At 66.9% G+C, this 55,788-nt stretch carries 52 protein-coding genes (1 of these 52 only partly in view); 22 read left to right on the forward strand and 30 right to left on the reverse strand.

Features of this window, described 5'->3' with window-relative positions; genetic code table 11:
• Nucleotides 1–522: 522 nt before the first annotated feature.
• Nucleotides 523–930: a hypothetical protein gene (locus ACFPPA_RS17500; RefSeq protein WP_377322261.1), complete on the reverse strand. Its 408-nt coding sequence runs from the start codon at nt 928–930 to the stop codon at nt 523–525.
• 540 nt (nt 931–1,470) lie between these two features.
• On the opposite strand from ACFPPA_RS17500, the gene ACFPPA_RS17505 reads away from it, so the two are divergent.
• Nucleotides 1,471–2,937, forward strand: a complete 1,467-nt coding sequence (locus ACFPPA_RS17505) for a glycosyltransferase family 39 protein (protein WP_377322263.1) — start codon at nt 1,471–1,473, stop codon at nt 2,935–2,937.
• Nucleotides 2,938–3,112: 175 nt separating this feature from the next.
• Here the strand turns inward: ACFPPA_RS17505 and ACFPPA_RS17510 are convergent, their stop codons facing one another.
• The 9 genes from ACFPPA_RS17510 to ACFPPA_RS17550 all read right to left on the reverse strand — a co-directional run bounded on the left by ACFPPA_RS17510 (nt 3,113) and on the right by ACFPPA_RS17550 (nt 12,431).
• Entirely contained in the window at nt 3,113–3,478 is a 366-nt protein-coding gene (locus tag ACFPPA_RS17510) for a hypothetical protein (RefSeq protein WP_377322265.1), read from the reverse strand.
• A gap of 486 nt (nt 3,479–3,964) precedes the next feature.
• Nucleotides 3,965–4,789, reverse strand: coding sequence for a transporter family protein (locus ACFPPA_RS17515; RefSeq protein ID WP_377322266.1), 825 nt, complete (start codon nt 4,787–4,789; stop codon nt 3,965–3,967).
• Nucleotides 4,790–4,864: 75 nt separating this feature from the next.
• Nucleotides 4,865–5,599: a hypothetical protein gene (locus tag ACFPPA_RS17520; protein WP_377322267.1), complete on the reverse strand. Its 735-nt coding sequence runs from the start codon at nt 5,597–5,599 to the stop codon at nt 4,865–4,867.
• A gap of 236 nt (nt 5,600–5,835) precedes the next feature.
• Complete coding sequence (locus tag ACFPPA_RS17525) at nt 5,836–6,264, reverse strand: RcnB family protein (protein ID WP_377322269.1); 429 nt, start codon at nt 6,262–6,264, stop codon at nt 5,836–5,838.
• Nucleotides 6,265–6,743: 479 nt separating this feature from the next.
• Nucleotides 6,744–7,658 carry an HD-GYP domain-containing protein gene (locus tag ACFPPA_RS17530; protein WP_377322271.1) on the reverse strand — a complete coding sequence of 305 codons (915 nt, stop codon included), beginning with the start codon at nt 7,656–7,658 and terminating at the stop codon, nt 6,744–6,746.
• Nucleotides 7,659–8,289: 631 nt separating this feature from the next.
• Nucleotides 8,290–9,699, reverse strand: a complete 1,410-nt coding sequence (gene glnA, locus ACFPPA_RS17535) for a type I glutamate--ammonia ligase (RefSeq protein WP_377322273.1) — start codon at nt 9,697–9,699, stop codon at nt 8,290–8,292.
• Nucleotides 9,700–9,904: 205 nt separating this feature from the next.
• Nucleotides 9,905–11,200 (reverse strand): ammonium transporter, encoded by a 1,296-nt coding sequence (locus ACFPPA_RS17540; protein ID WP_377322625.1) that lies wholly within the window; start codon nt 11,198–11,200, stop codon nt 9,905–9,907.
• A gap of 81 nt (nt 11,201–11,281) precedes the next feature.
• Nucleotides 11,282–11,620, reverse strand: coding sequence for a P-II family nitrogen regulator (locus tag ACFPPA_RS17545; RefSeq protein ID WP_377322275.1), 339 nt, complete (start codon nt 11,618–11,620; stop codon nt 11,282–11,284).
• A gap of 55 nt (nt 11,621–11,675) precedes the next feature.
• Nucleotides 11,676–12,431 carry a TorF family putative porin gene (locus ACFPPA_RS17550; protein ID WP_377322277.1) on the reverse strand — a complete coding sequence of 252 codons (756 nt, stop codon included), beginning with the start codon at nt 12,429–12,431 and terminating at the stop codon, nt 11,676–11,678.
• Between the two features lie 708 nt (nt 12,432–13,139).
• On the opposite strand from ACFPPA_RS17550, the gene ACFPPA_RS17555 reads away from it, so the two are divergent.
• On the forward strand, nt 13,140–13,937 hold the full coding sequence (locus ACFPPA_RS17555; protein ID WP_377322279.1) for an undecaprenyl-diphosphate phosphatase: 798 nt from the start codon (nt 13,140–13,142) through the stop codon (nt 13,935–13,937).
• Nucleotides 13,938–13,941: 4 nt separating this feature from the next.
• Here ACFPPA_RS17555 and ACFPPA_RS17560 read toward each other — a convergent pair whose 3' ends face one another.
• Nucleotides 13,942–14,904 (reverse strand): LysR family transcriptional regulator, encoded by a 963-nt coding sequence (locus ACFPPA_RS17560; protein WP_377322281.1) that lies wholly within the window; start codon nt 14,902–14,904, stop codon nt 13,942–13,944.
• 143 nt (nt 14,905–15,047) lie between these two features.
• Between ACFPPA_RS17560 and ACFPPA_RS17565 the strand changes: the two genes are divergently transcribed.
• Genes ACFPPA_RS17565 through ACFPPA_RS17590 form a run of 6 tightly spaced genes read left to right on the forward strand, consistent with a single transcriptional unit; the run spans nt 15,048 to nt 22,270 of the window.
• Entirely contained in the window at nt 15,048–16,283 is a 1,236-nt protein-coding gene (locus ACFPPA_RS17565) for an efflux RND transporter periplasmic adaptor subunit (protein ID WP_377322627.1), read from the forward strand.
• A gap of 25 nt (nt 16,284–16,308) precedes the next feature.
• Entirely contained in the window at nt 16,309–19,503 is a 3,195-nt protein-coding gene (locus ACFPPA_RS17570; RefSeq protein ID WP_377322283.1) for an efflux RND transporter permease subunit, read from the forward strand.
• Complete coding sequence (locus tag ACFPPA_RS17575) at nt 19,500–19,667, forward strand: hypothetical protein (RefSeq protein WP_377322285.1); 168 nt, start codon at nt 19,500–19,502, stop codon at nt 19,665–19,667. Before ACFPPA_RS17570 ends, ACFPPA_RS17575 begins: the two co-directional genes overlap by 4 nt.
• A gap of 1 nt (nt 19,668) precedes the next feature.
• Entirely contained in the window at nt 19,669–21,123 is a 1,455-nt protein-coding gene (locus ACFPPA_RS17580) for an efflux transporter outer membrane subunit (protein ID WP_377322286.1), read from the forward strand.
• Entirely contained in the window at nt 21,120–21,860 is a 741-nt protein-coding gene (locus tag ACFPPA_RS17585; protein ID WP_377322288.1) for an SDR family NAD(P)-dependent oxidoreductase, read from the forward strand. The genes ACFPPA_RS17580 and ACFPPA_RS17585 overlap by 4 nt, the downstream gene beginning before the upstream one ends.
• A 53-nt stretch (nt 21,861–21,913) precedes the next feature.
• Entirely contained in the window at nt 21,914–22,270 is a 357-nt protein-coding gene (locus ACFPPA_RS17590) for a hypothetical protein (protein ID WP_377322290.1), read from the forward strand.
• Here the strand turns inward: ACFPPA_RS17590 and ACFPPA_RS17595 are convergent.
• A complete protein-coding gene (locus ACFPPA_RS17595; protein ID WP_377322291.1) occupies nt 22,210–22,704 on the reverse strand; it encodes a nuclear transport factor 2 family protein in 495 nt (164 codons plus the stop codon). The genes ACFPPA_RS17590 and ACFPPA_RS17595 overlap by 61 nt on opposite strands.
• A gap of 467 nt (nt 22,705–23,171) precedes the next feature.
• On the opposite strand from ACFPPA_RS17595, the gene ACFPPA_RS17600 reads away from it, so the two are divergent.
• The 5 genes from ACFPPA_RS17600 (at nt 23,172) to ACFPPA_RS17620 (ending at nt 26,997) form a co-directional block, all read left to right on the forward strand.
• Entirely contained in the window at nt 23,172–23,513 is a 342-nt protein-coding gene (locus ACFPPA_RS17600; protein ID WP_377322293.1) for a hypothetical protein, read from the forward strand.
• Between the two features lie 52 nt (nt 23,514–23,565).
• The gene (locus ACFPPA_RS17605) at nt 23,566–24,480 is read left to right on the forward strand and encodes a TolB family protein (protein ID WP_377322295.1); all 915 of its coding nucleotides are present in this window, start codon (nt 23,566–23,568) and stop codon (nt 24,478–24,480) included.
• Between the two features lie 65 nt (nt 24,481–24,545).
• Entirely contained in the window at nt 24,546–25,658 is a 1,113-nt protein-coding gene (locus ACFPPA_RS17610) for a sensor histidine kinase (RefSeq protein ID WP_377322297.1), read from the forward strand.
• Nucleotides 25,655–26,410, forward strand: a complete 756-nt coding sequence (locus ACFPPA_RS17615) for a LytR/AlgR family response regulator transcription factor (protein ID WP_377322298.1) — start codon at nt 25,655–25,657, stop codon at nt 26,408–26,410. Before ACFPPA_RS17610 ends, ACFPPA_RS17615 begins: the two co-directional genes overlap by 4 nt.
• An 8-nt stretch (nt 26,411–26,418) precedes the next feature.
• The gene (locus ACFPPA_RS17620) at nt 26,419–26,997 is read left to right on the forward strand and encodes an imm11 family protein (RefSeq protein ID WP_377322300.1); all 579 of its coding nucleotides are present in this window, start codon (nt 26,419–26,421) and stop codon (nt 26,995–26,997) included.
• Nucleotides 26,998–27,498: 501 nt separating this feature from the next.
• Here the strand turns inward: ACFPPA_RS17620 and chrA are convergent.
• From chrA to ACFPPA_RS17655, 7 genes are all read right to left on the reverse strand, one after another.
• Complete coding sequence (chrA, locus tag ACFPPA_RS17625; RefSeq protein ID WP_377322302.1) at nt 27,499–28,908, reverse strand: chromate efflux transporter; 1,410 nt, start codon at nt 28,906–28,908, stop codon at nt 27,499–27,501.
• Nucleotides 28,909–29,344: 436 nt separating this feature from the next.
• Nucleotides 29,345–30,535, reverse strand: coding sequence for an OprO/OprP family phosphate-selective porin (locus ACFPPA_RS17630; protein WP_377322304.1), 1,191 nt, complete (start codon nt 30,533–30,535; stop codon nt 29,345–29,347).
• A 126-nt stretch (nt 30,536–30,661) separates the two neighbouring features.
• Nucleotides 30,662–31,780: a sulfate/molybdate ABC transporter ATP-binding protein gene (locus ACFPPA_RS17635; protein ID WP_377322306.1), complete on the reverse strand. Its 1,119-nt coding sequence runs from the start codon at nt 31,778–31,780 to the stop codon at nt 30,662–30,664.
• 9 nt (nt 31,781–31,789) lie between these two features.
• A complete protein-coding gene (gene cysW, locus ACFPPA_RS17640; protein WP_377322308.1) occupies nt 31,790–32,650 on the reverse strand; it encodes a sulfate ABC transporter permease subunit CysW in 861 nt (286 codons plus the stop codon).
• Nucleotides 32,647–33,471 carry a sulfate ABC transporter permease subunit CysT gene (cysT, locus tag ACFPPA_RS17645; protein ID WP_377322310.1) on the reverse strand — a complete coding sequence of 275 codons (825 nt, stop codon included), beginning with the start codon at nt 33,469–33,471 and terminating at the stop codon, nt 32,647–32,649. The genes cysW and cysT overlap by 4 nt, the downstream gene beginning before the upstream one ends.
• Nucleotides 33,472–33,473: 2 nt before the next feature.
• Nucleotides 33,474–34,472 (reverse strand): sulfate ABC transporter substrate-binding protein, encoded by a 999-nt coding sequence (locus ACFPPA_RS17650; RefSeq protein ID WP_377322312.1) that lies wholly within the window; start codon nt 34,470–34,472, stop codon nt 33,474–33,476.
• Nucleotides 34,473–34,612: 140 nt separating this feature from the next.
• Nucleotides 34,613–36,013, reverse strand: a complete 1,401-nt coding sequence (locus ACFPPA_RS17655) for an FAD/NAD(P)-binding protein (RefSeq protein WP_377322313.1) — start codon at nt 36,011–36,013, stop codon at nt 34,613–34,615.
• A gap of 1,375 nt (nt 36,014–37,388) precedes the next feature.
• Between ACFPPA_RS17655 and ACFPPA_RS17660 the strand changes: the two genes are divergently transcribed.
• Genes ACFPPA_RS17660 through ACFPPA_RS17675 form a run of 4 tightly spaced genes read left to right on the forward strand, consistent with a single transcriptional unit; the run spans nt 37,389 to nt 41,140 of the window.
• Nucleotides 37,389–38,348, forward strand: coding sequence for a TolB family protein (locus ACFPPA_RS17660; RefSeq protein ID WP_377322315.1), 960 nt, complete (start codon nt 37,389–37,391; stop codon nt 38,346–38,348).
• Nucleotides 38,349–38,398: 50 nt separating this feature from the next.
• Nucleotides 38,399–39,388: a TolB family protein gene (locus tag ACFPPA_RS17665; protein ID WP_377322317.1), complete on the forward strand. Its 990-nt coding sequence runs from the start codon at nt 38,399–38,401 to the stop codon at nt 39,386–39,388.
• Between the two features lie 13 nt (nt 39,389–39,401).
• Entirely contained in the window at nt 39,402–40,190 is a 789-nt protein-coding gene (locus ACFPPA_RS17670; protein ID WP_377322319.1) for a hypothetical protein, read from the forward strand.
• Nucleotides 40,190–41,140: a TolB-like translocation protein gene (locus tag ACFPPA_RS17675; protein WP_377322320.1), complete on the forward strand. Its 951-nt coding sequence runs from the start codon at nt 40,190–40,192 to the stop codon at nt 41,138–41,140. Before ACFPPA_RS17670 ends, ACFPPA_RS17675 begins: the two co-directional genes overlap by 1 nt.
• 45 nt (nt 41,141–41,185) lie before the next feature.
• Here the strand turns inward: ACFPPA_RS17675 and ACFPPA_RS17680 are convergent, their stop codons facing one another.
• The 7 genes from ACFPPA_RS17680 to ACFPPA_RS17710 all read right to left on the reverse strand — a co-directional run bounded on the left by ACFPPA_RS17680 (nt 41,186) and on the right by ACFPPA_RS17710 (nt 45,662).
• Entirely contained in the window at nt 41,186–42,376 is a 1,191-nt protein-coding gene (locus ACFPPA_RS17680; protein WP_377322321.1) for an AI-2E family transporter, read from the reverse strand.
• A complete protein-coding gene (locus tag ACFPPA_RS17685; protein WP_377322323.1) occupies nt 42,376–42,717 on the reverse strand; it encodes a hypothetical protein in 342 nt (113 codons plus the stop codon). Before ACFPPA_RS17685 ends, ACFPPA_RS17680 begins: the two co-directional genes overlap by 1 nt.
• Nucleotides 42,714–43,178, reverse strand: a complete 465-nt coding sequence (locus ACFPPA_RS17690; protein ID WP_377322325.1) for an ABC transporter ATP-binding protein — start codon at nt 43,176–43,178, stop codon at nt 42,714–42,716. The genes ACFPPA_RS17685 and ACFPPA_RS17690 overlap by 4 nt, the downstream gene beginning before the upstream one ends.
• 23 nt (nt 43,179–43,201) lie before the next feature.
• The gene (locus ACFPPA_RS17695) at nt 43,202–43,576 is read right to left on the reverse strand and encodes an ElaB/YgaM/YqjD family protein (RefSeq protein ID WP_377322327.1); all 375 of its coding nucleotides are present in this window, start codon (nt 43,574–43,576) and stop codon (nt 43,202–43,204) included.
• A 53-nt stretch (nt 43,577–43,629) separates the two neighbouring features.
• Nucleotides 43,630–43,785 carry a DUF1328 domain-containing protein gene (locus tag ACFPPA_RS17700; protein WP_007809737.1) on the reverse strand — a complete coding sequence of 52 codons (156 nt, stop codon included), beginning with the start codon at nt 43,783–43,785 and terminating at the stop codon, nt 43,630–43,632.
• Nucleotides 43,786–43,913: 128 nt separating this feature from the next.
• Nucleotides 43,914–44,537, reverse strand: coding sequence for a YbhB/YbcL family Raf kinase inhibitor-like protein (locus ACFPPA_RS17705; RefSeq protein ID WP_377322330.1), 624 nt, complete (start codon nt 44,535–44,537; stop codon nt 43,914–43,916).
• 36 nt (nt 44,538–44,573) lie between these two features.
• Entirely contained in the window at nt 44,574–45,662 is a 1,089-nt protein-coding gene (locus ACFPPA_RS17710; protein ID WP_377322331.1) for a PQQ-dependent sugar dehydrogenase, read from the reverse strand.
• A 102-nt stretch (nt 45,663–45,764) separates the two neighbouring features.
• On the opposite strand from ACFPPA_RS17710, the gene ACFPPA_RS17715 reads away from it, so the two are divergent.
• The 5 genes from ACFPPA_RS17715 (at nt 45,765) to ACFPPA_RS17735 (ending at nt 49,950) form a co-directional block, all read left to right on the forward strand.
• On the forward strand, nt 45,765–47,240 hold the full coding sequence (locus ACFPPA_RS17715; RefSeq protein WP_377322333.1) for an AAA family ATPase: 1,476 nt from the start codon (nt 45,765–45,767) through the stop codon (nt 47,238–47,240).
• A gap of 121 nt (nt 47,241–47,361) precedes the next feature.
• Nucleotides 47,362–48,357 (forward strand): MBL fold metallo-hydrolase, encoded by a 996-nt coding sequence (locus ACFPPA_RS17720; protein WP_377322334.1) that lies wholly within the window; start codon nt 47,362–47,364, stop codon nt 48,355–48,357.
• A 183-nt stretch (nt 48,358–48,540) separates the two neighbouring features.
• The gene (locus ACFPPA_RS17725) at nt 48,541–48,963 is read left to right on the forward strand and encodes a VOC family protein (RefSeq protein ID WP_377322336.1); all 423 of its coding nucleotides are present in this window, start codon (nt 48,541–48,543) and stop codon (nt 48,961–48,963) included.
• 10 nt (nt 48,964–48,973) lie between these two features.
• Complete coding sequence (locus ACFPPA_RS17730; RefSeq protein ID WP_377322338.1) at nt 48,974–49,186, forward strand: DUF3820 family protein; 213 nt, start codon at nt 48,974–48,976, stop codon at nt 49,184–49,186.
• Nucleotides 49,187–49,335: 149 nt separating this feature from the next.
• Nucleotides 49,336–49,950: a 2OG-Fe(II) oxygenase gene (locus ACFPPA_RS17735; protein ID WP_377322340.1), complete on the forward strand. Its 615-nt coding sequence runs from the start codon at nt 49,336–49,338 to the stop codon at nt 49,948–49,950.
• Here ACFPPA_RS17735 and ACFPPA_RS17740 read toward each other — a convergent pair.
• The 4 genes from ACFPPA_RS17740 to ACFPPA_RS17755 form a co-directional block, all read right to left on the reverse strand.
• Entirely contained in the window at nt 49,879–53,343 is a 3,465-nt protein-coding gene (locus ACFPPA_RS17740; RefSeq protein WP_377322342.1) for a GH92 family glycosyl hydrolase, read from the reverse strand. The two genes, ACFPPA_RS17735 and ACFPPA_RS17740, sit on opposite strands and share 72 nt — an antisense overlap.
• An 88-nt stretch (nt 53,344–53,431) precedes the next feature.
• On the reverse strand, nt 53,432–54,451 hold the full coding sequence (locus tag ACFPPA_RS17745) for a YheT family hydrolase (RefSeq protein WP_377322344.1): 1,020 nt from the start codon (nt 54,449–54,451) through the stop codon (nt 53,432–53,434).
• Complete coding sequence (locus tag ACFPPA_RS17750; RefSeq protein WP_377322346.1) at nt 54,448–55,248, reverse strand: lysophospholipid acyltransferase family protein; 801 nt, start codon at nt 55,246–55,248, stop codon at nt 54,448–54,450. The genes ACFPPA_RS17745 and ACFPPA_RS17750 overlap by 4 nt, the downstream gene beginning before the upstream one ends.
• A gap of 66 nt (nt 55,249–55,314) precedes the next feature.
• On the reverse strand, nt 55,315–55,788 hold the 3' portion of the coding sequence (locus ACFPPA_RS17755; protein WP_377322348.1) for an Lrp/AsnC family transcriptional regulator. 3 nt of this gene lie beyond the right edge of the window; the window shows 474 of its 477 coding nt (coding positions 4–477); the start codon falls outside the window, past its right edge; its stop codon occupies nt 55,315–55,317.

The following is a 55,788-nucleotide window of genomic DNA, read 5'->3' on the forward strand; positions in this document are numbered from 1 at the left end:
CATCCGATCACACGGAACCACCAAAATGGCCTCGTCGAACAACGCGATTCGACTGCCGCCGTTTTGGCCGTCTATCCGTTCGCGAAAAGGACTTTTTCTACAGCCTCAACGCTGGAGTTAAGCGGCGGCGAAGCCGTCCGCCTTGAACGAAATGTTAGGCAGGGTGCGGGCTGAGCTGCACACACTAAAGCCTACCCAGCAAGAGTGATCCTCTTGACTGAAGCAAGAAAGATGAATTCCAGCTGCTTTTTGGTCTTTACCTGAATCCAGTGATCATTGGTGGCAACAACCTTTCCCTTCACCGAGTCCGTGAGCCCCGCGAATATTCCTAGGTGTACCACAACGTCCTTACCATGTAGTTCGGTTAGCACTAATACTCTCCGGTGTGTACAAGCGAATTGTCGCGAAATGTGATTGGTGGTACTTCAATAAGCTAGGGGTGTTTTCTCCCTGCCTAACGCTGGAGTTAAGCGGCGGCGTAGCCGTCCGCCTTGAACGAGATGTTAGATGGTGAGTACGGACTCACGAGAACCACCACATGAACCATCGCATGAAAATCGTGCCCCACCATAAGCTGCAGAAAAGCCCTGCGGCGATGAACACATAAATTGGTGCGGCGCCGCTCCTGTAGCCAGTCGCGGCGTCGTAGAAAAGCCACACGAGCGCAGCTGCCAACGCTACAACAAGAACAAGCCCGACCAGCCACTGCCAAGGCTTGACGGAGAACGCGGGCCTGTTGGGAACACCAATGGACGGAATTGACCGACGGGAATTGCGGACAAGTACCAGACCTCCAAATATTGCCAGCAGCCCAACTGATCGAATTGCGAAATTGTGTTGTCCATAGAAGATGCAGGCCGCCGCAAAGGCCAACAACAACGCTTGCGAGGCGAGGGAGAGTGCCCGTTTTAGTTTGGGAGTTGCCGCCATGGTTCTCTTGCCTCATGTGACGGAACATCTAACGCTAAGTAGACCCCGAAAGCGGGGTGTTGCACGGAGTATGCGTACCTTGGCTGAGGCCGTACAAGGGAAATTTTCTATCCAGGTTCAAGCTCTTGCGTCGCCGCGTAGCCCGAGGGCGGCTGATGAGCTGCGGTGTTATCCGACACCTTTGAGGGTGTATGAGTTACGCAGGCAGAAGTGAGGGTGTAACGGGGGCGAAAATGCTGCTGTTCAGGCGCGTGCCGGCTGGATGCGGCTCGAGGGGTTCTGCCATGCCGGCGCGGACGCATGCTTGAATGAGGTTGGCATGCAGAAGGGGCACGCCGAACCTCATCGATCATGTGGTGCGTCGACTGGTCGAGTTCGCCGTCGAAGCCGGACATTGGGTATCTTGGGGAAGTACTAGAATCACCGCCCGGACCGCCGGATAGGTATCGGAAGGTACAGTCGACCTGTTTCAAGGATGCGTCCATGATTGCGACCGCTGTTCCAGTTCAGAGGGCCGTGCAAGGCCACCGGGGAAGTGTCATGCCGGTGCTCGTGATTGCCGTGCTCTTCGGCGCAGCCCATATGTTGACCAACGGGCAGTACGGTTTTCATCGGGACGAATGGCAATTCCTGAGCGATGCACGGCATCTGGACTGGGGCTTTGTACCGTACCCGCCCCTGACCGCGGCGCTGGAGTTCCTGGGCCTCAAGATGTTTGGCCTGTCGCTCGTGGGCCTGCGATTGTTTTCGGTGCTCGCGCAGGTCCTGGTGATTCTCGCCAGCGGCCTCATGGCGCGTGATCTGGGGGGTGGGCGGCGGGCGCAGATCTTTGCCGCGATCGCGGTGGCGCTGTCGCCATTGCCGATGTTCGAGGCGACGGAATTCCAGTACTCCTCATTCGATCTGTTGTGGTGGGTGCTTCTCGCCTGGTGCGTGATTCGTCTGCTGCGTGACGATGAGCCGCGCTGGTGGTTGGCGATCGGCCTCGTCGCCGGCCTCGGCCTGCTGACCAAGTATTCGATCGCGTTCGAGCTCGTCGGCGTGCTGGTGGGGGTACTGCTCACCGACGCACGGCGCCATGTCACGACCGGCTGGTTCTGGGCCGGGGGCGCCATCGCACTGCTTGTCTTCGCTCCGAACCTCATCTGGCTGATCAGGCACGACTTCGTTTCCTACCATTTCCTGCAATCCATCCACGCGCGCGACGTGCATCAAGGGCGCGCGGACGGCTTCCTGCGCGGTCAGTTCCTGCTGGACGCCAACCTGTTCGCCGCGCCTGTCTGGCTGGCGGGCCTGTTCGCCTGCTTCAGGGATCGCCGCTATCGCATGCTTGCCTGGATGTATGTGGTGCCGCTGCTGCTGTTCCTGTTTGCACAGGGTCGCGCCTATTACACCTGCGGCGCCTATCCCATGCTTCTGGCCATGGGATCCGTTGTGGGCGAGCAATGGTTGCGCACCCTGCGTCCCGCATGGCGTGGCGGGATCGCCGCCCTGATGTTTGCCGGCGTCTTCGCCATCGGCATCTATGCGGCGCTTCGCATCGTACCCATCGCATCGAGCGGCCCGTTGCGCGACTTTGCGCTGCGGAACAACGGCGACCTCCGCGAGGAGATCGGCTGGAACGAACTGGTCGCGCAGGTGGCAGTCATTCGTGATGCCTTGCCTGCCGAACAACAAGCCCATCTCGGCATCGCCGTGGGCAACTATGGCGAGTACGGCGCCATCGCCCTGCTCGGTCCACACTATCACCTGCCCACGCCGATCACCACGATCAATTCCGGATGGCTGCGCGGCTATCCCCAGCCGCCGCCCACCACGATGATCGTGCTGGGAAGTTCGCGCGAGCGCGCGGATGAGCTTTTCACCGGCTGCCGCGTGGCCGGCCACACGGCCAACGCCCTGGGCGTGCTCAATGAGGAAAGCCGGGACCACCCCGACATCTTTGTATGCGGCCGCACGCGCAAGCCATTGAGCGAGCTTTGGAAGCACGGGCCGGATTTTGGGTGAGTTGTCGCACAACCTGGCAGACGCCCGAAGGTAGGCACGCTGTTGGAGATGTCCGCCATGAATGGCGGACTCTGCCCTTCGCAGCGTGTCCGGCCCTCACCGGGACCGCCGGGGACAGTCCTCGGCCCAAGGCGCGCATGACGGACGCCGACTGTCCTGTCCCGAAAGAAGCGACCTACTTCTTTTTCGCCGCGCGACCGGCAGCGGCCTTGCCTGCGGTCTTGCGCGACGTCACCCGCTTGGGCTGACCCGACACGGCCCTGGCCCTGACGGGCGACTTCGAGGGCGACGGCTTGACCGCCGCCGGCGCGGCTTTCGTGGACGCTGCGGGTTTCTTCGCAGCCCGCTTTTTTGCCGGTTTCGCGACCGGCGCGGCCTTGGCGGCCTTGGCTCGCTTCTCCACCGGGCGGCGCGTGGTCACCCCGGCTTCGATCACCACGGAGGGAGTCCGGGGAACCCAGGCACTCTGGAACTGTTCGACCATGTCCCGGAAAACCTGGCTTTGATTCAACATCATCTCGAACAGGTCGAGGTGCTTCAATTTGTCCTTCTTGCCCGCTTTGTCTTTGCTCACAGCTGCGCTCCTCAAGTAGTGGTTTCGATAAACCCGCCGTCACGTTCGCAACGTCGTTTGCCTTGATCGCATCCCTGCCGGCGGCCGTTTGATCGCCACCGATCACGTGCGCGACGTATCGACCCGCAGACGCCGTCTGGAGTGTATAGAGAAACATGAGGCGGTGAGCACCCCCTCATCTGGTGAGGGTTCCACGTCGTTGACCGACCCAAAGATCGCGCTCCGGGCCCCAAGCCTGTCCCGGAGAACCCGGAAAGCGTCGAATCGGAGATCGGCCCGCGTGTCATGGCTTCCGGCTCTGCCAGGCAGACGGGAGCGCAGGGATGGGAAGCGCTGGCCCGTCCATATTCGCGGTCCAGGATATTTTCTTCCCGGCCGGTCATTCGAGGCAGGGTCGGAAGCGTGGCCGAGCGACACGAGCTGCACACGCGATCGCGTGTGCAGCCGGCTTGATCAGAAGCTGTACTTGACGGATGCGCCGACGCCGTAGTCGGGGCTGCCGTCGGAAAAACCACCGAGTACATAGGTCTGCAGGCGCAGGCTTTGGCTCACCTTGTAGTTCCAGTAAGCGGTGAGTTCGCTTTGCGATGCGCCATCGGTGGCGATCTTTTCGCGGTAGTAGTAATACGCGCCGATGCTGTTTTTCGGGCTCAGCTTGTAGCCGGCTCCCACGCTCGCGTTGAAGCCGTTCTTGAGCTGGATGTACTGGGAGCTGCCGTATTTCATCCAGCCGACTCCGCCGAACATGGTCCAGTCGCCGGATACCTTGTAGGTATCGAGCGAGAGACCGTAGTCGTTCTTGCCGGTGCCCAGCCCCTGGCCCGCATCGGCGGTGCCGAACTTTATCTTGCCCGTGAGATCGAGCCCGAACGATCGGTCGGCGCTCGAAAACAGCTCATATCCGGCCGAGGCCGTGATGTCGCCCAGGCCGGAAGCCGAGCCGGTGGTGGCGGTGGTCGTCGGCACGCTGCCCCCGTGGCCGCGCCCCTTCGGGTTGCCGTTCTTGACTTTGCCGACCCCGGGAATCACGTCGCTTGCGCCACTGATATCGATGTATGGCACAACGAGCTTGAACGTCCAGCGATCGGTTTCATAAGCCGCCGTCAACGGCACCGACCAGATGTCGGTGGTGGTGCTGGTACCGTATTTTCCGCTGCTGTAGTTGGCGCCGCCGGTGACGCTGAACACCCCAGCCGCATCGGTTTGGGCGGCATGTGCCGCCGGAGCACCGATCAACAGCAGGCCGCCGGCCATGACCCAGTATGGTTTGTTACGCACGATGAGAATTTCCCTGCAGGACCCACGTTATCGGGCCTGGCATGCCAGGCCCGTGCCTAAAACGAACCACGAGACTCAGCCGCCCGGACGGCCTGCATGATCAGGGTGATCGGGGTGCTCCGGGCGATCGGGGCGATCCGGCCTGGATGGGCGATCCGGGCGATCCACTTTGCCTACGCTGTCCGGCCTGCCCGCATGGCCGGCGCTGTGGCCCTTGGCGTCGGCAAGCTCGACCTTGTCGACCTTGCCGTTCGCATGCGCGCTGGCGTTGCCGGTCGCTTTCGGCGACCGCATCACGTCACCCAGCTTGAAACCCATGCTCTTGGCAATCTGGCCCCAACCCTCACCGGATGCGCGCTCGGCCAGGACACCCTTCAGGTCGACGCTGGTGCCATCGGCCATCGTCAGCGTGCCGCCATTGAGCGCCGCCTCGATCTCGGCGGCAGTCGGATCGGTGATTCCCTGCTGTGCCAGGCTCGCCTCGGCCAGCGACAGTGCGATCTTCACGTTGCCAAAACCCATCTTGCCGGTATCCGGCTGGAACGTGGTCTCGGTGGTGGTCGAGGTGCCGTCCGGGTTCTGGGTCACCTCATCGAGTGTGATCGCCGTGCCATCGCGCAGCCCGGTCACCAGCGCCTGCGAATTCGTGTCCGAACCGGCGAAGCTGGTGAATTCGCCGCCCAGCCGGGTCGTCTCCTGACCGGTGGCCGGGGGAGTGGTCGTGTCGGGCTGCGCCATGGCAGGCGAGGCGGCCAGCGCGGTAAGCAGCGCCGCGCAAACCAGTGAACGCGTGAGTAGGTGGGTTTTCATGGATAGCTCCCGAGACGAGTGATGGCGTCTTGCCAGTGAGGTAACCGCAGCAGGCATCCGCTGCATGCTCCAGAAGTTCCAGGACGACGCGCCGGGGATGATCACCACGACATCATGGCGAAACCGGTGCGTCGACAGAGGACGGATATTGCGCAATACACCAGTGAGTCTGGCGTGAGTGAGCCCCAACGGGTTCACCGAAACAGCAATTTCGGTTCCCCGTCATGGACGGCCAATCAGTGGCCCAGCACGATGTCGGTGATGATCCCCGTGGCAACCGCAATCAGGATCAACTGCCCGTCATCGTCGCGCACCCAGCGATAGCCACGCTCCGGTTCGCGCAGGTGATAACGTCGATAGTCGGTGACGTAGTACTCGCGTGAGGTGTAATAGCGCTCGGGGAGGCGCTCGCCGCGGCGAAACGCGTGCTTTTCCCAGCCCCGATGGCGACCGTTGTCATGCCGCCCCTGGTCTTTGGGGTTGTTGCCCCTGACCTCATCGTATCCGTCACGGTCGCCGCGATCCGGGCCGTTATCGACCCAACCTTTGTCGTGCCCGTGTCCGTGCCCGTGTCCCCGATCACCGGGAGGATCAGCAAATGCGCCGGCGCTGGCCAGCAGCAGTGCGGCGGTGGCGATGACCAAAAATGGACGTTTCCGATTCATGTGAGACTCCCAGGGAGATCTGGCGAAGGCGAACACCCAACAGCGACGACAGTGGGGTACACGAGCTGAATGCACGCCATCCGCGAAGGATGAGCCTTTACCGCCAACCGTCAATCAGCCGCTGACGGGATTGCCGAGCGGATCACAGAATAGGAGGGCATGAACCCCTGTCGGCTCACCCGCCGAGCCGATCGCCCCGATCGGATGGACGAAGCCGATGGCATGGGTGCGAATGCGGGTGGATCGGGTCCGGCCTGACTTATGTCGTGACAGGCGTGGGGCATCACGTTGGCGGCGAGCATGAACTGCACGCCCATGGCGGTCGAAACATCGGGCTGCTGGCCTGCGGGAACCCCGGCGTGGCCACGCCCATCACCATCGGCCCAGGCATGCGCTGTCGCTTGCGCTCCACGCGATCGGCGAACAGGGTGCGCAGCAGACCGGTCGCGTGGGTGAAGTGGAAGCCCCCTCGGCGGGCATCAGCCATCCATGGTCAGCGGCAGGACTTTCGAGCCATGGATGCCCACCGACTGCCGTGCCAGTCCGTCCCGGGCGACGAATGCCGCGCTTTCACGTGCGCCGCTCGACGCCTGCTGCAGGGTGATGCTGCCTTTCAGGCGGTCGTAGTTGGCCAGGAACAGTTCCATCAGCCGGGGGTCGAACTGGCCACCGGCGCCCTGGCGCAGATAGGCGAGGATTCTCGCCTCCGGCCACGCTTCGCGGTACTCGCGATCGGAGCCCAGCGCACCCCATACGTCGACGATGCTGACGATGCGCGCGGCCAGCGGAATCGCTTCGCCGGCCAGCCCGCGCGGGTAGCCGAAGCCATCCCAGCGCTCGTGATGGGCATGCGCGATGTCGATCACGGTGGACGAGAACGCCGCCTGCTCGAGCAGGTCGCGGCCGATCTGCGTATGCCGCCGGACCAGCGCCGTCTCCTTGCTGCTGAGCCGAGTCTGCTTGCCCAGATTGGCCTCGGGGATGGCCAGGTTGCCGACGTCGCGCAACATCGCCCCCACCTTCAGTTCGCGCAGCGCCGGCCCCCGCACGCCGGCCAGCGTCGCCAGCCCCACCACCATGGTGGCCACGCGGTCGGAGTGATCGTCGAGATCCTTGCGACACATTTTCATGAGGGACTGCAGAATCTGCAGCAGGCTCTCGCGATCACTGCCCAGCGGCCGGTTGGCCGACAGCAGCTCGGGCAGGCGGCGCTTGATCAACAGGTACAGCAGCAAGCCGCCGCCGATCACGAACAGGCAACTCTTGAGCGTCATCGCCATCGGCAGATCCGGCGCCTGCACGAGGCTGACCAGGACACGGTCGGACAGCGCGACGGCGGCGGCGGTCAGCACGATGCCGACGAGGATGGTGTGAAATTTGGGGAGCACGGTCATGTGGGTAGCCCGATATGTGTCGATGAGGAGCTTCTGCTCCATGGCGTCGGTCTGGCTCTTGCAGACGTTCCTTGTCGTCGGAAGTGACACTGAGCGACGCCGACTCATCGCGATTTGTCACAAGTTGCTTATCCCTGGCCTGCGTCTGAGCGTATGGCTCCGGCTCATGCCAGCTGTCGCACGCGTACGTTCGATCGAGCCCGGGCCATCACCCGGTTGAAGCCTGGCGACCCGGCTGCTTTCGACGTCCGCGCCTCGATGGCTCGTCCGCTTCGTCCGGGACAGGACTGGAGCTGCAGCATTCGAGCCAGCGACGAGCCCTGTAATGTGATGGAGTGCGCAGTTTCTGCATTCGGATGCGGTGGGCTCGGGCATCGGTCGCCCCGGCAGAGGGCCCGCTCCTGCATGCCGAGGTGACGCAGGACGCGCGCTTCCTGCTCGAACTTCACATCTCCGGCGACCATGCATGGCGCCGGCAATCTGCGTCATCGGGCGCTGGCGAATGCGATGGCACGGGCGATCGCGTTGCTCCGGCGGGTGCGGCTTGCAGGAATTCGGTGGTCACCGGAACGCAAAAAGGAAAGGAGCCCTGCGGCTCCTTTCCTTTTCCGGTCCCGCGCTCGCTGATGGATCAGCCCGAGAAATACATCTGGAATTCCAGCGGATGGGTGCTGGCGCGGTACCTGGTGACTTCCTTCATCTTCACTTCGATATAGGCATCGATGAAGTCGTCGGTGAACACGCCGCCGGCCTTGAGGAACTCGCGGTCCTTGTCCAGCGCTTCCAGCGCGGCATCGAGGCTGGAACACACCTGCGGGATGTTCTTCTCCTCTTCCGGCGGCAGGTCGTACAGGTCCTTGTCGGCCGGCGCGCCCGGGTCGATCTTGTTGATGATGCCATCGAGGCCGGCCATCATCAGCGCGGTGAACACCAGGTAGCCGGACTGCATCGGATCGGGGAAGCGCACCTCGATACGGCGACCCTTGGGGCTGGCCACGTACGGGATGCGGCAGCTGGCCGAGCGGTTGCGGGCGGAGTAGGCCAGCATCACCGGCGCCTCGAAACCCGGCACCAGCCGCTTGTAGCTGTTGGTGGTCGAGTTGGAGAACGCGTTGATCGCCTTGGCGTGCTTGAAGATGCCGCCGATGTACCACAGCGCGGTCTGCGACAGGCCGCCGTAGAGATCACCGGCGAACAGGTTCTCGCCGTTCTTGGCCAGCGACTGGTGCACGTGCATGCCGCTGCCGTTGTCGCCGACCAGCGGCTTGGGCATGAAGGTGACGGTCTTGCCGTTCTGGTGCGCCACGTTCTTGACCACGTACTTCATGGTGATCAGCTCGTCGGCCTTCTTCACCAGGGTATTGAACTTGACGCCGATCTCGCACTGGCCGGCGTTCGCCACTTCGTGGTGATGCACTTCGACGGTCTGGCCCAGCGACTCCAGCACCTTGCACATGTCGGCGCGCAGATCCCCCAGCGAGTCGACCGGGCTGACCGGGAAATAGCCGCCCTTCACGCCCGGACGGTGGCCGGTGTTGTTGCCGTCGTACTTGTAGCGCGACGACCACGCCGCTTCTTCCGAGCCGATCTCGTAGAACACGCGGCCCGGGTCGTTCTGCCAGCGCACCGAATCGAAGATGAAGAACTCCGGCTCCGGGCCGAAGAACGCGGTGTCGGCGATGCCGGTGGACTTCAGGTAGGCCTCGCCGCGCTTGGCGATCGAGCGCGGGTCGCGGCCATAGGCCTGCATCGTCGACGGCTCCAGCACATCGCAGTGCAGGATCAGCTGCACGTGAGCACTGAACGGATCGAGGTGGGCGGTATCCGGATCGGGCATCAGGATCATGTCCGACTCGTTGATGCCCTTCCAGCCGGTGATCGAGGAGCCGTCGAACATCTTGCCGTCCTCGAAGGTCGACTCGTCGATCGCGTGGGTCGGGAAGGTGACGTGATGATGCACGCCGAGCATGTCGGCAAAACGGAAGTCGACGAATTCGACGTCATGTTCCTGGATCAGATCGAGCACTTTCTGGGCGGACATGGAGAACCTCGGAGATGGATGGCGGAACACTACGGAGCAATAGCCGTGCCATGCCATGGAACCTCGCTGGAACAGGCACTTGCATCGCGCCGCGACGTTTTCGACGGGCGGTCATGCATCATACATGGGCAAGCATCCCTGTGATTTGCACCAAGTTGCATCAACCGAAGCGGGTGCCCGCGACATGCGCGGGCACCCGCCGGGCTCAGGCCTCGTAGGCGCTCTCGCCGTGCGAGGTGATGTCCAGCCCTTCGCGTTCGGCCTCGTAGGGGACCCGCAAGCCGAAGATGGCCTTGACCACCAGATAGGCCAGTACCGATACCGCGCCGCTCCAGACCAGGGTGATGCCCACGCCCAGTGCCTGTACACCAAGCTGGTGCAGGATCGAGAAGTCCGCCGCGCCGGTACCGCCCAGCGAGGCCGCGGTGAACACGCCGGTCAGCAGCGCACCGACGATGCCACCGATGCCGTGCACGCCGAATACGTCCAGCGCATCGTCGGCACGCAGGATCTTCTTCAAGCCGGTGACGCCCCACACGCAGCACACGCTGGCCAGTGCGCCGATCGCCAGCGCGCCCATCGGACCGACCGTGCCGCAGGCCGGGGTGATGCCGACCAGCCCGGCCACGGCGCCGGACGCGCCGCCCAGCATCGAGGACTTGCCCTTGCTCACGCCCTCGACCAGCAGCCATGCCAGCACCGCCGCCGCGGTGGCCAGCAGGGTATTGATGAAGGCCAGTGCCGCGCCGGAATTGGCTTCCAGGTTGGAGCCGGCGTTGAAGCCGAACCAGCCCACCCACAGCAGCGCCGCGCCGACCATGGTGAAGGTCACGTTGTGCGGCTTCATCGGCTCGCGACCGAAGCCCACCCGCGGGCCGATCAGGTAGGCGCCGACCAGGCCGGCGATACCGGCATTGATGTGCACGACCGTGCCGCCGGCGAAGTCCAGCGCGCCGAGGGTCAGCAGGTAACCTCCCGGGCCCCACACCATGTGCGCGATCGGCAGGTAGGCGAAGGTGAACCACAGGGCCGAGAACAGCAGCACGGCGCGAAAGCGCATCCGCTCGGCGAACGAGCCCACGATCAGCGCGCCGGTGATGCCGGCAAAGGTCGACTGGAATGCGATGAACACGTATTCGGGCAATTTCACCGTGGCGGTGAACGTGTCCGCCAGGCTGTCCTTGGTCACCCCGTGCAGGAACAGCTTGCTGAAATCGCCGATGACGGCGTTGCCGCTGTCGAACGCGAGGCTGTAGCCGTAGACCACCCACAGCACCACGATCAGCGAGAACACCGTCATTACCTGCATCAGTACCGACAGCACGTTCTTCGAACGGACCAGGCCGCCGTAGAACAGCGCCAGCCCGGGCACGGTCATCAGCAGCACCAGCAGGGTGGAGGTGAGCATCCATGCGACATCGCCCTTGTCGACGATCGGCGCCGCGGCGGCCACCGCCTCGGCATGCGCCCCGGGTGCGAGCAAGAGCAGACAGATCAGCATCAGCGACGCCACCCAGGCCGGCAGGCCGGGCGAGAGGCGGAACAACAGAAGGTCTTTCATGGAAACCTCGCAGGGCGGGAATTAGAGGGCGTCGTCGTCGAGCTCGCCGGTACGGATGCGGATGACCTGATCCACCGTGCTGACGAAGATCTTTCCGTCGCCCACGCTGCCGGTCTTGGCGGACTGCTGCACGGCTTCCAGCACCGTGTCGAGCAAGCCGTCGTCCACCACCACTTCCAGCTTCAGCTTGGGCAGGAAGTCGACGACGTATTCCGCGCCGCGATACAGCTCGGTGTGTCCCTTCTGGCGGCCGAAACCGCGCACCTCGCTCACCGTGATGCCACTGACGCCCGCGCCGGTCAGCGCATCACGCACCTCGTCCAGCTTGTAGGGCCGGATGATGCAACTGATCAATTTCATGCATGTCTCCCGGTTGCGGCCGCGACGGCATCCGCCGCGGCCGGTGGATGTGTGTTCAGAACGATTTGCTGAGCGTGAGGATGCCGGTGGCGCGACCGAGGTAGTGCCCGTCGGCGTTGGTGTAACCGCTGCGCGCCGCGTTGGTGTCGTAATAGCCCAGCGCCACCGAGTAGCCGTTGGCGAAGGCCCGGGTCACGCCGACTTTCCAGTCGGTGTAGGAGAACCCCGGCGTATTCGCCACATCCTGGTGGCCCACGTGCGAATTGAAGGTCCAGCCGGAGCTGAATTCCTTGTTCCAGGACAGATCGACGTAGGCGCTGTGCTTGCTGTCGGCGAAGCCGAACAGGTTGGTGAACGCGTGCGAATACTTCAGCGAGATGCCCTTCCAGGCCAGCGAGGCGTAGGCCTCGGTGGTATAGGGCCGGGTGAATCCCGCCGGGTAGGTGCCGGGGTAGTAGTACTCGTAGAGCCCGACGTCATAACTCCAGTCGGCGCCGAGACTGCCGCGGTAGCCGGTATAGAAATCCAGTTCCACGCTGCTCGAGATCGGCGCGGCGCTGGACGAGGCATCGGACAGCCAGCTGACATTGCTGCCCCAGGCGCCGATGTACCAGCCGCTGGCATGGTCGTATTCGATGCCGGGCTGCACGGCCGGCTTGCGGTTGGTCTGCGAGAGTCCGCGGAACAGATAGTCGTTGACCACCGCCACGCTGCCCGTCACCTGACTGGCCGGGGCATCCTGCGCCGATGCCTGCAACACCGGCGCCAACACTGCCGCGCCTGCAAGGATCCACTGTGTACATCGGTTCATCGGCTGCTCCTCCGCTGGTATGGACGAAAACCAAATGGCCGTATGGACGTCCACATGGTGCGTTCGCGTTTACGCTCGCCGATCTGATCCGCCACGCGGTTCAGCTCGACCATCGAATCCCGGGCGCAGCACCGCCCGTCCCGGGCGGATCGACGGCCAGGGGAGATACACGCTGTAGCTGGGAGCAGGCCGATCGCGACGCGATCGGCAGCAAGGCATTCGGGCTCTTCCGGAGCCTGCTGCAGGACGGTTTGCGGGAACGATGCCAGACGGGCACATGGCGCTCGGGCGCACAAGCCACGGTACTGCGATCCCCCGATCACCTTGCCTGGAGAGCACGGCGGGCGCGTCGGGGACGCTGCCGCTTTCCGTGTTCCAGACTCTTCCTGCAACTTGATCCTGCCTCAATCTTTGCTGCATTGCAATAGGATGACGCGCGCCTTCTTATTGCAACTCGTTATATGCGTTGTTACGTCGAAAATGGCTTCAACCTTTGACTTTCGCCGTGCGAAACCCCGAAGGCGGCAGCACCACATGGCGCGGTGAGCGCCGGGCTGCGGGCGGAAATTTCCGCAGCGCAACGTCGGCGGATCCGGTGATCGGCGACGCCTTCGCATGCCTCGCTCGATACGCCGCGACGATGCCGACCACGTAAGCTAGGCGCCCTGTCCGCGGCCGTCGCGCCGCTCCCTCGAAGGCGCATTCCACGTGATCGATCTGCTCCACGTCATCCTGCTCGGTATCATCGAAGGCATCACCGAATTCCTGCCGATCTCCAGCACCGGCCACCTGCTGATCGCCGAGAAGCTGGGCCTGGGCCATCGCTCGGATCTGTTCAACATCGGCATCCAGGCCGGCGCCATCCTCGCGGTGACGCTGATCTACTGGAAGCGCATCTGGCAGCTGTTCACGCAATGGCGCGAGCCGGCCAATCGCGACTACCTGCTGAAGCTGGTGGTGGCGTTCCTGATCACCGCCGTGCTCGGCTTCATCGCGGTGAAGCACGGCTTCAAGCTGCCCGAGACGGTGACCCCGATCGCCTGGGCGCTGGTGCTCGGCGGCTTCTGGATGATCGGTGCCGAACTGCTGGCGGCGCGCCAGCCCGATCGCAGTGCGGTGACCTGGCGCGTGGCGATCCTGGTCGGCGTCGCGCAGATGCTCGCCGGGATCTTTCCCGGTACCTCGCGTTCGGCCGCGACGATCTTCGCCGCGATGCTGGCCGGTACCAGCAACCGCGCGGCGGCGACCGAGTTCGCCTTCCTCGTCGGCATCCCGACCATGTATGCGGCCACCGGCTACGAACTGCTGAAGGTACTGCGGGGGGGTGGCGCCGCGCACGAAAACTGGATCGCGCTGACGCTGGGCTTCGTGGTCTCGGCGATCGTCGCGTTCGTCGCGGTGAAGTGGCTGCTCGGTTACATCCGCACGCACCGCTTCACCCCGTTCGCGATCTACCGCATCGCGCTGGGCGTGGCGCTGTTGCTGCTGGTGCCGACCGGCGCCTGAGCGTTCAGGCGCCGGCGCTTTCCTCGACAGCCGCCTCGGCGACGGGCGGCGGCCGCTTGAAATGCGCCGGCGCCTCGTTGGTGCGCTCGAACAGCTCGCGCACCCATTCGATGAAGGCCTGCACGCGGGCCGAGAGATGCTTCTTCTGCGGGTAGACGATCCACACCGGCTTGCCGGTCGACTTGGTCTCGGTCATCACCAGTTCGAGCAGGCCCTTTTCCAGCATGCACGCCGCCAGCATGCGCGGCACCTGGGTGATGCCCAGGCCGGCCACCACCGCCTGGATCACCGATTCGCCATCGTTGATCAGCATGTGCGCGTCGATGTCGACCTCGACCGATCCACCCGGTGTATCGAACTGCCACCGGCGCGGGCGCCCGTTCGGATAGACGTAGTTGATGCAGCGGTGATCCTTCAGATCCTCGATGCTGCGTGGCGCACCGTGTCGACGCAGGTAGTCCGGCGAGGCGCAGACCACGTTGCGCAGGTAGCCGATCTTGCGCGCGATCAGGCTGGAGTCCTCCAGCTGGCCGACCCGGATCGCACAGTCGAGCCCTTCGCCGTTGAGGTCCATCGGAATGTCGCTCATCGACAACTCCAGCCGGATATCCGGATAGCGCCGCTCGAACTCGGCCAGCCGCGGAATCACCGCGGCGCGCCCGACCGACAAGGAAATGCCCACGCGCAGCTTGCCGGTGGGCTTGCGATTGGAGTAGTTGAGCGCCTCGGTCGCCTCGGTCAGGTCGGCCAGGATTTCCTTGCAGCGCGCATGGAACGAAGCGCCGTCGTCGGTCAGCCGCAGCGAGCGGGTCGAGCGGAACAGCAGTCGGGCACCGAGCTGGGCTTCCAGCCGTGACACGGCCCGGCTGACCCCGGACGGGGTCATCCCCAGCTGGGCGGCAGCGGCGGCGAAGCTCTTGGCCTCGACCACCCGGACGAAGGTCGAAATTGCTGAGAAGTCTTCCATTGCCCCGATCTCTGACTGATTCGTGATTGCGAGTCATGAGTGTAATGCGCAAGAAGCGGATTTTCTATACCGCCAAGTACACCTATTCTCTCGACCCTTCGCCGGGGTTGTGTGCCCGGCAACCATGGTTCTGGGAGCGCAAGATGAAAAAACAATGGATGCTGGCAAGTCTGATCGCGGCCGCCTTGCTGGGTGGCTGGTTCCTGTTGCACGGCAACGCCAGCCAGGCGCAATCCGCCGGCGCGGGCGCACCGCCCGAAGTGACCGTGGCGCAGGCGTTGAGCCGCAAGGTCAGCGACAGCGCCGAGTTCACCGGACGACTGCAAGCGGTCAATACGGTGCAGGTGCAGCCGCGGGTGGGTGGTTTCGTGGAGTCGGTGCACTTCGAGGAAGGCGCGCTGGTCCACAAGGGCGATGTGCTGTTCCAGCTGGACGCGCGCCCCTACCAGGCCGAGGTCGACCGGCTCAGCGCGAATCAGGCGCAGGCCCGCGCCGAGCTGAGCCTGGCCGAAACCAACCAGCGCCGCGCGGCCATGCTGCTGGCACAGCATGCGATCGCGCAGCAGGAAGCCGACCGTCAGGACACCGCCGAACAGAGCGCGCGGGCGCAGCTGGGCGCAGCCACCGCGGCGCTTGCCGCCGCACGCCTGAACCTGGATTTCACCCGGGTGCGCTCGCCGATCGACGGCCGCGTCAGCAACGCCCGGGTCACCCCCGGCAACCTGGTCACCAGCCAGGACGTGCTGACCAGCGTAGTCTCGGTGAACCCCGTCTACGTCTACTTCGACGTCGACGAGCAAACCTGGCTCAAGCTCGACCACCTGCGCGCCCGCGCGAAACAGGCCGGTCGCAGCGCCCGGATCGAGGCCGCGATGGGACTGGCCGACGAGTCGGGCCACCTGCATCCGGGCCGCCTCGACTTCGTCGACAACCAGCTGCACAGCGGCACCGGCACGATGCGCCTGCGCGCGGTGTTCGACAACGCGGACGGCCTGTACACCCCCGGCCTGTATGCCCGCGTGCAGTTGCAGAGCGGCGAGGCGCGACCGCGCCTGCTGGTGGATGACCGCGCGATCGGCACCGACCTGGGCAACCAGTTCGTCTACGTGGTCGACAAGCAGCACAAGGTGCAATACCGCAAGGTCAGCACCGGCCCGCTGTTCCATGGCCTGCGCGTGATCGACAGCGGCCTCGAGCCCAACGACATCGTGGTGGTGAACGGCCTGCAGCGCGTGCGCCCCGGCGCCGAGGTGAATCCGCAGACCGTGGCGATGTCCTACCGCCTCGATGCGCACGACAAGGCGCTGGTCGACGGCGCCCCATCGAAATCCGACGACGCGCTGGCCGCCACCGCCGCCGCCAAGCCGCCGCAGGGCTGAGCCCACCCACGCCGAGCCCCTGACCATGAAAAACATAGCCCAATTCTTTGTCGACCGGCCGATCATGGCCGCCGTGCTGTCGCTGCTGTTCGTGATCACCGGCAGCCTCGCGGTGTTCAAGCTGCCGATCAGCGAATACCCCGAAGTGGTGCCGCCCACCGTGGTGGTGCGCGCGGCCTATCCCGGCGCCAATCCCAAGGTCATCGCCGAGACCGTGGCCACGCCCCTGGAGGAACAGATCAACGGCGTCGAAGGCATGCTGTACACCTCCTCGCAGGCGACCAGCGACGGTGCGCTCACGCTCACCGTGACGTTCGCGCTGGGCACCGATCTCAACACCGCCCAGGTCGACGTGCAGAACCGCGTGGCGCAGGCGCTGCCGAAGCTGCCGGAGGAAGTGCAGCGGCTGGGCGTGACCACCCAGAAGAGCTCGCCCGACCTGACCATGGTGGTGCATCTGACCTCGCCGGATCAGCGCTACGACATGCTGTACCTGTCGAACTACGCACGGCTGCACGTGAAGGATGTGCTGGGCCGGCTCAACGGCGTCGGCGACGTGCAGATCTTCGGGGCCGGCGAGTACTCGATGCGGGTGTGGCTGGATCCGCAGAAGCTCGCTTCGCGCGGACTCACCACCGGCGACGTGGTCAATGCGATCCGCGAGCAGAACGTGCAGGTCGCCGCCGGCGCGCTGAACGCGCCACCGGGGCCGACCAACTCGGCGTTCCAGCTCAACATCAACACCCGCGGCCGGCTGGTCAGCGAGGACGACTTCCGCAACATCATCGTGCGCACCGAGGCCAACGGTGGCGTCACCCATCTGAGTGACATCGCCAAGGTCGACCTGGGCTCGAACAACTACGCGCTGCGAAGCCTGCTCGACAACAAGCCGGCGGTGGCGCTGCCGATCTTCGCGCGCCCAGGTTCCAACGCGATCCAGATCTCCGACGAAGTGCGCAGCACCATGGCGCAGCTGAAGCAGGACTTCCCGCAGGGGGTCGACTACTCGATCGTGTACGACCCGACCGTGTTCGTGCGCGGCTCGATCGAGGCGGTGGTGCACACCCTGCTCGAGGCGATCCTGCTGGTGGTGCTGGTGGTGATCCTGTTCCTGCAGACCTGGCGCGCCTCGATCATTCCGCTGGTGGCGGTGCCGGTCTCGCTGATCGGCACGTTCGCGGTGATGTATTTGGCCGGCTTCTCGCTCAATGCGCTGTCGCTGTTCGGCCTGGTGCTGGCGATCGGCATCGTGGTCGACGACGCGATCGTGGTGGTGGAGAACGTCGAGCGGCACATCGAACTCGGCCAGTCGCCGCGCGAGGCAACCCGCCAGGCGATGCGCGAGGTCACCGGCCCGATCGTGGCCACCGCGCTGGTGCTGTGCGCGGTGTTCATCCCGACCGCTTTCGTCAGCGGCCTGACCGGCCAGTTCTATCGCCAGTTCGCGCTGACCATCGCGATCTCCACGGTGATCTCCGCGTTCAACTCGCTGACCCTGAGCCCGGCGCTGGCCGCCGTGCTGCTGAAAGGCCATGACACCCCGAAGGACCGGCTGACGCGCGGGATCGACCGTGCGTTCGGCTGGCTGTTCCGCCCGTTCAACCACCTGTTCCATCGCGGCTCGGCGCGTTACGTCGGCGGCGTCAAGCGGATCGTCGGCAAGGGCAAGCTGGCGCTGGTGCTCTACGCCGGCCTGATCGGCCTGACCTGGTTCGGCTTCTCGCATGTGCCGACCGGCTTCGTGCCGGGCCAGGACAAGCAATACCTGGTGGCGTTCGCGCAGCTGCCCGACGCCGCTTCGCTCGATCGCTCCGAGGACGTGATCCAGCGCATGGGCGCGATCGCGCTGAAGCAGCCGGGCGTGGAGCACGCCGTGGCGTTCCCCGGACTGTCGATCAACGGCTTCACCAACAGCCCCAACTCCGGCATCGTGTTCGTCACCCTGAAGCCGTTCGAGCAGCGCCGCAGCGCGGATCTTTCCGCCGGCGCGATCGCCGGCGCGCTGAACCAGAAGTTCGCCTCGATCCAGGACGCCTACATCGCCGTGTTCCCGCCACCGCCGGTGATGGGCCTGGGCACGATCGGCGGCTTCCGCCTGCAGATCGAGGATCGCAGCGACCGCGGCTTCGACGAGTTGTTCAAGCAGACCCAGGGTCTGATCGCGGCGAGCCGGAAGGATCCGGCACTGGCCGGGCTGTTCTCCAGCTTCCAGGTCGCCGTGCCGCAGGTCGATGCCGACGTCGATCGCGAGAAAGCCAAGACCGAAGGCGTGAACCTGGGCGACGTCTACCAGACCATGCAGGCCTACATGGGCTCGCTCTACGTCAACGACTTCAACCGCTTCGGCCGCACCTACCAGGTCAACGTGTCGGCCGACCCCGCGTTCCGGCACACGCCGCAGGACATCCTGCAGCTGAAGACGCGCAACGCGCAGGGCCAGATGGTGCCGCTGGGGTCGTTCGTCACCGTGCACCAGGGCGCGGGCCCGGACCGGGTGCAGCATTACAACGGCTACCCGACCGCCGAAATCAACGGCGGCCCGGCGCCGGGCTACAGCTCCGGCCAGGCGCAGGCGGCGATGGAAAAACTGGCGAAGGACAACCTGCCCAACGGCATCAGCTTCGAGTGGACCGAGCTGACCTACCAGCAGATCCTCGCCGGCAATACCGCGATCCTGGTGTTCCCGCTGTGCGTGCTGCTGGTGTTCCTGGTGCTGTCCTCGCTGTACGAGAGCTGGTCGCTGCCGCTGGCGGTGATCCTGATCGTGCCGATGGTGCTGCTGTCAGCGATCGCCGGCGTGTGGCTGAGCGGCGGCGACAACAACATCTTCACCCAGATCGGATTGATCGTGCTGGTCGGACTGGCGTGCAAGAACGCGATCCTGATCGTCGAGTTCGCCCGCGAACGCCAGCATGAAGGCATGAGCCGGCACGAGGCGGTGCTGGAAGCGGCGAAGCTGCGACTGCGTCCGATCCTGATGACCTCGTTCGCCTTCATCATGGGCGTGGTGCCGCTGGTCACCTCGCACGGCGCCGGTGCCGAGATGCGCCATGCGATGGGCGTGGCGGTGTTCTCCGGCATGCTCGGCGTGACCATCTTCGGGCTGATCTACACCCCGTTGTTCTACGTCCTCATTCGCGCCCTGGTCGAGCGTCGCGAGGCGCGCGCGGCCGAACGCGCCGCGGCGCACGCGCTGCCGGCGCTGGAGAACCAGGGATGAAAGCCGTGCGCAGGATCGCTGCCGTCGGCATCGCCGTGGCCTCGGACATGCTCGGCGTGACCCTGTCCGGGCTGATCTACACGCCGTTGGTCTATGTCGTCATTCACGCCCTGGCGGAGCGTCGCGAGTCGCGCGCACACACCACCGCGCTGGAGAACCATTGAGATGAAATCGCTACTGAAGATCGCCGCGCTCAGCGCGGCGCTGGTAACCGCTTTGGTTCTGGCCGGCTGTGCCAGCGTCGGTCCGGACTACCACGCCGTGAAACCGGCGGCCCCGCAACTGCAGGGGCTCGACCCGGCGCAAGAGAGCACGGCGCGGTTCCAGGCCGCGTGGTGGAAGCAGTTCAACGATCCCACGCTGGACGCGCTGATCCAGCATGCCGCGGCGAACAACCTGGACCTGCGCATCGCGGTGGCCCGGCTGCATGAATCGCGGGCGCTGCTCAGCGGCGCGAAATCCGATCGGCTGCCCACGATCGACACCGACCTGAACTACACCCGCAGTCGCGGCCAGCAACCGGGCTTCAGCAGCCGGCGCAGCACGGTCACCACGTACCAGGCCGGCTTCGATGCCTCGTGGGAGCTGGACATCTTCGGCGGCGTGCGTCGCTCGGTGGAGGCGGCCGGCGCCGATCTCGGCGCCAGCGAGGCGGCCCTGCACGATGCCCAGGTCAGCCTGCTGGCCGAGGTGGCGCGCAATTATTTCGAGCTGCGCGGCAGTCAGTTGCGGCTGGATATCGCCCGACGTGACATCGAGAACCTGCACCAGACCGTGCACCTGACCGAGGTACGCCAGCAACTCGGCGCCGGTTCGGAGCAGGACGTGGCCAGTGCGAAGGCTCGTCTCAGCGCGGTACAGGCGCAACTGCCGTTGCTGCAGACGCAGGTCAGCGCCGGCGAGTACCGGCTCGCCGTGCTGCTGGGCGAACGCCCGGGCGAACTGGACGTCGACGTCTCGCCGAAGGGCTTCGCCCCGATCGCGGTGAACCTGCCGATCGGCGATGCCGGCGACGTGCTGGCGCGGCGGCCGGACGTGCAGATCGCCGAGCGCGAATACGCCGCCGCCACCGCGCGCATCGGCGTGGCCAAGGCGGACTTCTTCCCGCACGTCACGCTGGGCGGCTTCCTCGGCTTCCTGTCCGGACGCAGCAACGATTTCGGCAGCCCGTCGACCCGTGCGTGGTCGCTGGCACCGAGCATCAGCTGGCCCGGCCTGAACATCCAGCGCGTGCGCGCGAACCTGCATGCCAGCGAGGCCCGCACCGATGCGGCGCAGGCGAACTACCGGCAGGCGGTGCTGCTGGCGATCGAGGACGTCGACAACGCCGTCACCGGTTTCAACCAGCAGCGCGTGCGCGTCGATCACCTGATCGAGCAGGGCACGCAGAGCAAGCGCGCCGCCGACCTGGCCCGCGTGCGCTACCAGGAAGGCGAAACCGGCTTCCTCGAACTGCTGGACGCCGAGCGCACCCAGCTCGCCGCCGAGGACGACCTGGCCCAGGCCGAGGCCGCGATCAACACCCGCGCGGTGGCGTTGTACAAGGCGCTCGGTGGCGGTTGGCAGGCCTGCGGCGACGAGCACTGCAGCGCCGTGGCCGGGGCAGACGCCGCGCCATGAGCCGGCCGGCCCGACGCGTACCCGTGACGGCGACCGCACCGGTCTATCGCGTGGCCCTGGTCAGCGGTGCCAATCGCGGCCTCGGCTTCGAGGTCGCGCGTCAGCTCAGCGAACGCGGCATGACCGTGCTGCTGGGCGCACGCGATCTCGACAAGGGCCTGCGTGCGGCGCGCCAGCTGGCCGGTGCGCCGGGCGAGGTGATCGCGGCGCAGCTCGACGTCACGCGACAGGACCAGGTCGATACGCTGGCCCGCTGGATCGAGATCACCTACGGCCGGCTCGACGTGCTGGTCAACAACGCCGGTGGCTACTACGACCACGATGCCAGCGCCAGCGACGGTGACATCGGCGCGGCACGCGCCGCGCTGGAAACCCATCTGTTCGGCAGCTGGCGACTGACCACCGCCATGTTGCCGCTGATGCGCAGGCACGCCTACGGGCGCATCGTGAATGTGTCCAGCGGCTGCGCCGCAAACAGTTCGAGCAGTCCCCACTGCGTGGCGTACCGGACCTCCAAGTCCGCGCTCAATGCCTATACCCGCACGCTGGCCGAAGAGCTCGACGGCAGCGGGATCGTGGTCAATGCGGTCTGTCCGGGCTGGGTCGCCACCGCGCTGGGCGGCCCCGGCGGGCGGCCGGTGGAACACGGTGCCGCCGGCATCGTATGGGCGGCCTGCCTGCCGGCGCCGGCGCCGACCGGCCAGTTCTTCCGCGACGGCCAGCACATCGCCTGGTGATTCTCCGCGCGTCCGCGCCGATCGGACGTACCTGCCTGCAGGTGTTCCTGCAGATGCCACAAAACGACACGATCAGTCGCCGCATTCTGCATGCCGCCCGCCCCCGCGGCCTGCCGGCGCCGCAAGATCTCCGCCTCGACCGGGTACCGATTCCCTCGCCCGGCCAGGGCCGGGTGCTGCTGCGCACGCTGCATCTCTCGCTCGACCCCTGCATGGGCAACCTGATGAACGAGGCCGGGACGAGCCATGCCCCGGCGATGTCGCCGGGCGAGACCGCGCAGCCTTCGCTGGGGCCGGGTGGGCTGGGCATGCCCGGCTTCACCGCCCGACGTTCCGCGGCCGGAGCGCCTCAGTCGCTCCGGGCGCTGCTGTGCTGCGAGTACAACGCGTGCCAGCGGCCGTCGACGTAGACGAAGATGTCGGACGAGCGCACGCCCTGTTGGGGCCCCAGCGCCGGATCGTAGAACGAGAGGATCGCGGTATCGCCGTGGATCACCACGGACTGGCCCGACGGGTGCGCCTTCAGCCAGGCCTCGACCTCGTGCCGTTTCCTGTCCGAGTGGCGGTTCTTTTCCGCACTGGCGAGGATGGCGGCCTTCGGATGCGCCTTGCCGTCCGCACCGACGGATCGGTATTCGGGCAGCAGCATCTGGTCGAGCCAGGCCGTGTCGCCACCCAGTTCGGCCTCCAGCCAGTGCTGGTCGACCGCGATCACCGCCGCCGCGGTCCTGGCGGTTTCATCCGTGGGCGTCGCATGCACGGCCGACGCGGCCGCACTCATGATGGCCGTCATCATCGCGACAAGGCACGCCATGCCGACCTGAAGGTGATGCTGCTTGTGCATCGTGCTGCCCTCGTGCGCGGCGGGATGGCCGCCGGATCAGGTTCCACCGCGCGGCGCCGAGCCGCACCGTTCCTGTGACGAGCGCCCGAGGCGAGGGGACAAGCGGCCGGAAAGTGCCGCTTGGCGGCACGCGGGCAGGGATCGTGGCGACCGGAAACGTGCCTCGAAGCCCATCTTTCCCGAATGCCTGCTTTCCCGCAGGGGCGGCCTCAGTCGCGATGGCGCATGCGGTGCGCCGACAGGGTGCAGCCCGCTGCCGCGGCCATCGCGACCGAAGGTGCTCGTGCCACCGCGCTTGCCGACGCCGCCCCGGGAGGTTCCCGCACCGCTTGTCACGACCCGAGCGCCGATCGTCACAAGGCCGGCGACGACGGCAGGTGCGCGTGCCAGCCTGCCCGCCGCATCCACATCGACGCCGCGCCCGGCCGGCCATCGCGCTAGCGGGCAGCGGCGAGGGAGAGAGGTACATGCGTTTGACGACAACGTTCGCGATCCTTGCGGCAGCGGTCATGGCCTCCGGTACGGTCACCGCCCGCGCCGCCGATCCCGCCGCGCCGCCCACGGCGACCATCTTCGCACCCGGCACGGTTGCCGCCGCGCCGCTCGACCTCGGCGACACGGTCAACGGCGGCAAGCACAGCATGGGCGCCCAGCTCGGCCCCGATCACCGCACGCTCTATTTCTACAGCGAACGCCGCCTGTCGCCGTCGGACCCGAACGGCGCCGCGCCCCGGAACAACGGCGACGACCACATCTGGCAGGTGTCGCTGGCGCGATGGCTGCATGCACCGGCCCGCGGCGGTCGCTGACGACGCGGCCGCTCGATCCCCCTGTCCCCCGCTCTTCAAGAAGGAGAACTCCATGCGATTTGCCCCCCTGTCGCCGATCCTGTCCATCGCGCTGGCCCTGGGTCCCTGCGCGGTCGCGTCCGCGCTGCCGGCACGCGCGGCAACGGCTGCCGCCCATCCCGCTGCGGCGCCGCTCGCTGCCGGACCGTGGACCGCGGAGCACGACGCCTCGCCTGCTTTCACGCCGGACGGCGACACGGTGGTGTTCGCCCGCGGCCACGGGATCACGCGCCGCCTGTTCATCTCCCGGCGCCGGGACGGTCACTGGTCGGTACCGCAACCGGCGCCCTTCTCGGGTGGCGCCTGGATGGATCTGGAACCGACAATGGCGCCCGACGGCTCCTACCTGGTGTTCGTCTCCAACCGCCCGGCCCGGCTGGATGGCAAGCCCCTGGACGGCAACTACGAGGGCCAGTTCCTGCCCGGCCGCGGCGGCAACCTGTGGCGGGTGGAGCACACCGCCCACGGCTGGTCCTCACCGCGCCGACTGCCAGACACGGTCAACGCCGGCTCGTCGGTCTACGCGCCCGCGGTGGCGGCGGACGGCAGCCTGTATTTCATGCAGCCGGATCCGGTCACCGGCCATTTCCGGCTCTATCTCAGCCGGTTCGCCAACGGCCACCTCCAGGCCCCGCGCGCACTGCCCTTCAGCAATGGACGGCTGGCCGACTACGACCCGGCGATCGCTCCGGACCAATCCTTTATCGTGTTCAGTTCGGATCGGCCGCCCTCGACCGACACCAGCAGCGCGATCTTCGTGGCATTTGCCACCGGCGGCGGCTGGAGCGCGCCGATCCCGCTGGGACCTTCAGGCACCGAGTCGCGGCTGGATCCGGACCGCGCCACCCTGTATTTCAGCGCCGCGGACAAGCACGTCCACCGCTTCGCGCTCGCCGACTGGCTCAAGCGCCACGCCAGCGGGGAATGACGCACCTTTCCCGGGCCGCCGGCACGTTGCACACTCCGGCTTCTGGCTTCGGCGGGAGAACCTCGATGGAACCTGTCCGCGAGCGCATCGGGCTCGCACACGCTGCCAGCGCAGGGCTGCAACGCCAGGCGCTGGCATTCGGCTTCTGGACGCTGCTGGCGCTGTCCTACGCGCTCAGCGGGGGGCTGTCGTCGATCAGCGAAGGCTATCCGCCCGGATGGGCGCGTGCGTTGACGTGGAACCTCAGCAACTTCTGGTTGTGGATGGTGCTGGTGCCGCTGGTCGGCTGGCTCGGACGACGGGGCGCCGGGGGCGGCTGGCGGCGCTTCTGCCTCGTGCACCTGCCGGCCGCGCTGGCGGTGGCGCTGCTGCAGATGCTGGCCCACCTGGTGGTGTTCTGGTATCTGAGCGGGCCCGGCCGCATGCCGGTGCACACGCTGGGCCAGTACCTGCGGATGGAGTTCGCCTACAGCTTCCACCTTGCCGTGCTCACCTACTGGATCATCCTGGCGGTGCTGCGCGGGATGGAATCGCGCCGGCACCTGCGCGACGAGCGGCTACGCCGCACCCAGCTGGAGACGCAACTGGCGCAGTCGCAGCTGCAGGCGCTGCGCATGCAACTGCAGCCGCACTTCCTGTTCAACACGCTCAACGCGATCTCGGCGCTGGCGCTGGCCGACCCGTTGCAGGCGCGGCTGATGATCGCCCGGCTCAGCGACTTCCTGCGACTCACCCTGGAGGAACGCCACGCGCCGCAGGTGCCGCTCGCGCGCGAGCTGGAATTCCTCGCCTGCTATCTCGGCATCCAGCAGGTGCGCTTCCAGGACCGGCTCAGCACGCAACTCGATGTGGACGACGACACCCTTGCCGCAGCGGTACCGAACCTGATCCTGCAGCCACTGGTGGAAAACGCGCTGCGCCACGGCCTGCAGGACAAGCCCGGCGCCGGCACCCTGCGTATCTCCACGCGCCGTGATGGCGACCGGTTGCATTTGCGCGTGGACGACGACGGCCTCGGCCTGCCGCCGGCCGGCACGATGGAAGGCATCGGCCTGGGCAATACCCGTTCGCGCCTGCGCATGCTGTTCGGCGACGCGGCGGCACTCGAACTCAGCGCGATCCCCGGCGGCGGCACGCGCGCCGAGGTACGCCTGCCGTTCGCCGAGCACGTCGCATGAACCTGCCACGCTTGCGCACCGTGCTGGTCGACGACGAGGTGCTGGCGCGCCTCGCGTTGCGCCAGGCACTGGCCAGCCACCCGGAAGTGGAGATCGTCGGCGAATGCGGCAACGCCGCCGAGGCGATGCAGGCGGTGCGCGCGCTGCAGCCGGACCTGTTGTTTCTGGACATCCAGATGCCCGGCATGGACGGCTTCGAACTGCTGCACGAGCTGGCGCCGGACGGCCTGCCGCTGGTGGTGTTCACCACCGCGTTCGCCGAACACGCGCTGCGCGCGTTCGACGCCAGGGCGCTGGACTATGTGCTGAAACCGATCGATCAGGCCCGCTTCGACCAGGCCATGGTGCGCGTGAACCAGCACTGGCAAGGCCTGCACGCGGCGGCCGGCGCAGCGAGCGAGCCAGCCCCCGCCGGGAGTTACGTGCAGCGCCTCAGCGTGCGCCATGGCGAGCACATCCGCGTGCTCGCCGTCGACGACATCGACTGGATCCGCGCCGACGGCAACTACCTGCACATCCACGTCGGCCCGGTGCGTTACCTGCACCGCGACACCCTGCGCCACGTGCTGGCGCAGCTCGACCCGACGCGCTTCCTGCGCATCCACCGCGGCACCCTGGTCAACCTGGCGCGCATCCGCGAAGTGCATCCGCTGTTCAAGGGCGGTGCGGAAATCGTGTTGCATGACGGCACCCGGCTGGATCTCAGCCGGCGGTTCAGGGCCGGTGCGCGCAGCGTGTTGGGTCTGCCCTGACTGAGGTGATGGAAGTGAAGGTATGGGAACTCAAAAGCGGCTCCGTTAATGACTATGCGCCCTTGGTCTTTGCCAGCGACAAGGACGTCGCGTCGGGAATGTTCGACACCTCCGGCGCCAGCCTCTCCTGGTCAAAAAAGCCCAAGGTCGACGTCTTCGTCGAACCTGGAAAGAAGAAACCCAAACCGCTGGCAGACGTCAGTGCGCTGACGCCTGGCGCCCTGGTCATGAACGACAGGGCGAAGGATGCGCTCGAGCCCTTCCTGTCGCGCTTCGGGCAGTTCCTCGAAATGGACTGCGCGGGCGAGCCGCGCTGGTTCTACAACGTGACCAACGTCATTCCCTGCATCGACGAGGCTCGCTCGGCCAAGCGTCCGAGCGGTTCGATCGTGAAGGAGGAATTCTTCGAGGACAGGGTGCCGATCGGCGCGGCGGTGTTCAAGGATCCGCTGACAGCCGCGGCGGTGCTCTATGTCAACGAAGCGGGCAAGGCGGCGCTGGAAACCCTCATCAATGAAGCCGCCATCGTGGGCATGACCCTTGTCGAACTCGGGCCACCTCCCAGGAAGCCTCGTCCGCGCAACTGAGCGGAATGAAGCGGCATCTGCACGTGCAATCCCTCAGCGTGCGCCCCACGGCGAGCACATCCGCAAAGTGACTGCCGAGACTCAGACGCGCCGGCGGATATGATCGCGTTCCCAAGACGAGTGGAGGGCGGGTTGCGACCCTTTGCAGCCGGTTGAGAACGGCTGCTTTCGGGTAGGCCCGTCTTCAACGCTTGACATGTGGGGTTCACGAAAGGCGCAGTGTTTCGGGCATCTCCTCGATCGAGAGGTCATGGAGCAATGTGCAGAGCCCACAGTCTTTAGCTGCTTGCGGAGGGGCTTGGTCTCGCGACAGGGAGAAGTCGAAACCGACCCATTTCCGCCGATAGAGGTGCAGCAACGAGCCAGCGGTTGGCCAACGCTGGCCCAACGGATTGCATGATGGCCTGACAAGGCCCAGATGGAAGGCGGCGAGCCATTGTCCACGCAATCGCCTGTCCAGAAATTCAATATTGTTCTCAGGAGCAACGTGCTTGCTGGTTTTCAAAGGCCTGCATAGCGCAGGGCAACTCCCAGGCAGGCGCAGATCCCAAGCGTCCAGGTCATGCCAACGTGGAAGCGCAGCATGGCGACCATGGCACCGGAAGCCAGCAGCAACGCCGCAGGGTTCAACGTGGCCAGTTGCGGTACGTCGAGATGGATCACGCCGATGCTCAGCGTCCGAACGCTACCGAACAGCGTGTGCTCCATGAACCACACCGACAGATTCAGCACCACGCCCACCACCGCAGCGGTCACGGCGCTGAGCGCGGCGTGCAGTGTGCGATTGCCGCGTAGCGCCTCGATGTAAGGGCCGCCGACGAAGATCCAGATGAAGCAAGGCACGAAGATGACCCAGACCGTCAGCGCCGAGCCAATGATGCCGGCGAGCCAAGGCGACATGCCCGATTGATGCTGGAACGCGGCCATAAAGGCGACAAATTGCAACACGATGATCAGCGGCCCCGGTGTGGTTTCTGCCAGCGCCAAGCCATCGAGCATCTGTGCCGGGGATAGCCAGCCGTAACCGGCCACCACCCGTTGGGCAACGAAAGCCAGTACGGCGTATGCGCCTCCGAAGGTGACCACCGCCGTTTCGCTGAAGAACATACCTTCGCGAGCGAGCACGCTGTGGTGCCCCTGTGCAACGATCACCGCGATGATAGGTGCAGCCCACAGCAGCAATCCGATAGTGGCGGTACGTAGTGCGTGTCGCGGCGACGGCCTGGTATGGGTGGTTTGCCCCCGCAGCATCATTCGGTCGATCACATAGTCTTCGCCAGCCAGCGCTTCGGCCAATGCCGCTGGCGCGAACCACCCGGGCCGCGTTCGCCAGGCGACGCTGCCCGCCAGCGCGGCCCCTGCAATGATCAGCGGGAATGGAACCCGGAAGGCATGGATGGCCATAAAGGCGAGGACGGCCAAAGCGAGAAAGAAGCGTCCCTTCAACGCCCGGTGGCCAATTCGCATCACGGCCTCGACGACCACCGCCAGCACCGCCGCCTTCAGCCCGAAGAAGATCGCCAGAACAATCGGCAGCTGACCGACCGAGGCATAGAGCAGACTCAGTCCAAGCATCACGATCGCTCCCGGCAGCACGAACAGCAGGCCGGCAATGAGTCCGCCAAGCGTGCGATGCATCAGCCAGCCAATGTAAATGGCCAACTGGGCCGCTTCCGGACCGGGAAGCAGCATGCAGTAGTTCAGCGCATGCAGGAACCGCGACTCGCTGATCCAGCGCCGCTGCTCCACCAGTTCGCGATGCATCAGCGCGATTTGGCCGGCCGGGCCACCAAAGCTCAGCCAGCCGATCTTCGCCCATACCTGAGTCGCTTGCGCGAGGGTGATGCGCGGCGTCGATCCCGCATTGGAGATTTCAGACTGGACGTCTGTGTGGTTCTGAGGCGATGGCATCGGAGGCATCGGGGGTGACGAGCGTGAGAGCGAGAACCTGCGCCAGCGTACACTCAAAACGGTGGTCAAGATTGGTGCCAGGCAACACCCGGGCATCGTGCACTTTCCACGGTGCCGCTATAGATTGCTGCCGGTCCCGCCGACACCATCAGAGCGGATTGGGCTGTTCCACCGATCGAAAGCGTTCCTCGTGAGCGGCCGCTTCCGCCGAGGCGCCCCTGCAGGTGCGACGACGGCCGAGCAAGCTGCGATGGGCGGAGACCGCCACCTATTTCAGGCGTTCGCGGAGTTGGATAGCGACACGTGGTGGACGGGACGGTGGAGGCATGCGATGCGTCAAGGGGTGGAGTGGAGATTCCACCCCAAGGATGACCTGTCCCGGAGGCGTGTCGGGAGCTCCGCGGGACAGGACCCCTCATTGCAGATCGCCTACCGATCAAAACTGGATTTGCGCCCTGATCTCCACCACGTTGGGATCCACCGTCAAACCACGTCGGTCGCTCTGGGCGTGCACATAGTTGGCCTGCAGTTTCAGGTAGCGGTTGATGTACCAGTTCGCCCCCAGCGTCCAATCGCGCTCACGACCACCGAGTATCGGACGATCGTCGAGATCGAGTTCGCTATAGCGGATGGCCAGCTCCAGCGCGCCATACGGTCCCTTGGGTTTGATGTTGCCGACGTTGCCGCCGGAGTAGGGCCGCGATTCGCCAGTGACGACCCAGCTGACGAACGCGTAGTAGCCGCTCGCGTTGTAATCCGGGCGTCCTCCATCCGGCTTGACCGCAGCACGAAGGTATTCTCCCTGGACAGACCAGGGGCCGCAGATCCACAAGCCTTCGAGACCCGTCCGATCGATATGGTCGGTCGGGGCGAGGTTGCCCGAATCCACCAGCCTCGCCACCAGTCCGGCCTCGGGGCGAGCACGCAACCGTGCGGTCGGTGGTGTGTAGGTGCCGCGCCCGTTGGTCGTGCCGTCAGGAGATTCCTCAGAGGCGGAAACGCCCAGGTGAATCACGTCACCGGGCCGGTTGTGCGGCACCCACGCGAAGCGGGCAGCCACCATGTGCCCATCGTTGTCGCCATTGAGATCGCCGCCGGTGTAGTAGCCCGCGTTGACCAGGTAGTGTGGACGTTCCCATGCCCAGTCCAGACCGATGCGCCGGTTGGCGTAGATCGCCTGTGTCGGCAGCGCGGCCTCGAGGAACGAGGTGGTACCGGTGCTTGTGTTGCCCTCGAAGCCCACCGGTGTCTTGCTGAATCCGATCCGGAAGGCGCCCATGTCCCTGCCCAGGATGGCCTTGCTCTGCACGCGCAGGTAGGTGTCCAGCCAGGCCTTGGCCTGGAAGTCATAGACCACCGTGGCGTCATAGACGCCTTTCTTCTTCAGGTAGAAGCCGAGCTCCTTGCGCCGGTTGGCCTGTGCATCCGCAAGCCGACCACCGTCGCTCGAGAACCGGTCGACGTCGTATTGGTATTTGAGTACTAGGCCCACGTCGGTGCCGTCGTCGAAAACGTGATGCGTGGGCCAGTTGTCGGCGAAGTTGTACGTGTCGGTCTTGCCTTCGCCCGCGCTTGCCATGGTCGGGATCGCCACCAGCAAGGCGGCCATCAGCGTCGTCTCCTTCATGGGTGTTTCCCTATTCATGGTGTGCCTGCGTGGCCATCGAAGATGACCGGGGCGGCGCAGGCGCAGACCGCCCCGACGCGGTCGGCTGCCAGGCCGGCCACGGGATGGAGAAGGAAGGAATCGCGACTATCGTCGGTCAGGTGGGCGCCAGGTCCAGCGATCACGGATCACGGCGCGGTCACCGTGGTCGTCGTCGAATGGAAACGCAACGAGTCGGTTTGGTGCGACGCGTAGCAAGGCGCCCGGCTGCAGTCCCGGGCGACCGAGATCCTCGCTCGCGACATCGGCCTCCAGCGCCAGGTCGATGTCGGCGACATGGAGATCCAGATGCGCCACGCTACCGGCCAGATATACGTGCCGCAGGCGCGCCTCCCACGCCGGCTGGCCGTCGGGTACGTGCAAGGTGAGGTGCTCCGGGCGCACATAGGCGACGCCCTGACGATAGCGCCCGCCCCACGGATCGGTAGCGAGCGGCCAGGCACCGGCACGCCATCCCTGCGCCTGGCGAGCCAGCGGGATCCGGTTGGTGCGGCCGATGAACTCGCACACGAACGGTGTGGCCGGATCCTGATAGACCGCCTGCGGCGTGCCGACCTGCTCGACGCGGCCGCAGTTCATCACGGCAATGCGGTCGGCAAGCTCCAGCGCTTCCTCCTGGTCGTGGGTCACGAACACGGTGGTGAGCTGCAGCTCCTCGTGCAGTTCGCGCAGCCAGCGGCGCAGCGTGACACGCACCTGCGCATCCAGCGCACCGAACGGCTCGTCCAGCAACAAAAGCTCCGGCTCGACCGCCAGCGCACGCGCCAGGGCCACGCGCTGGCGCTGGCCGCCGGAGAGCTGGCTGGGATAGCGGTCGCCGAGCTCTTCCAGTTGCACGCGCTTCAGCAGACGTTCCACTCGCTCGCGGATCTGCGCACGCGGGGGGCGCCGGCGACGCGGGCGCACGCGCAGCCCGAACGCCACGTTCTCGCGAACGGTCAGGTGGCGAAACAAGGCGTAATGCTGGAACACCAGTCCGACGTTGCGCTCGCGTGCGCTGGCGGCGAGAAAATCCCGATCCGCCTGCATGACGGTTCCCTGGTCCGGGTAGTCCAGTCCGGCGAGAATGCGCAGCAAGGTGGTCTTGCCCGATCCGGACGGTCCGAGCAGCGCAAGGAACTCGCCTGGTGCGATCTGCAGGCTGACGTCGTCCAGTGCGGCGAAGTCGGTGAAGTGGCGGCTGAGCTGATCAAGTAGAAGCGTCATGGGGTGATCTCAGTGGCCACCGGGCGCATGAGCAGCGATCTCGTCGCTGTATCGCCATTCGAGGAAGGTCTTCACCACCAGGGTCAGGAGCGCCAGCAGGGCCAGCAGCGAGGCAATGGCAAAGGCGCCGACGTAGTCGTATTCGTTGTAGCGCATCTCCACTTCCAGCGGCATGGTGGTGGTCAGTCCACGGATGTGGCCGGACACGACGGACACCGCGCCGAACTCGCCCATCGCGCGGGCATTGCACAGCAAGACGCCATAGAGGAGCGCCCAGCGGATGTTCGGCAACGTCACGCGGAAGAACATCTGCCAGCCGTTGGCACCGAGCACGCGGGCGGCTTCCTCTTCTTCGCTGCCCTGTGCCTGCATCAGTGGAATCAGTTCACGGGCCACGAACGGCAGGGTGATGAAGACCGTCGCGAGCACCAGGCCGGGCACGGCGAAGATCACCTTCACGCCATGCGTGGACAGCCACGGACCGAACCAGCCCTGCGCGCCGAACAGCAGCACGTAGACCAGGCCGGAGATCACTGGCGACACCGAGAACGGCAGGTCGATCAGCGCGCCCAGCGCGGCCTTGCCGCGGAACTCGAAGCGAGTCATGGCCCATGCGGCCGCGACGCCGAACACAAGATTGAGTGGCACCGCGATGGCCGCCACCAGCAGGGTCAGCCGGATCGCGGCCAGCGCCTCGGGTTGCTGCAGGCTCACCAGATAGGCGTGCATGCCCTGGCGGAAGGCCTCGACGAACACCGATGCCAGCGGCAGCAGCAGAAACACGCCCAGGAACACGCTGGCCAGCGCGATGATGACGGCATGACCGAGCCGCCGTCCAGCGCTGGCGCTGCGCGACGTGCGGGCGCTCATGCGGCGCGCTCCGCCCAGCGCCGGCTCCAGCGCTGCAGCACGGCGATCAGCAGCAGCAGGATGAACGAGAAGGTGAGCATGACCACGCCCAGCGCAGCAGCGCCGGCATAGTTGAATTCCTCCAGCTTCTGCACGATCAGCAAGGGCGCGATTTCGGAGCGCATGGGAATGTTGCCGGCAATGAAAATCACCGAGCCGTATTCGCCCACCGCGCGCGCCAGCGCCAGCGCAAATCCGGTGAGCAGGGTCGGCACCAGCAGCGGCAGGATCACGCGCAAGAATGTCTGCCTGCGCGTCGCACCCAGGCTTTCGGCAGCTTCCTCCACGTCGCGTTCCAGCGATTGCAGCACCGGCTGCAGGGTGCGCACCACGAACGGAAAGCCGACGAAGACCATCGCCAGCAGCACGCCCAACGGCGCATACGCGACCTGGATACCCATCGGCACCAGCCAGCGGCCGAGCCAACCGTTCGGGGCGTAGAGTGCCGTCAGCGCGATGCCGGCCACGGCGGTTGGCAGCGCGAACGGCAGGTCGATCAGCGCATCGAGCAAGCGGCGACCCGGGAAGCGGTAGCGCACCAGTACCCAGGCCACCAGCAGGCCGATGAACACATTGATCAGCGCGGCCAGCACCGCGCCCCCGAAGCTCAGCTTCAACGCCGCCAGCGTGCGTGGCGACTCGAGCAGGTGGAGCAGACCGTGAAGCCCGATCCCGCTTGCCTTCCATGCCAACGCCGCCAGCGGCAGCAGGACGATCAGCCCCACGTACGCAAGCGCGTAGCCGAGGCTGATGCCGAACCCGGGCAAGACCCGTTTGCGCATGCTCAGTTGCCTGGTCCGATCTGGTCGAACACGCCGCCATCGGCGAAGAACTTCGCCTGCGCCTGGCGCCACGTACCGAAGACATCCGCCAGGGTGAAGGTGTTCACCTTGGGGAATTGCGCGGCGTATCTGGCGGCGATCGCCTCCGAGCGCGGCCGGTAGAAGTTGCGTGCCTCGATCTCCTGTGCCTGCGGCGAATACAGGAACTTCAGATAGGCATCCGCGACCTGCGCGGTGCCATGCGCGTCAACGTTCTTGTCGACCACGGCGACCGGCGGTTCGGCCAGGATGCTAATGGACGGCACGACGATCTCGAACTTGTCACCGTCCGGCTCATGCTTGGCCAGCAGCGCCTCATTCTCCCAGGCCAGCAGCACGTCGCCGATGCCGCGTTGGGCGAACGTGTTGGTGGCACCGCGCGCGCCGGTGTCCAGTACCGGCACGTGCTGGAACAGCGTCTTCACGAAGGCTTTCGCCTTGGCTTCATTGCCGCCGGGCCGCTTGAGCGCATAACCCCAGGCGGCCAGGAAATTCCAGCGGGCACCGCCGGAGGTCTTCGGGTTGGGCGTGATGACCTGCACGCCGGGTTTGATCAAGTCGTTCCAGTCGTGGATGCCCTTGGGATTGCCCTTGCGCACCAGGAACACGATGGTCGACGCGTAGGGCGAGGAGTTATCGGGCAGACGCTGTTGCCAGCCCTTGTCCAGCAGGCCATGGTCGGCCACGGCATCGATGTCGTAGGCCAGGGCCAGTGTGACCACGTCGGCCGGCAGGCCATCGACCACGGCACGCGCCTGCTTGCCCGAGCCGCCATGGGACATCCGGATGGTGACGGTGTCGCCATGCTGGGCCTTCCACTGGGCAGTGAATGCGCTGTTGACCGCCTTGTACAGCTCGCGGGTGGGGTCGTAGGACGCGTTGAGCAGCGTGACGTCCCTGGCCATGGCGGAAGCGGCCAGCAGGGTGCCGGTGATGGCGGACAGTACGGTGCGAATCTTCATCGTCGTGGTCTCCCCGTATCGAGATGAACGGTCAGGCTAGTGGCGCATCGAGCGGCAGGTGAAATCCCCAATTGGCATGTGGATATGCCGGAGATGTGTTTGCTTTTAGACGTCCATATGCCACTAACGTTCTGATGACGTTATCCTCGCGAAGCAGCTTGTGCACTTGATAGGTCATCGGAAGGGGCAAGTGTCTGGGCCAGTCGGCTCGCGGCGGTTCGGATTTCCGGCATGGCCGTGCACTCCCACAGGTTGCCACGCAACAACGAGCCGAGGCCGTAAAGCCCCGGTTGCACCCGGCCTTCGGCATCAAGCAACTGACCGTCCGGCCTGGCGGCGATCCCCAGTTGCAGCGGATCAGGCGTGGCCAGGCCCTCGCGCAGGAGCTGGTCCAGAAGAATGTCGCGCGCATAGGCGACGGCGGTATCCAAGCCCGTGGCCTGAATCACCCGGTCCGCCTCGATCGTGCTCGTCAGCTGGGTCGCCCGGCTGCGCACCGTGACAGCCAGCGGGCCGCGCCCGTCGACGGCGAGTACGCGGGCGGCATGGACCTGCAGCCGCCCGGATTCGATGAGCGCCTGCACAGTTTCGAATGACGCCGGTGCGGTGCGGTGGCGCGAGGCCTCCCAGACCCAGCGCAGGTGTCGCAGAAACTGACGACGCTGTGCCAGCGTGAAGCCCTGCCACAGCTTGGCGTTGACCGACCGCATGCCGTCGATCACAGCGCGCCAGTCAGTCACCGAAGGACTGGCCAGTGCGTTGCGCACCAGGCGCACCATGGACGCTGCGCCGTCACACGCAAGCAAGTCGGCATTCAGTTCATCCTGGTGCACGTACGGCGCCAGCGGCGATGCCGAATGGCGGAACGGCAACAGGCCATGGCGGGACACCGCGACCAGTTCTGCCCTTGGCCAGCGCGTGGCGGCAGAGATGAGCGTGTCGACCGCGGTCAGTCCCGTACCGATGACAAGCACGCGACGTGGCGGACTGACCGGCTCCTTCTGGTTCCAGGGATCTAGCACGTAGACGTCACTGGCCAGCGCCTCTGTCGAGGCGGTCTTCAAGGGACGAGGTGCCAGCGCGCCGATCGCCAGCACGACCGCATCGGCCATGAGCGCGTCGCCATGCTCCAGTTCGATGCGATAGCGGTGGTCCACGTCCCGATGGATCGCCGCTGCCTTCACGTGGTGTATCTGGAAGTGGGAGCCGTGGCCGTGGGCTTCACTTATGCACGCGCGCACCTGGGCCTCGATGAATTCGCCGAAGAGCCGGCGCGGCAGGAAGTCGCTGCCTTGCGCCTGGCCAAGGCAGCGGTTGGCATGCTGAAGGAAGTCGTCCTTCTGCTCGGCGAACAATCCCATGCCCGCTGCTCGCACGTTCAAGAGATGCCGGTCGTCGTCCGTAGCGTAGGCCACGCCGCGTCCTGGAGAAGCGCATCCGGTGATCCAATGAACAGTGCCGCGATGACCCGGTCTTCGCAGCAGTTCGCCGAAAACCGCGGCGCCCGCGGCGCCGCCACCGATGATTGCGATGTCAGTCATGCCAAATTCCCTGCGTTAAACGGACACCTTGCCTGCCGACTCATCGCGCGATGAGTCGCCAGCCTCGTCCCCATGGTTGGATCAAAGGTGCGCGAGCTCCAGCTCGCTGCGTTGCGGGATGCTGTCCCAAAGGCCCCCGCTATCCCGTTCGCAGCCGCGATAGGGTTCCAGCGCACCGCTGCAGGCCTGCAACGACCGCGCCGGTCGCTGCGCGGACAGGCTCCTGCAGCCGTCAGCGCCATCGCGCGGAAGCACCCCGCCAGCCGCGGGAAGCCTGTCGCGCCATCGGGCATGCGCGAACGGGCGAGCCAAGTGCACAACGTCCAGGAGGTTGCTGGTGCCGACTGTTAGCGCCATGACTGCCCATGCTCGATGGCTCAGGACAGCGGCACCGCTCTTGATGGCATCGTGCATAAACATCACCTGAACTCGTGGGCTCGGGGCTAAATCAATCATGGAGCTGGTTAAGGAATTGCTAGCGAATTGTCCGTCGTGGATCTGCGGGAGAGCAACCGCTCGGCCAGTCTCCATTCATGGCTGCGGCAAAACAGGCACAGAGCCGATTGTTGCGTCCGGGAAAGGGGCGGACTGTTCGCCGTGATGACTTGCAGTGATTCGAAATTCGTCTTACGTGCAGTGCGACGTGGGCACATGAGCATCGCTTGCGCATGAATGCCAACCACTTTGGCTCTGGTAATTGATAGTGACCACCGGAGCGCGTGAACCCCGTAGACCGCAACTGAGCGCCAAGCGATCCATCACTCGTGTCACACCTGTGTGTGGGCCATGCAGCCGGGGTTCTGCCCCGTGAACGCGAACACTTCCAAGAAGACCGATGATCGGCAACACGCCGTGGCAAGTGAATCTCCAACGTCTGCTATCGAGCAACCCGACTCAGGAGGCGACCGTCTCCTCCTGGCCGATGACGGGCATCGTCCTAATTTCGAATAGCCGTCCAATACCGTCCACCTTTTGCTCTCGCGGCGACGCGGCGGTTTCGCACCGAGTGCGGGCCAGATCGAAAGCTTTCCGGGGCGAGCGCTGCGTTGCGTGCGTCGGCGTGGATCGGCGAGACGGGATCGGCGCGATGGCGCTTCTGGTTGCCGACGGGTCCCACCGTGGGCGAACCGCTGCCGGCCAGCCGGGCGACTTCCTGCTGCATCGCGCCGCTGCTTCGCTGATTCCGCTGTTCGTCCTTCTACCCATATCGGGCATGTGCATGAACCAAAGGGGCGGTTGCGCGACGCGGTCGAACCGGTTACCCCACGTTGACAACCGCCGGTCACAGCGAATCCCCACTCATCACAAAGCGGCAGCGATGCGCCACCACCCCCGCGCAGACTCGACCGCACCCTCGCCCCGTTGAGCAATTCGCATGACCCAGCGCCCGCTCACCCTGCTCGCCCGCAGCCTGCTCGCACTGAGCCTGGCCAGCATCGCCGTCGTCCACGCCACCGACATCGCGCCCGCCACGCCGCAGATCTTCGCGCCCGGCGCGATCTCCGGTCCGGCGGGCGTGGATTGCCTGACCTTCGCGCCCGGCGGCAACACCGTCTACTTCGACCAGCAGGCGGGCTGGAACGGCTTCATCATGGAATCGCACCGGGTGGGCAACAGCTGGAGTGCGCCGCGGATCGCGCCGTTCTCCGGGCAATGGCAGGACCACGATCCGGCGATGGCGCCGGACGGCTCGTTCCTGGTGTACACCTCCAACCGGGCCGACGTGGCCGGCGGACCGGCGCTGCATGGCGGCCACCTGTGGCGGGTCGATCGCCGTGGCGACGGCTGGAGCACGCCGGTGCGGCTGCCCGACGCGGTGAACGACGCGCCGAGCATCTACGCACCCAGCGTGGCGGCCAACGGCGACGTGTACTACCAGCGACGCGACGAGCCCGAGCACGAGTTCCACCTCTATCGCACGGCCTGGCGCAACGGCCGCTACCAGCCGCCGCAGCGGCTGGCGCTGGGCGATCCGGCCGCGCATGAGCTGGACCCGGCGATCGCGCCGGACCAGTCGTTCATGGTGTTCGACGCCAACTACGCCGGCAAGGACAAGCCCGACCGGCTGTACATCGTTTTCCGCGAAGGCGATGCCTGGAGCACGCCGATCGATCTCGGCGATGCGGTGAACCGCTACGAACCCTGGGGTTCGCACCTGGGCCCGGACGGGCGCACGTTGTACTTCACCAGCAACTACACGGCGAAGGTGAGCTACCCGCGCTCGTCCGCGCAGGCTCGCGCGGACCTGGCGCGCATGCGCGCGTGGGACAACGGCAACAACCACATCTGGCGCCTGTCGCTGGCGCCGTGGCTGGCCGTTCACCACCGGCACTGATCATTCCTCCCCGCCAGCGCGACCTTCCCGCGGTCACCCAAGGAGATCCCATGTCCGCCCGCCATCTCATCCTGGCCGCCTGCGCCGCGGTGGCCATGATCGCGCCGTTGGCCAGCCGCGCGGCAGCAGCAGCCGAGCTGCTCGGCCCCGGCGTGATCTCCACCGGTCTGCAGGAGACCTCCGCGGCGTTCGCGCCGGACGGCAACACGGTCTATTTCCTGCGCTCGGACCTGGGCGAAAAGGATGACACCATCGTCTACTCGCAGCGCCGAGACGGCCGCTGGTCGGCGCCGCAGGTGGCTGCCTTCTCCGGTCGGTGGCACGACTCCGAACCGGCCTTCTCGCCGGACGGACAGCGCCTGTATTTCGTTTCCAACCGCCCGCTGCAACCGGGCGGCGCATCGCTGATGACCGGAATGGCAGGCCATCGCTTCGCCGGTACGAACCTCTGGTACGTCGAGCGACAGGGCGATGGCCGCTGGGGCACGCCGGTACACGTCGATGGCGCGCTCAACGACGGCGCACAGATCTACAACCCGTCGATCGCCGCCAACGGCGACATCTACTTCTCCGCGCACCGCGCCGATTCCGGCAAGCTCTACCAGATCTACGTGGCGCGCCGAACCGCGCAGGGCTATGCCGGGCCCGAGCGCGTCGACCTGGGCGACCTCGCGCACAACCGCATGGACCCGGCGATCGATCCGCAGCAGCGGTTTGTGCTGTTCGCCGGCGACGAGGGCGATTCGCTCGGCCGCGCCGACATCTACATCGCCTTCCGCCAGGCCGGCGGCCGCTGGGGCAGGCCCGAGCACCTGGGCGGCGACGTCAACAGCGAGGACCTGGAAAACGCGCCCGCGCTGGGTCGCCGGTTCGGCGAGCTGTACGTGTCGAGCAACCGGCAACCCGCGGTGCATTTCCCGAAGACCCGCGACGACGCGCCTTCGCTCCAGCGGCGCCTGTCCGGACCACTCAACGGTTCGCGCAACATCTGGCGCGTGGACATTTCCGACGCGCTGCGCGCGAACGGCATTGCGCCATGACGATGGAGGCGACATGAAACCCACCCACATCCTGCCCGCCCTGTTCTCCCTGCTCTCCCTGCCGGCCGCGGCCGGTGGCGCCACGCCACTGGCTGCCGCCCCGGCGCTGTCGCCGGCATTTCATGCCGGCGACACTTTCGGCACTGTCTTCTCGCGCACCATCGCCATCCAGGCGCCCGGCGTCGACGACGCAGTGCATCGTGTCAGCGGCACCGCCACCTATCGCGTGATCGACGCCGTGGCCATCCCGCCGCGCCTGCACATCGACTACCACTACGATGGCCGGCCCGCCGGCAGCGGCACCGTGGAGCTGCCGGACGGCGGCGCCACCAACTGCTTCGACGGCAAGTGCGCGCCCAACACCGACGCCAGCGGATTGGCCTACGACCCGCTGCTGTGGGGCCGGCCGTCGCCCACGCTGCGCGTGGGCCAGCGCTGGACGGTGACTATCGCCGCGCCCTGGGAGCTGGGCCCGGCCGGCCGGCAGACGGTAACCGTGGTGGCGTTCGATCCGGCCAGCCACCTCGTCACGCTGGAGCGCGAAGGCAGCGGCAACGGACCCTGGCTGGGCGATGCGCCGCAACTCACGCTGACCCGCGGCGGCCGCTCGTACAAGGTCACGCGGCGGGCCGGCCGCGCGCACTGGCATGGGCGCACCACTTTTCAGGACGGCATCGTGCTCAGCGACGAGTTGATCAGCGTGCGTGAGGTCACACTCGAGTCCGCCGAGCTCGGCCGCATCGAGGGAGTCGAGCGCCAGTACATCCTGCTCGATGCCACGCCGCGGGAGGCCGCACACTGATGCATACCGCTAACGCGGCCCACGCCGCCCGCCTCTGCCTGACCGTGGGCCTGCTGCTTGCCGGCGCCACCGTGCGCGCCGCCACGCCCGACCTCGCCGCGCTGCAGCCGGTCACGCTGGACGGCATCATCCACCCCGACAGCGACGACACCCTGGCCTTCACCCCGGACGGCAACACGGTGTTCTTCGACCGCAGCAGCGGCCCGCACAAGACCATCATGGTCTCGCACCGGGCGAACGGCCGCTGGTCCCGTCCGCAGGTGGCCGGCTTCTCGGGTCGCTGGTTCGACCAGGATCCGCTGGTCGCGCCGGATGGCAGCTACGTGCTGTTCAATTCGGATCGCCCCGTGCGGCCCGACGGCAAACCGCTGGTGCAGGACTACTTCGCCGGTGGCGTCGCGCCCGGTTCGAACATCTGGCGGGTCGATCGCCAGGGCAAGGGCTGGAGTGCGCCGGTCTGGTTGGGGTCCGTCGTCAACAACGATGTCTTCGTGGATTTCGCCAGCGTCGCCGCCGATGGCAGCCTGTATTTCATTCGCTGGGACCCGCGGGCGAAGGCGATGCACACCTGGCGTTCGGCGTACCGCGACGGCAAGTATCTGCCGCCCGGGCGCGCACGGCTCGGCGACCCCGTCGTTTCCACCCACGATCCCGCCGTGGCGCCCGACCAGTCCTTCATCGTGTTCGACTACGGCAAGGTGAAGGGTGGCCTCGGGCGCCTGTGCATCGCCTTCCGCGAGGGCGATCACTGGGGACGGCCGATCGATCTCGGCGACGCGGTCAACCGGGACCGGCCATGGGGTGCGCACCTCGCGCCGGACGGGCACACCGTCTACGTCACGGGACAGTCGGGCATCTGGCGACTTTCGCTGCTGCCGTGGCTGCACCGGCATGCGGCGGGCGGCGTGACGGACGACAAGGCCCCCGGCGGGACGCGCCATCGGACATGATGGCGTCCCGCCGGATCATGCGCGGCCCGATCCGGGCACCCGCGGTCAGCGCGAGACGATCAGCGCGAACCACTCCCAGCCGCGCACGCGTTCGCAGATCAGCTTGGCGCAGGTCAGCATCGGCACCGCCAGCAGCGCGCCCGGGATCCCCCACAGCCAGCCCCAGACCAGCAGCCACAGCAGGATCGCGATCGGACTCAGCCGCATGCTGCGGCCCTGGACCATCGGGGTGATCAGGTTGCCCTCCACCGCGGTGATTCCGGCAAAGGTCAGGGCGGGCAGGAACACTTCCAGGTTGGCATCCTTCGCGTACAGCATCGACACCACCGCCAGCACCGTGGTGGTGACGATCGCGCCCACGTAGGGAATGAAGTTGGCGAACATCGCCACCGCGCCCCACAACAGCGGATCGGGCACCTTGTACAGCCACAGCATGCCCGCGGTGAGCGCGCCCAGGCTGGCATTGATCAGCAGCGCGGTCAGCAGGTAGCGCGAGACCTCGGCCTGGAACCCGCGCACGATCGTCACCGCGTGCCGCTTGTAGGCGAAGCTGGGGGTGATCTCGACCAGCCGGCGCAGCATGGTGTCGCCGTAGATCAGGAAGAAGAACACCAGCAGCATCACGCTGAGCACGGCCGCCAGCACCTTCGGTGCGGTGGAGACCACGTCCCAGGCGCTGATCGACATCGGCGTGGACGGCGTGGTGGTGGCCCGGGAGGTGCCGCTGACCAGGGTCTGGGTGGCGCGGTTGGCGGCCTCCAGCGGCTTCGTCACGCTCCTGAACTTGGGTACGAAGCTCTTGATCGCCGACGGCGCGCCATGGAACCAGCCGATCGCCGGTTGCGCCAGCAGGCCGACCCCGGTACCGATACCGATGACCAGGCCGAACATCAGCACGCTGGCGGTCAGCCAGCGCGGCAGATGGAAGCGGGTGCCGAACGCGACGATCGGGTTCAGCGCCAGCCCGATGAACGCGGCCAGCACCAGCGGGATCAGCAGCGCCTTGGTCAGGGTGATGGTGTACATCAGCGCCAGCAGCAGCAGCGCGTTCAAGACCATCCGGATCGCCCGCAGATGCCGCCGGGTGGCGCGCGCGGTATGCAGCCGGCGCTCCAGGTGGCGCGGCAGGTGGCCCGCGGTCAGCGGATCCGCCAGGCTGCGATCGAGCGGCGGCGCCGCGTCGGTGGCACGGTCGTCGATGTCGTCCGGCGGCGGAAGCTGTTCCGGTTCGCTCATCACGGTTCGCCGCCACCGCTGTCCGCCCCGGTTTTCTTCTTCGCGCCCAGTTCGTGCGCAGCGAGCCCCAACGTGCCCAGCTCGGCAATCAGGCGCGTGCCGTAGGCCACTGCCTCGGCCAGACCGCCGCCGAGCAGCGGCGCCAGACCCGGGATGCGCAGCGGGTGCACGTTGAGACTGCCCAGCACGAAACCGGCGCCGGCCGCCGTGCCCACGGTGGTCAACGGATACTTGCGGCCGCGCGCCAGCAGCGCGGCGGCCGGCGGACTCAGCCGATGTCGCGCCGCCGTCATGCGCAACTCGGCCCGGTGCACCTTGGCGATCTGCTCGAAAACCTTCATGACCGCTCCTCTCTCCGCTTGTCCGATTCGCTCCGGGCGTCGGCGTTGTGCCCGGCGTCCCGGATCATGGCACTCCATTCACCGCGGGTGGCCGGCAGGCTCATCCAGTGCATGCAGCGCCGAAACAGCAGGATCGCGCCGATCAGGAACATCAGCTGCAGCACGACCAGCACCAGCAGCGCCCAGGTCCAGGAACCGAACCAGTCGGCCAGCAGCACGCCGATCAGGCCCAATGCGGTCAGGCCGACCCCGACCCCGGCCACGGTGGCCGCCAGTCCTGCCACCAGCAACCAGGAGATCGCGCTGCGCGCCAGCCCCAGCTCGGCGGCCAGCAGGTGCATCTGCGCCCCGAACAGCTGCTTGACCGCACGACCGAGCTGACCGATTTCGGTCAGCAACCCAGACGACGGCGGCGCCGGATCCGGCGCCGCCTCGCGAGCTGTTTCACCCTCGTCGTGCATTCCCTGCCCCCGGGTCCGCCGGCTCAGCGCCGCAGGATACGGCCGAGCAGCCAGCCGGCACCCAGCGCGATGGCGACGGCCTGCACCGGCTTCTCGCGCACGTATTCGCGCGCCTGTTCCATCCACTCGTCGGCTCGGTCGGCCGTCCTGTCATAGACCTCGCGACCTCGCTCGCCGAGATCGGCGGCCTTGTCGGTGGCACGGTGGGCGGTGTCGGCGACCTTGTCGGTGGCGTGGTGCAGGCTCTCCTCGACCTTGTCGGCGGCCCGCTCGACCGTTTCCTTGGTGCTGGACACGGCATGGGAAGTGGCCTGCTTGATGCGCTCGGCACGATCGTCGATCCGATCGTCGATGCGCTTGCCAGCCAGCTGCTCTTGGGTTTCGACTTGCTTGTTCATGGGGTGCTCCGGAAGGGAATCATTGTGGCGCAAGGCGCCTCGATATGTTGCCGTCAACTGGCGCGACGGAAGAACGCGATGATCGCCAGTATCAGGAAAATCACGAAAAGGATCTTCGCTATCCCGGCGGCGGCGCCAGCGATGCCGCCAAAGCCGAGTACGGCGGCAATGATCGCAATGACCAGGAAAACCAGGGCGTAATGAAGCATGAGGGCATCCTCTTTGATAGTAAACGGCACCGCGGCGGGGAAGACCGCGTGTTTCCATTCACCCACAACCCGTGCCATGCGGGCGTGAAGGGCGGCGCCGCGACCCTGCACGCGGCGCCGACGTCAGCTCAGCCCGCGACGGCCGGATTCAGGCTGTAGGTGCCGGTCAGCTCCGCCTCGTCCAGCACGTGCCCGGCCATCGCGGCGCGCAATGCGGCGCAGGAAAACCCCCTGACCAGCGGCAATGTGGCCACGTCCAGCGCATACACGCGAAAGTGGTAGTGATGCAGCAGCGCATCGTTCCATGGCGGGCACGGGCCGTCGTAACCCAGGTACTCGCCGCCCATGTCCGCATCGCCGGCGAACCAGCCGGTGAAATCGTTCACCCCCTGTACGCTGCCGGGCGGTCCGAACGGATCGCGCTTGCCGCGCGGAGTGACTTCGTCGCTGCAGGCGCCGGCGCTCAGCTCGCCGCATTCGGGCGGGATGTTCGCCATCAGCCAATGCACGAATTCCACCCGCGGCAACTCCGCCGGCACGGTGCGGCCCGGCTGGTTCACGTCGTCGCCCCGACTGGGCACGTCGGGGTCGATGCAGGTGAGCACGAACGAACGGGTGGCCGGCGGTGCGCCCTTCCAGGCCAGCTGCGGACTGCGGTTGTCCGACAGTGCAAACGGGTCCGCCCGCTTGCCGAACGCGAAGGTGGCCGGGATCGGCTGGCCGTTCTCGAAATTGTCGCTGCGCAGCTGCATGGGATTTCCTCCGGGAACAGGGTTGAGCTTTGTAGCCTACGGCCGATACGTCACGCGGTACACCGCGCCGGCGAGGTCGTCGCTGACCAGCACGCTGCCGTCGGGCAAGGGCTGCACGTCGACCGGCCGGCCCCAGGCGCGTTCGTTCTGCTCGAAGCCGGTGATCAGCGGCTCGTAGGACCGCACCTTGCTGCCGTCCAGGCGCACCGTCATCACCCGGTAGCCGGATTTTTTCGTGCGGTTCCACGAGCCGTGCTCGGCGATCAGGATCGCGCCGCGGTAGCTGGCCGGGAACTGCCTGCCGGTGTAGAAACGCATGCCCAGCGAGGCCACGTGCGCACCCAGCTTCAGTACCGGCGGGGTGTAGTCCTGGCAGTGCCTGCCGCGACCGAACTCGGGATCTGGGACGTCGCCCTGATGGCAGTACGGATAGCCGAAATGCTGGCCGGTCCGACGGATCTCGTTCAGTTCATCGCTGGGGACGTCGTCACCCATCAGGTCGCGGCCGTTGTCGGTGAACCACAGCCGCCGGCTGCCGGGCTGCCAGTCGAAACCGACCGTGTTGCGGATGCCGAGCGCCACGTCTTCCCAGCCGCTGCCGTCCGCGTTCATGCGGATCAGCTTGCCGTGATCCGGTGCCGGGTCGCAGATATTGCACGGCGCGCCGATCGGCACGTACAGCTTGCCGTCCGGGCCGAACGCGAGGAACTTGCCGCCGTGATGGCCTTCCGTGGGCAGCTTGTCGGTGACCGGTTCGGGCGTGGGCGGCGCATCCAGATGCCGCTCGATGTCGCGCAGCCGCAGGATCCTGCTGACCGCCGACACGTACAGGTCGCCGTCGTGGAACGCCACGCCGATCGGATCCCGCAGGCCGCTGGCGACCACCCGCACCCGGTCGGCCACGCCATCGCCGTTGCTGTCGGTGAGCGCATAGACCTTGCCGGCCCCGGACGAGCCGACGAACACGGTGCCGCCGGTACCCAGCGCGAGCTCGCGCGCGTCGGGCACCTGCCCGGAATACAGCGCGACATGGAAGCCCTTCGGCAGGCTCAGCCGATCCAGCGGCGGCGCGGCGGCGGCCGGCAGCGACAGGACGACCAGCAACAACGAGAACCAGGCACGCATCGGCGATCTCCTTCAGCGCGGGGCTCCCAGCGTATACCCGGGCAGGTGACACCGGAAACCGCAGCGCTCTGCTACCGTGGCGCCCTTGGCCAAGGGGTGAACATGAGCGAGCTGGACGATCTCACCACGCTGGTGCGTGCGGCTACGCCGTTGCTGGTGATCGAGACGGTGGACGAGCAGCGGGTGATCGAGTGCTTTCGCCACGTGATCGCCCGGGCGCTGCACCCGCTGTGGCGCTGGACGCTGACCGACGGCCTGCGCCGGCTCGACTTCGCCCAGCTCGACGGCGAGGTGGCGCCCGATGCCACCGCCACCCTGCAGGCGATCCGCGCACATGAGCAGCGCGGGATCTACCTGATGTTCGATTTCCACGGCCTGCTGGGCTATGCGATGAGCCTGCGCCAGCTGCGCGAGATCGTGCAGCGGCATCGCTCGGCCGCGCATACGGTGGTGCTGGTCGGCGCCCGGATCGAACTGCCCGAAGAACTCGAGGCGCTGGCCCTGCGCGTGCCGCTGTCGCTGCCGGACATCAAGGAGCTGGCCGGCATCCTGCGCGGCGAGGCCGCCGGCTGGCAGCGCGAACAGGGTCGCCGGATCGAGGTCGACAACGAGGCCGCACGCACCATCGTGCGCAACCTGCTGGGCCTGTCCGCGCCGGACGCGCGCCGCATCGTGCGCAAGCTGATCTACCACGATGGCGCGCTCGGCCCCAACGACCTGCCGGTGCTGATGCAGTCGAAGTTCGACCTGCTCAACCGCTCTGGCCTGCTGCACTTCGAATACGCCACCGCCAGCTTCGCCGACATCGCCGGGGTCGGCCGCGTGCGAGAGTGGGTGAGGCGGCGGCGTGCCGTGTTCCTCGATCCGTCCGCCACGCCGATGCTCGATCCGCCGAAAGGCGTGCTGCTGCTCGGCGTGCAGGGCTGCGGCAAGAGCCTCGCCGCGAAGGCGATCGCCGGCGGCTTCGGGGTGCCGCTGGTGCGGCTGGATTTCGGCACGCTGTACAACAAGTACCAGGGCGAGACCGAGAAGAACCTGCGCGAGGCGCTGGCCAGCACCGAACTGCTGGCGCCCTGCGTGCTGTGGATCGACGAGATCGAGAAGGGCCTGGCCGGCGGCGGCGATGACGGCGGCGTGTCGCGCCGCGTGCTCGGCTACCTGCTGACCTGGATGGCCGAACGCAAGGCCAAGGTGTTCGTGGTCGCCACGGCGAATGCGGTCGACGAACTGCCGCCCGAGCTGCTGCGCAAGGGCCGTTTCGACGAGATCTTCTTCGTCGACCTGCCGCGGGAAGCGGTGCGCGGCGAGATCTTCGCGCTGCATCTGGCCCGCCGCCAGCTCGAGCTCGACCGCTTCGACCTGGCCGTGCTCGCCGCCGCCAGCGACGGCTTCTCCGGCGCCGAAATCGAGCAGACCATCGTCAGCGCGCTGTACGACGCGGCGGGCACCGGCACCGCGCCGGATCAGGCCACCCTGCTCGACGCGCTGCAACAGACCCGACCGCTGTCGGTGCTGATGCGCGAGCAGGTGCAGGCGCTCCGGGCGTGGGCGCAGGGGCGTTGCGTAGCGGCGGACTGAGCGAGGCGAGACACAACGGGCCACGCGGCAGCCCGTTGTCCGGGAGGCACCGACCTCTGGCCTATTGCGTGTGGCCGTCGGGAGCTCGCACAGTGCGCCTGCCTGCCCGGAGAATTCCGCGATGCGCCTGCCGCTGCTTCCGACCCTGCTTGGCTTCTTCGCCCTCGCCGTACTCACCGGGTCCGCCGCACCGGCGCATGCGCCGGACAGCCGCCGGGAGGTGCCTGTCGCGCGTGACATGGTGCTGATCCCCGGTACTTTCGTGCCCGGCAGGCAACCGGATGGCAACAGCATCGTCCTGCGCGGCACCGAGGGCCTGATCGTGTTCGACAGCGGGCGCCATCCGGCGCACACCCGCCGCATTCTCGATCACGCCCATGCCAGTGGCTTGCCCATCGTGGCGGTCGTCAACAGCCATTGGCATCTGGACCATGTCAGCGGCAACCCGATGCTGCGCGCGGCGTATCCGCAACTGCAGGTCTACGCCAGCCATGCCATCGAAGGCGCACTCACCGGCTTCCTCGCCGACAGCCGCAAGCAGGCGGCCGCGCTGATCGCGCAACACAAGATTCCCGCGGCGCAGCTCGCCGACGTGGAGGGCGACATGGCCACCATCGACCGCGGTCGCGAACTGCTGCCCGATCATTTCGTGGAACACGATGGCGATCGGATGCTGGCGGGCCGTCCCGTGCATCTTGGCCTCGCCCGGGACGCGGTCACCGCCGGCGACGTCTGGCTTTACGACCCGCAGACGCGGGTGTTGCTGGCGGGGGATCTGGTCACGCTGCCCGCGCCGCTGCTCGACACCGCCTGTCCGCCCCGCTGGCGGGCGCAGCTGGCGACGCTGGATGCGCTGCCGTTCGTGACGCTGGTGCCCGGCCATGGTGCCGCGATGGACCACGCCGGGTTTCATCGCTACCGCCGCGCCTTCGATGCGCTGCTCGACTGTGCCGCCAGCCACGCCGGCGACGCCGTGTGCACCGACCGCTGGCTGCACGATGTCGAGGGACTGGTGCCGGCCGATCGATTCAAGCTCGCGCGCGGCCTCCTCGGCTACTACCTGGACCAGGTGCTGCACGCGCCATCCGAACGCCGGAACCGTTACTGCCCGGCGTGATTTTCCGGTTGCCGCGCCGAGACTGTGCAAGCCGGCAACGGCCCTTCCCGCCATTCGCCCTCCGGCGTGCGCAGCAGCCGTGCCTCGCTCTCGGTTGTTCCAGCATGGGTGCAGACCATGCATCGCATTGACCGCCGGCCGGTGTGCGGTGAAGCTTCATGTTTCGCTCCCCGGACTCCTTCCATGCACGAGCTGCCACCGTTCCATCTCGCGTTCCCGGTCACCTCGCTGGCCCACGCCCGCGCGTTCTACGGCGAGCTGCTCGGCTGTCCGGAGGGTCGTTCCAGCGCCGACTGGGTCGATTTCGATTTCCACGGGCATCAGATCGTGGCGCACCTGGCGCCGCAGGAAGCCCGCGCGGTGGCCGCGCACGACGTGGATGGGGACGCCGTGCCGGTGCGCCACTTCGGCCTGGTGCTTTCGATGGCCGACTGGCAGGCGCTGGCCGAGCGGCTGCGTGCGGCGGGCACCCGGTTCGTGATCGAACCGCATGTGCGCTTCGCGGGCCAGCCCGGCGAGCAGGCCACGATGTTCCTGCTCGATCCGTGCGGCAACGCGCTGGAGTTCAAGGCCTTCGCCGATCGCGCGCAGTTGTTCGCCCGCTAGGCAGGCGCCGATGGAAGCCGAAGACCTGCAGCGACTGGTGACCACGACGATGCCGTACGGCAAATACCAGGGCCGCCTGATCGCCGACCTGCCGGGCGCCTATCTGGCCTGGTTCGCCCGCAAGGGCTTTCCGCCCGGCCAGCTGGGCCGGCTGCTGGCCCTGATGCTGGAACTCGACCACAACGGGCTGTCGTCACTGCTGGATCCGCTGCGCCGGCGCTGACCCGGCGCGCCGTCCGGGCCCCGTGGTTTCGGCGTATGCTGCTGCCGACGCTGGTTCCCCGCAGCGCAAGCCACCACCGTTTTCTTTGTCCGGCCCGCGGGCCTGCACGGGATCGGCGATTCCGCTGTTCCGTGCAAGCCAGGCACCCGATGAACACCCGTCCCCAAGAATTCAGCAGCGCGGCGAGCGCACTCGCCGCCGACGGCTGGTGCGTGTTGTCGAACCTGCTGGATGCGGCGCAGACCCAGGCGCTGGCCGACGAATGTCGAGCGATGCACGACGCGAAGCTGCTGCTGCCGGCACGCACCGGTGCGGGCCGCGCCGCCTCGCCATTGCGCGGCGACAGCACGCACTGGTTTGCCGGCGGTGCGATGACGGCACCACAGCAGGCATTCACCGATCGGGTCGATGCCTTGCGCCTCGCGCTCAGCCGCGAGCTGATGCTGGGCCTGGTCGACTGCGAATCCCACTACGCGGTGTACCGGCCCGGTGCGGGTTACGCGCGGCACCTCGACTGCCTGCGCGGCAACGATGCGCGGGTAGTCTCGGCGGTGTTCTATCTCAACCATGGCTGGCTCGACGCCGACGGCGGCGCGCTGCGGCTGTACCTGGCCGACGGCTCACCGCGCGATGTCTACCCGCATGCCGGCAGTCTGGTGCTGTTCCTCTCGGCGCAGTTCGAACACGAGGTGCTACCGGCCACGCGCGACCGCATGAGCGTCGCCTGCTGGATGCGCCAGCGGGCGCTGGTGGCGCATCGCTGAATCGGCCGCCGGGGGCACGGACCCCAGCAACTCGATTTCGGCGAGCGCGCGTGCCCCGCCCGCGCGCGCCGGATCGAAGCGGAGCCGGTAATACGCATATTCATCCGGCGCGGCGACGGCAAAAGCCCGCGTCTGCCGTGCCCAAGCAAATTTTTCATGGGCACGCGTATCCAGCGTGATCCAGCGCACGCCGTCGGCCGATGCCTGCAGCCGCCAGCCGGAAGGCGCCCCGCGGGCGGCGGCCGAGGTCAGCGTGAGCAGGCTGACCCGGCGCGGCTGCGCGAACTGCCAGCCGATCGTGAATCCGCCGATGGGCAGCGCCGCTTCCGTGCCGGAATCGTTGTCGAACAACCTCGGCAGGTCGGCCAGCACCGGCGTGCTGCGCATGCTCGTTCCCGCATCGGCGGTGAAATCCCGCAGCGGTTGCGGCAGCCGCCCGGCCGGGGTGAGCGACGGCGGCAGCGCGCCCTCGTCGCTGCCCCAGTGCGACGGCTGCGGCCCCATCGTGAACTGCAGCGTGGCGCCTTGCGCCAGCAACGCATGCGGCAGGGTCAGCCGGTTCCACGGCTGGCCGTTCACGCGCAGGCTCTGGACATAGCGGTTGCGGTCGCTGACCGCGGGCGCGTCGATCACCAGGTGCCGGCCGTTCTCCAGCGCGATGTCCATGTGCGGGAAGTACGGCGCGCCGATCACGTATTCCGGCGTACCCACGCGCAGCGGATAGAAGCCGGCGGCGCTGAACAGGTACCAGGCGGACATCTCGCCGTTGTCCTCGTCGCCCGGATAGCCCTGGCCGATCTCGCTGCCGACATACAGCCGGCTGAGCACGTCGCGGACCTTGTCCTGCACCTTCCACGGCTGCCCGGCGACGTCGTACATGTAGATGATGTGGTGCGATGGCTGGTTGCTGTGGCCGTACTGGCCCATGCGCACGTCGCGCGCCTCCAGCATCTCGTGGATCGGCTCGCCATAGCTGCCCACATGGAAGTGGCCGGGGGCGGCGAAGAACGCGTCGAGTTTCGCCGCCAGCGCGGCGCGACCGCCGTACAGCGCGGCGAGCCCGGCGCCATCCTGCGGCGCGTCGAACGCCATGTTCCATGCATCGGTTTCGGTATAGTCGCCGCCCCAGCGCAACGGGTCGAAGTGGGCCTTGTCGTAGCGCCACTTGCCGGCGGCGTCGCGGCCGACCAGGAAGCCGACCTGCGGATCGAACAGATTGCGGTAGCCGAGCGCCCGCTGCCGGAAGTAGCGCGCATCGTCGGCGTAATGCGCCGCGTAGGGATCGTCCTTCGCCTGCCGCACGACCAGCGCCGCGGCGAGGTTGCCGATGCCGAAGTCGTTGAGGTAGCCGGCGGTCGACCAGGACAGCCCTTCGTCGACGCCGGTATCGGTATAGCCGTTGAAGATCGAACGCTGCAGCCCCTTGCGGCCGGTACCGGCCAGCGGACTGACCACGGTCGCGTCCTTCAGCGCCGCCTGGTAGAACGAGCGCACGTCGAAGTTGTGCACGCCTTTCAGCCATGCGTCGGCGAACGCCACGTCGGCGCTGGTGCCGACCAACAGGTCGGCGAAGCCGGGCGAGGACCAGCGCGCGATCCAGCCGCCATCGCGGTACTGCTGCACGAAGCCGTCGATCATCTCGCCGGCCCTGGTCGGCGTCAGCAAGGCATAAGCCGGCCACGCGGTGCGGTAGGTGTCCCACAGGCCGTTGTTGACGAACGGCTTGCCCTCGACGATGCGCGCGCCGGTGTGGGCCGGTGTGTCGGCCGCCACTTTGGCGGAGAACGGACTGGCGTAGCGCCAGCGCGGATGCGCCGTGCTGCCGGTGTTCTCGTACGCTTCGTTCGGATACAGGAACAGCCGATACAGGTTGGAATACAGCGTGGTCAGCTCGTCGCGGCTGGCGCCGCGCACCTTGACGATGCCCAGCTGCTCGTCCCAGGCGCGCTGCGCCCGGTCGCGCACGTCCTCGAAGCGATCGCCCGGCGCGATCTCCAGCGCCAGGTTGTGCCGTGCCTGGGCCATGCTGATCAGCGAGGTCGCGATGCGCAGGTTCACCACCCTGGATTTCGCGGTATCGAAGCCGAACCAGGCCGCGACATGGTCGCGCCCGGCACCGCGCAGGCGCCCGCTCGCGCGCACCGGCCGGTCGACCACGCCGTAGAAGAACAGCCGGCCGGCGCCGGCGGAAAGCCGGCTCTTCACGTCGGACCAGCCGCTGAAGCTGCGTCGCGACGGAGCGAGCACGATGCCGCCCCGGTCGTCGCGGTTGTCGAAGATCAACTGCGAGCGATCGCCGCGAAAGGTGAAACGGAAGATCGCGGCGTGGTCGGTCGGCGCGACCTCGGTGACGATGCCGTCGTCGAACGCGACGCGATAGGTGTGCGCCTGGGCGGTCTCGCGGGCGCGGCTGAAGCTCAGCGCCCGCGCCGCGCGGTGCACGTCCGGCGCCCCGTGGCTCGCCGCGGCCGGCATCAGCTGGAAGGTCTGCCGGTCGCCCATCCACGGGCTCGGCTCGTGCGACAGCGCGAACGCTTCCAGCCGCGGGCGATTGGCGGGCCCGTTGCGCTGCTGGTACTGGTAGATCCAGTCGGAGCCCGCGTCGGTCACCGGCGTCCAGAAGTTGAAGCCGTGCGGCATCGCCACCGCGGGGAAGGTGTTGCCGCGCGAGAAACGGTCATTCGAATGGCTGCCACGACGGGTGTCGACGAATTCGCTGGGCCGCCGGCGCGCATCGGCCACGGCCGGGCCGATGCGCAGGTCGTCGAGGTAGCCGTCGAACATGGCGGCGGGGCCGTCATGCAGCAGCACGATGCGCTTGATCGTGCGTCCGGCGGCGACCCCGCCGACGTCGATCGACAGGTCGTTCCACTGATCCGGATACAGGGTGCGCCCCTCACCCTGTGCGCGCGCCGACGCGCCGATGCGATGCTGGTCCAGCGCGCCGCGGGTGGACAGCCGGCTGCCGTCGTCGAACAGCAGATCCACCGCCACGTAGTTCGCCGGATTGCGCAGGTCGTGCGCGTTGGAACACGGGAAGAGCAGGTACGACAGCTGCGTGTCCGCCTGCACCGGCAGGTTCACCTCGAACAGGTCCGCCTGCTGCCGGCCACTGGCGCTGCCGTGATAGCGCAGCGAGTGCAGCCCGCTGAACCCCACCCCGGGTTTGGCGGTGAGCGCGGCGTCCGGCGACGGCCCCCCGACCGGCTCGACGCTGAACGATGCACCCGGGAGCGCGGCCAGCGGTGCCGGCTCGGCGAGCTCGAACGAGCGGAAGAAGGTGCGCTCCGGTGCGGCAGCCGCCGCCAGAGCCGGCAGCAGGCCGAGCAGCCACAGGCTTCGACCCAGCCATCGGGCCACATGCGATGCCGTTTCCCGTCCCGATCCGTTCATTCGCCTGCCCGCCTCGCCACGATGATGATGGTGCTGCACGCTTCGTCCGCGGGCACCCGTTTCCCACCGCCAACGACACCGGGGAGGCTCAGCCGGTCGGCGAGGACCCGTCCGCCAGCGCATTGAAGCGGGCGGCGATGTAGTCGTCGGTGTAGCTCGTCATGCCGTAATCGCGGATGAAACCGCAGTGGCCGCCATACGGCGCGATGTCCAGTTCCACGTTGGGCGGCAACTCGAGCCTTTCGAAACTGCTCACCGGAATCACCGGATCGTCCCGGGCGGTGAGGATGGTGGCCGGGATCTGCATCGCCTGCATGATGTCGCCGGCCACCGAATAGCCGTCCAGGTACTGCTGCAGCGACTTGAAGTCGGTATGCCGCAGCACCATCGCCTCGGTCAGGCCGCGCAGATGCTGGCGCAACTCCGACATCTCGAAATACTGGTGATGCGGAAACGCCTTCTGCTTGGCCTGCAGCGAGTGGCGCCACTTGCGCATGAAATAGGCCTGGTAGAACCACGGCGCGGTCTCCTCCAGCGAGAACAGGCCCTCGCCGGGATCGATGATCGGACACACGGCCAGCACGTAGCTCAGCGGAATGCCGGTGCGCGAGGTCTGCAGCGCAGCGCGCAGGGCGAAGTTGCCGCCCAGCGAAAACCCGGCCAGCGCCATCGGCCGCTTCGGCCAGCGCTGCGCGATGTCGCCGAGCGCGTGCACCACCTCGTCGATGCGACAGGAATGGAACAACGCCTCGTTGAGGCCATGGCTGTCGCCGTGGTCGCGGAAGTTCAGCCGGAAGATGTCCCAGCCGTCGGCGAGCAGGCGACTGCCGGTCTGCAGTACGTAGGTGGAATCGACGCTGCCTTCCCAGCCATGGAACAGCACGGCCAGGCCACGGGCCGGCGCGCCGGTCTGTTGCGCCGTGTACGCACCGGTCAGGCGCACGCCGCCGCCGCCGTCGACCACCACGGGCCGGGCATCCTGCAGTACCGTCTTCGCCGCGCTCGGCAACAACACGCGGCGGATGCCGCTGGAGGAGAGCATGGTCTGGATGTGACCACTGCGCAGTGGCCAGGGCGGTCGGAAATCCTTTCCGTGGGGCAGGCTCATGCCGGGCGATCTTCCAGTGCCGCGGCGATGCGCTCGCGCGACAGCTCGGCCATGCGGCGCCGCGCATCCGGGCTGGCCGCTACCGGCGCAAGGAAGTGCACCTCGGCATCCATCGGCGCCTCGCCGAGCAGGCGCACGATATTGGCCAGGAAGCTCTCCTCCTCGCGGAAACCGGCGTCGATCACGCGCCGCCCGTCGCGGGCGAAGCGCAGGCCGACCGGCTGCACCGGCACGTCGGCATCCAGCGCGGCCTGGAAGATGCGCGCGTGGAACACCTTGAGTACGCCGTTGAACCCGGTGCCGCCTTCCGGAAACACCGCCACCGAACGGCCGTCGCGCAGGCGCTCGACCATCACCTGCATCACCGAGGCGAGCGAGTGGTTGCTGCCGCGACGATGGAAGATCGTGCCACCGGTCGCCGCCATCCAGCCGACCAGCGGCCAGCCCGCGATCTCGGCCTTGGCCACGAAACAGGCGGCACGCTGGCTGTGCAGCATCTCGATGTCGATCCACGAGGTGTGATTGGCCACGAACAGCACCGGATCGGGCAGTGGCTGGCCATGCCGCACCGAGCGCAGGCCGAAGATGCGCAGCAACGTGGTCGACCACCAGCGGATCATCCGGTGCGCGAACGGCTCCCGGCCATCCTTCATCACCACGTGCTGGTTCCAGCTGAGGATCAGCGAGCACAGCAGGATGCCCAGCAGGATATGCAGCAACAGCAACGGCACCCGCCACAGGTAACGCAGGGGGCGCAGCAGGTCGCGTTCGGGGGCAGTTGCGGTGTCGATGCTCATGAGCTGGTTAGTTTAGCGTTAGTCGACGCTGGCGCGGCATCGCTGCGCTGAATGGTTGCAACTGCCTCAGTGCTCCAGCTGATTCAGCGGCAGGGACGGCGAGCGCTTCACCGTGCGCAGCACGAAGCTGGAATTGACATCGGCGACCCCGGCCGCGTTCAACAGGTGATCGAGCAGGAAGCGCGAAAAGTCCTGCAGGTCGGCGACGTAGACATGCAGCAGGTAGTCCATGTCGCCGGTCAGCGCATGGCAGGCGACCACTTCGTCCCAGCCGTTGACGTGCTCGACGAAATTCTCGATCGCCACGCTCTCGTGCTTGCTCAACTGCACCCGCACGAAGGCCTGCAGGCCCAGGCCCACCGCCTGCGGGTCGATCTGCGCGGCATACCCGGTGATGACCCGATCGGTCTCCAGCCGCTGCAGTCGACGCAGGCAGGCCGACGGCGACAGGCTGACGCGCTCGGCGAGCTCGGCATTGCTGATGCGACCCTCGCCCTGCAAGACGGCGAGGATGCGCAGGTCGGTACGGTCCAGGGTCGC

Origin of the sequence: Rhodanobacter ginsengisoli (assembly GCF_042657065.1) — a bacterium.
GTDB lineage: Bacteria > Pseudomonadota > Gammaproteobacteria > Xanthomonadales > Rhodanobacteraceae > Rhodanobacter > Rhodanobacter ginsengisoli.

Excerpts from the sequence above, each read along its gene's own strand:
- ACFPPA_RS17550 (WP_377322277.1), bottom strand. The coding sequence starts at position 12,431 with ATGAACCGATGTACACAGTGGATCCTTGCAGGCGCGGCAGTGTTGGCG.
- cysT (WP_377322310.1), bottom strand. The coding sequence starts at position 33,471 with ATGCGCAAACGGGTCTTGCCCGGGTTCGGCATCAGCCTCGGCTACGCG.
- ACFPPA_RS17725 (WP_377322336.1), top strand. The coding sequence starts at position 48,541 with ATGCACGAGCTGCCACCGTTCCATCTCGCGTTCCCGGTCACCTCGCTG.
- ACFPPA_RS17570 (WP_377322283.1), top strand. The coding sequence starts at position 16,309 with ATGAAAAACATAGCCCAATTCTTTGTCGACCGGCCGATCATGGCCGCC.
- ACFPPA_RS17630 (WP_377322304.1), bottom strand. The coding sequence starts at position 30,535 with ATGAAGGAGACGACGCTGATGGCCGCCTTGCTGGTGGCGATCCCGACC.
- ACFPPA_RS17595 (WP_377322291.1), bottom strand. The coding sequence starts at position 22,704 with ATGCACAAGCAGCATCACCTTCAGGTCGGCATGGCGTGCCTTGTCGCG.
- ACFPPA_RS17655 (WP_377322313.1), bottom strand. The coding sequence starts at position 36,013 with ATGACTGACATCGCAATCATCGGTGGCGGCGCCGCGGGCGCCGCGGTT.
- ACFPPA_RS17670 (WP_377322319.1), top strand. The coding sequence starts at position 39,402 with ATGAAACCCACCCACATCCTGCCCGCCCTGTTCTCCCTGCTCTCCCTG.
- ACFPPA_RS17650 (WP_377322312.1), bottom strand. The coding sequence starts at position 34,472 with ATGAAGATTCGCACCGTACTGTCCGCCATCACCGGCACCCTGCTGGCC.
- ACFPPA_RS17690 (WP_377322325.1), bottom strand. The coding sequence starts at position 43,178 with ATGCACGACGAGGGTGAAACAGCTCGCGAGGCGGCGCCGGATCCGGCG.
- ACFPPA_RS17520 (WP_377322267.1), bottom strand. The coding sequence starts at position 5,599 with ATGAAAACCCACCTACTCACGCGTTCACTGGTTTGCGCGGCGCTGCTT.
- ACFPPA_RS17660 (WP_377322315.1), top strand. The coding sequence starts at position 37,389 with ATGACCCAGCGCCCGCTCACCCTGCTCGCCCGCAGCCTGCTCGCACTG.
- ACFPPA_RS17750 (WP_377322346.1), bottom strand. The coding sequence starts at position 55,248 with ATGAGCATCGACACCGCAACTGCCCCCGAACGCGACCTGCTGCGCCCC.
- ACFPPA_RS17585 (WP_377322288.1), top strand. The coding sequence starts at position 21,120 with ATGAGCCGGCCGGCCCGACGCGTACCCGTGACGGCGACCGCACCGGTC.
- ACFPPA_RS17695 (WP_377322327.1), bottom strand. The coding sequence starts at position 43,576 with ATGAACAAGCAAGTCGAAACCCAAGAGCAGCTGGCTGGCAAGCGCATC.
- ACFPPA_RS17740 (WP_377322342.1), bottom strand. The coding sequence starts at position 53,343 with ATGAACGGATCGGGACGGGAAACGGCATCGCATGTGGCCCGATGGCTG.
- ACFPPA_RS17635 (WP_377322306.1), bottom strand. The coding sequence starts at position 31,780 with ATGACGCTTCTACTTGATCAGCTCAGCCGCCACTTCACCGACTTCGCC.
- ACFPPA_RS17615 (WP_377322298.1), top strand. The coding sequence starts at position 25,655 with ATGAACCTGCCACGCTTGCGCACCGTGCTGGTCGACGACGAGGTGCTG.
- ACFPPA_RS17675 (WP_377322320.1), top strand. The coding sequence starts at position 40,190 with ATGCATACCGCTAACGCGGCCCACGCCGCCCGCCTCTGCCTGACCGTG.
- ACFPPA_RS17610 (WP_377322297.1), top strand. The coding sequence starts at position 24,546 with ATGGAACCTGTCCGCGAGCGCATCGGGCTCGCACACGCTGCCAGCGCA.
- ACFPPA_RS17745 (WP_377322344.1), bottom strand. The coding sequence starts at position 54,451 with ATGAGCCTGCCCCACGGAAAGGATTTCCGACCGCCCTGGCCACTGCGC.
- ACFPPA_RS17665 (WP_377322317.1), top strand. The coding sequence starts at position 38,399 with ATGTCCGCCCGCCATCTCATCCTGGCCGCCTGCGCCGCGGTGGCCATG.
- ACFPPA_RS17525 (WP_377322269.1), bottom strand. The coding sequence starts at position 6,264 with ATGAATCGGAAACGTCCATTTTTGGTCATCGCCACCGCCGCACTGCTG.
- ACFPPA_RS17590 (WP_377322290.1), top strand. The coding sequence starts at position 21,914 with ATGCCACAAAACGACACGATCAGTCGCCGCATTCTGCATGCCGCCCGC.
- chrA (WP_377322302.1), bottom strand. The coding sequence starts at position 28,908 with ATGCCATCGCCTCAGAACCACACAGACGTCCAGTCTGAAATCTCCAAT.
- ACFPPA_RS17505 (WP_377322263.1), top strand. The coding sequence starts at position 1,471 with ATGCCGGTGCTCGTGATTGCCGTGCTCTTCGGCGCAGCCCATATGTTG.
- ACFPPA_RS17700 (WP_007809737.1), bottom strand. The coding sequence starts at position 43,785 with ATGCTTCATTACGCCCTGGTTTTCCTGGTCATTGCGATCATTGCCGCC.
- ACFPPA_RS17600 (WP_377322293.1), top strand. The coding sequence starts at position 23,172 with ATGCGTTTGACGACAACGTTCGCGATCCTTGCGGCAGCGGTCATGGCC.
- ACFPPA_RS17720 (WP_377322334.1), top strand. The coding sequence starts at position 47,362 with ATGCGCCTGCCGCTGCTTCCGACCCTGCTTGGCTTCTTCGCCCTCGCC.
- ACFPPA_RS17575 (WP_377322285.1), top strand. The coding sequence starts at position 19,500 with ATGAAAGCCGTGCGCAGGATCGCTGCCGTCGGCATCGCCGTGGCCTCG.
- ACFPPA_RS17730 (WP_377322338.1), top strand. The coding sequence starts at position 48,974 with ATGGAAGCCGAAGACCTGCAGCGACTGGTGACCACGACGATGCCGTAC.
- ACFPPA_RS17705 (WP_377322330.1), bottom strand. The coding sequence starts at position 44,537 with ATGCAGCTGCGCAGCGACAATTTCGAGAACGGCCAGCCGATCCCGGCC.
- ACFPPA_RS17685 (WP_377322323.1), bottom strand. The coding sequence starts at position 42,717 with ATGAAGGTTTTCGAGCAGATCGCCAAGGTGCACCGGGCCGAGTTGCGC.
- glnA (WP_377322273.1), bottom strand. The coding sequence starts at position 9,699 with ATGTCCGCCCAGAAAGTGCTCGATCTGATCCAGGAACATGACGTCGAA.
- ACFPPA_RS17735 (WP_377322340.1), top strand. The coding sequence starts at position 49,336 with ATGAACACCCGTCCCCAAGAATTCAGCAGCGCGGCGAGCGCACTCGCC.
- ACFPPA_RS17580 (WP_377322286.1), top strand. The coding sequence starts at position 19,669 with ATGAAATCGCTACTGAAGATCGCCGCGCTCAGCGCGGCGCTGGTAACC.
- ACFPPA_RS17680 (WP_377322321.1), bottom strand. The coding sequence starts at position 42,376 with ATGAGCGAACCGGAACAGCTTCCGCCGCCGGACGACATCGACGACCGT.
- ACFPPA_RS17530 (WP_377322271.1), bottom strand. The coding sequence starts at position 7,658 with ATGACCGTGCTCCCCAAATTTCACACCATCCTCGTCGGCATCGTGCTG.
- ACFPPA_RS17715 (WP_377322333.1), top strand. The coding sequence starts at position 45,765 with ATGAGCGAGCTGGACGATCTCACCACGCTGGTGCGTGCGGCTACGCCG.
- ACFPPA_RS17540 (WP_377322625.1), bottom strand. The coding sequence starts at position 11,200 with ATGCTGATCTGTCTGCTCTTGCTCGCACCCGGGGCGCATGCCGAGGCG.
- ACFPPA_RS17545 (WP_377322275.1), bottom strand. The coding sequence starts at position 11,620 with ATGAAATTGATCAGTTGCATCATCCGGCCCTACAAGCTGGACGAGGTG.
- ACFPPA_RS17565 (WP_377322627.1), top strand. The coding sequence starts at position 15,048 with ATGAAAAAACAATGGATGCTGGCAAGTCTGATCGCGGCCGCCTTGCTG.
- cysW (WP_377322308.1), bottom strand. The coding sequence starts at position 32,650 with ATGAGCGCCCGCACGTCGCGCAGCGCCAGCGCTGGACGGCGGCTCGGT.
- ACFPPA_RS17560 (WP_377322281.1), bottom strand. The coding sequence starts at position 14,904 with ATGGAAGACTTCTCAGCAATTTCGACCTTCGTCCGGGTGGTCGAGGCC.
- ACFPPA_RS17605 (WP_377322295.1), top strand. The coding sequence starts at position 23,566 with ATGCGATTTGCCCCCCTGTCGCCGATCCTGTCCATCGCGCTGGCCCTG.
- ACFPPA_RS17710 (WP_377322331.1), bottom strand. The coding sequence starts at position 45,662 with ATGCGTGCCTGGTTCTCGTTGTTGCTGGTCGTCCTGTCGCTGCCGGCC.
- ACFPPA_RS17620 (WP_377322300.1), top strand. The coding sequence starts at position 26,419 with ATGGAAGTGAAGGTATGGGAACTCAAAAGCGGCTCCGTTAATGACTAT.
- ACFPPA_RS17500 (WP_377322261.1), bottom strand. The coding sequence starts at position 930 with ATGGCGGCAACTCCCAAACTAAAACGGGCACTCTCCCTCGCCTCGCAA.